A 54,006-nucleotide genomic window follows, 5' to 3' on the forward strand; every position below is an offset into this window, starting at 1 on the left:
CCTTATTTTGCTGATGCATATGGCCACGGCGGTGCCTGTAACGGGCCTAGAACCCGGTCAACACCGCCCTTAGGACTGCCCCCGGGCACCATTTCAAATCATTGAAATAGTTGATTTATTTGGCCTGTTGAGATCGTCAGATTTCACCCGTAAAAGTTACACACAGTTATACACTCCTCTGACGGGCTCGATTTGTCCCAAGATTCCAAAAACCGAATACTCAAGATCAAGCATCTCCGGAAAGGGCTGGCCATCCTGCTGACAGCCCGAAGCCCATATTGGCTTATTCGGTTCAGGGACCCGATTGCAGGGAAACATGTCCACCGGTCGTCCAAGGAGACATCGCGTCTCGAAGCGATTGAAGTGGCCTATGAGTTTGCCGACTCATACCGCAGCAAGGCCAACAGCGACCATGCTCAGAAGAAAGCCACCAGTTTTGAGCACTATGCCAAGAAGCTGATGGCATTCAGAAGGGCAAGTCCAAGTGGTCGGACGGCGACAACAAGCTGCTGAACCGGTCGAAAGACGGGCTGATCTGCTATTTCGGTAAGTATGACGTCACGAAGATCACCACCGGCAAGGTTCGGGACTACCTGATGCACCTGGACGAGAACCGGCCTAAGCGGCTGGCAGAATCGACCAAGGCCAAACACACCATCATCATCCGCAAGGTCCTGACCCTGGCGGTGGAAGACGGCATCCTGAACGTGCTGCCGGTGATGCCGAAGCAGAAGACCGTGGATACGCCCCGCCACACCTTCACGGACGACGAATACAAACGGTTCATGAAACCCTGGGCTTTCTTCGATCTTTGGCGCGTTGAGGACGGTTTGATTGTAGAGCATTGGGACGTTGTTTCGCCCACACCGGCAGAGATGGTACATGGGAACGGAAAGTTCTAAAAACCGGCGAGGATTGGTGGGCCGGGACTGACTGGCTCGCCAATTGGACATTCACTCGGATAGTACAATCGCGTTGCCAGTGCAGTGCTTAGGACTGAGGGTGGACTGGAGGAAATGTCCTGTCGTTCAGCTTGCAGCGTGCAGCATTCCAGAACGCGCAGAACCAACCTATGAGTGGTAGTCGCTCAAATCCTCGGGTGCATGAAGCAATGTCCCCTCGTACTTTGTCAGGTCATCGTTCATCTGAAGCCAGGGCAGTTTGCTCTGATAGTTCACATGAAAGGTCGGTTTGAAATCCTCCGGGTGTTCCAGGGACGCTGCGTATAGGTGCATCCCTCCTGCATAATGATCAGCTTCAAATCCAATCGGTGATCCGCAGTCGTTGCAAAAATGCCTGAACACGCCTTTGGAACTTTCAATGGTCTTCGGCTCGTTTCCGGTCCACTTGAAGTTCTTGACCGGTACGCCAAGCCAGGCGACGACCGGTGCGGCGCAGTTTCTGCGGCAATCGTCGCAATGACAGTAGCAGGCCCAAGTTACCTCGCCTTCAAACTCCCACCGCGTCCCTTTGCACAAGCAATAACCACGAGTTGCCATTTGTCTCTCCAATTATAGTACCAAGCAGCAGATCCATGAGCCCGAAGTATCGGACCCATATCCTCGGGATCAATTGCACGGTCAACTTGGTCCGGGGGGCAAAATTTGGACGGATTCATTTCTGGATGCGACGCGAGCACCGTCAGCCGCGTGCTGCGTCTACTACGGTGCTGCCATGCGCTCGTTCAGCTTTCCTGCGCGATGAAAGCAGCGAAAGAGTCGGCATAGTCCGGATGCCAGCGGCTGAGCGGCGGACGGTTTTCGATAATGTCGCCGACGGCCCATGCGATGCGTTTCTCGTCCAGCGCGCGCGGCACGTCGTTGTCTGGGCACAGGATGTAGAAATCGCCGCGGTTTACGCTTTCCACGAAGAAATCCACCGTTTGCTCCGCTGTCCATGCGGCGGCGGGTTTTTCGGTGGCACCGATCATCGCCGTGTGAACAAAGCCGGGCACCAACAGATGCGCTGAAATCTGGCAGCCTTCGGTGTTTCGCAGTTCGTGCGCCAGTGCCTCGGTAAAGACTTTCAGACTGGCCTTGGACACATTGTAAGCCGGGTTTCCGGGCGGTGTCGTAATCCCCTGTTTGGACCCGGTGTTGATGATTGCGCCGGGACGGCCCCGTTCGATCATGCCTGGCACGAACACTTGTGTGCCGTGGATGGCTCCCCAAAGATTGACACCCAGTATCTTCTCCCAGATGTCAGGTGCGGTCAGACATGACGTCCGGCCGCCGACACCGGCATTGTTCATCAGGATATCCGCGCCTCCGAAACGTCCCGTTACCTCTTTTTCAAGAGCTTCGAGCTGCACACGGTCGGAGACGTCAGTGGAGGCCGTCAGGACGTCTGCCGCACCCGCGACGCGCAGGATCACCTCGGCCTCGGCCAGCTTATCGGTATCGCGGTCGACTGCGACGATTTTCATTCCCATGCCAGCGAACTTGGTCGCGGCGGCAAGGCCAATACCCGACGCGCCACCGGTGATGACCGCAACGGATGAAGATTGAAACGCGGGGTGTGTCATGTTGATCATCCTTTTCAGGAATACAGGGGAAGTAGCGGTGGCTCGGCGGCTGGCCGGAGCACTCCCGGCCAGCCTATTGCTTCAAGCGGCTTTCCTGGCTGCAACGTTCAGTTTCAGCATGTCTGCCATGCCAAAATTTGTGAAGAGCGCTTCGGTGCTGGCTGCCGCGAGATCGTTCATTGGTTTGACAAGATCCCCCATGCCGACAGTGTCCACCTCGGTGCGGAACGGGCGCATGCCAGGAGCTGCGTCAACAACGGAAACGACAGCTTCCGCCACCAACGAAGGATTTTGCTGAGGGTTGGCCGCAAGGAACTCATTCATTTGCTGGCGTGCCGCCACCGGAGCGTCGGCCATTTCGCCATAGCCCTCATTTCGGTCGGTTGAGGACGGCAGGATCAGGTTGCCATGGAACTCCGTCGGGAAACCGCCGGGTTCAACGATTGCAACATCAACACCAAACTGGCTGAGTTCCGCACGATAGTTCTCGCTGACCGCCTCCAACGCCCATTTGGTCGCATTATAGGGGCCATAGAACGGCAGGGTGACACGGCCCAGAACGCTGGTGACGTTCAGGATCAGGCCTTCCCCCCGCTCGCGCATTTGCGGCAGCACGGCGCGCATCATACGCTGCGGGCCGAAGACGTTGATGTCGAAGACACGCTGAAAATCAGCCGCCGAGAAGTTTTCCTGGAGACCGTGAACACCAACGCCCGCATTGTTGATCAGCACCTCAATCCCGCCCAGACGGCTGCTTGCAGCCGTGACACCAGCTTCGACGGACGCATCATCCGTCACATCGATGTCGACAATTTCCGCGCCCAGGTCCCGCAAAAGATCTGCGGCTTCGGCGTTGCGGCCCTGAGGGTCGCGGACTGTGCCAGCGACCTTGTGGCCCGCTTTCAGAAGTTCCGCGACGATCAGTTTGCCAAAGCCGCTGCTGGCGCCGGTGATCAGGATGTTCATGTTTCTATCTCCATGTTCGCCCGCTTCGGGCCTTTGATGAGAAACAGATACGTGTTGCCATAAATTCAGAACAGTGGGATATGATTGAGCCCATGGTTCAGGATATTAGAACGCTTGGGTTGCCAACGCTCATCAGCTTTCACACGGTTGCCAAGGCTGGCGGAATAAGTGCGGCAGCCGGCCAGCTAGGGATTGCCAAGTCCGGCGTCAGCCGGCATGTCGCGCAGCTCGAAGAGCAATTGGGCGTAAAGCTTCTTGAGCGCGGGGCGCGGTCGGTCAAGCTGACTCCAATTGGTGAGCGTCTCGAACACCGGATAGCGTCGGTGTTGGCTGAAATCGATCTGATAGAAGACATCGCTCGCGAAGAAAGCATCGGCATATCGGGACAGGTCAATCTTGCCGCAACGCATGAATTCGGCGGCCTCGTCGCGGCGAAGCTTTTCCCGCTCGCACGCGAGCGCCACCCGGATCTGACCCTGGTGATGCGTCCGGACTACGGCTTTGCGGACATGCAGGATCCCGGCATCGACATCGCGTTCCGGATCGGAACAGTCCATGATGACCGCCTTATCGCGCGTCAGATGGGATCCTTCAGGCGTATTCTTGTCGCCGCGCCTCAGGTGTGTGCGGAGTACAGGCTGACGCATCCGAGAGATCTGGCCAACGCCCCCTGCCTGACCTTCCGCGGAGATCGCCCGGGAGCCGTGTGGGAGTTTGAAACCGCTGCGGAAGAGACGCCGGTTTCTGTTTCCGGCCCTCTGGCGGTGATGAGCTTTCACATTCTGCTGGATCTTGCTCTGGCTGGACTGGGGTTTGCACTAATCCCTGAATTCATGCTCGGCGATCTCGTGACCTCCGGCAGGCTGGTGCGGTGCTTGCCCGGCTTTCGCGTGCGGCCCCATCCGGTATTCCTTACCTACCGGCAGGGCGCACGCCGAGTTGCCCGCATCGATGCGGCGATCAAGCTGTCCGAGGAGGTCATCCCTGGCCTCCTGTCCAGAAAAGACGTCTTGGGGTAGTTCTGCAGATTGGAACGTTTCGTTCCAATTTCGAGGTCTGTTGTCATTTTGGGCACCCTTTATCTTTGGGTCCATGACAACAACGGAGAGCCCAATGCCCCACTTCCTCAAGACTTCCAGCGCCATTGCGCTGACATTTTCGGCTGCAACCGCGGCCTTTGCAGACGCGCCAGTCCTGAAATCCGCAGGCGCGCTCACGTTCAACGACGCCAATACACTTTTTGTCGGTGACGGCCGTGCCGGTGTTGTGCATGCGTTCCAACTCAGCGATGCGCAGATCACCGACCAGAGCTCCTATGAGCTTGGCCGCGCCAAGACCTTTGAAGGCCGCACGATCTTTGAAGACATCAGCGCCGAAATCGGCGCGCTCCTTGGCGTTCCGGCTAACGAGGTCGAAATCAACGACATGGTGGTGCATAAGCCGACCAAACAGATCTTCCTGTCCGTCCACCGGGGTTTGGGCCCGGATGCCGAAGCGCTGATCGTCAAGGTCAACCAGGGCGAAATCGAGCTTGTGGACCTGGCCAAGGCAGAACATTCGGCTCAAAGCATTGGTGCGCTGCCGGAGGGCGAAACCATCGAATTCGGCCGCCAGCTTTATCAGCTCGCGATCACTGACATAGACTATTACAATGGCGAGGTCTTTGTCGCTGGCGTGTCGAACGAAGAGTTCGACTCGACCCTGCGCCGGATCAGCTATCCGTTTGACGGCACAGCCGAAGCCTCCAAGATCGAGATCTGGCATGCGGTTCACGCGCAATGGGAGACCCGGGCGCCCATCATCACCCAGACCATTGTCGAGCTTGAGGGTGAGGCGACCATGATCGCGCTTTATGGCTGCACTCCCGTTGTACGTATCCCGCTGGCCGACCTGGAAGACGGCAAGCAGGTGCGCGGCACGATGATCGCGGAGCTTGGCTACGGCAACTCGCCCATCGACACTATTGCTTACACCAACGCCTGGACCGGCCAGCAGAGTGTTCTGGTGACAAACACCCACCGCAGTGCGGCTTCTTACCCGCTTGATACTCTGGCGACCGCCAAAGCCATGCCGGCTGGCGAAGGTGTTCAGCCTCTCTTTGGCATTGGCGGAGCGGAATACACCCCGGTTCCGATCAGCGGCGTGGTCCATATCGACACCGTTGACGACGCCTGGGCGGTGACCGTGCGTGAAAACCCCGAAAATCCGCGCATCCTCGAAATGCACACGCTGGCGATGCCGATGTTCTTCGAACGCTCGGACCATGTTGTCGAAATGAACTGGGAAGGCGCACCGGATCCGTTTGGCTTCCACGTCGATCCCCCGCTGCAGTACAACTGATGTCTGTGCAGCGCTTCATGGTGCGGCAAGCGATGCTTGCCGCACTGCTCCTCCCGCCCTTCGCAGCGGCGGCAGAGGTTCGTGCGGAATTCGATGCAGCCAGCGGTTCCGTGATTGTATCAGGACTGGATGAGAAGGAACGCCAAGACCTGATAGAGACCCCGTCAGCAGTCCGCCTGCAGCATGCTGCGGCGGATCGCAGCCGAAGCATGGCATTGTCGGTCCGGACAAAGGGCGGGACGCTGGTTATCGACCCGCGTTTCAGTTTGCGGGCGGGGGCCGAATATTTGGTCCGGCTCGGTGATTTTGAAACCAAAATCGCTCTGCCTGGTGGCGAAATCAAAACGCCTGAACTTGTTTGGCATGCGCCGGCCGGAGCCCAGGTGCCCGCCAATACGCTGCGGTTCTATCTGATGTTCTCCGAACCAATGGCCCGCGGGCAGATCCGCGGCAGTATCTGGCTGGAACGTGCTGACGGCAGCCGGGTGGACAGCCCGTTTCTGAATTTGCACGCTGAGCTCTGGGACAGCAGCCAGCGCCGCCTGACACTGCTCTTTGATCCCGGCCGGATCAAACAGGGCGTTGGTCCAAATCAAACGGACGGCGCCCCGCTTAGGGTTGGAGAGAGCTACCGGCTCATCGTGGCAGGCATTATGGTCAGCGCTGAGGGCGCTGCTCTTGGTGACCGTCTGGAGCTGCCCTTTAGGGTTGGTCCCGCAACGAGAACGGCCGTGAGACCAGATGGCTGGCAGATCTCCAGCCCGGAGACCGGCACCGCAACCCCTATTGTCATTACCTTCGACCGGGTCATGGACCGCGGCGCCTCCGCCAGGCTGATAGACGTTCTGGATGATTCAGGAACAGAAATTCCAGGCACGGTCACAACGGACGGCCTGACATGGCGTTTTGTCCCCAAGAGACCCTGGTCAGCTGCAGTACGCCTCCGCATCGATCCGGATCTTGAAGACATTTCCGGCAACTCGTTGCGCGCGCCTTTCGACGCAAAACCCAACACCATCGGGCAGAGGCCGCAGCCATACGAAGCCGTTGTGATTGCGGCGCAAAATTGAGGAGGCAGGACCATGAGGCCGACCTACAGACATGCATTGATCATCGGCGCCGGTCCGGGATTGTCCGCATCTCTTGCACGCCTGTTCCATGCCAATGGGCTTCGTGTGAGCCTGGCAGCACGGAAGCCATCTGATCTTTCCGGATTGGCTGAGGACATTCAGGCAACCGCCTATTCTTGCAATGCAAGCCGACATCAGGAGGTTGTTGAACTCTTTGCGGAGCTGGATAGGGCGCAAGCGCCGGATGTGCTGGTCTACAATCCCTCACGTGCCATCCGAAAGCCCTTTGTCCAGTTGGACGCCGCCCGCGTTGAAAGCGCGATGCAAGTCAACGCCATGGGCGCGTTCTATGCCGCCCAGGAAGCCGCAAAGCGCATGGTCCCCCATAACCACGGTGCAATTCTCTTCACCGGAGCCTCGGCAGGTATGAAGGGCTACCCTCAGTCGGCCACCTTCGCCATGGGCAAATTCGCCCTGCGCGGACTTGCTCAATCGCTGGCACGCGAACTCCATCCCCAAGGTGTCCACATTGGGCACATGGTTGTTGATGGCCGCATCCGCAACGCTGACCGCCCCGGCTATATGGACGAGCCCGGCAACCCGGACTCGCGTTTGTCGCCGGACGCAATTGCTGAGAGCTATTGGCACTTCCTGCAACAGGACCGGTCTGCCTGGTCATGGGAGCTGGAGATGCGGCCGTGGGTGGAAAACTTCTAACCACATTCCGATTCCAGATTCCCTGGCCGCTGCCAGTGACCGAAGCGAAGGATCCACTTCGCCCAAGTTTTATGTGCGGCGAAGGGTGGCTCCTACCGTGTCTCGATATTCTGACCTGAGCGCTGCGAATGTACGGCTTCGGGTTTAGCCAAAGCGACGCCCGTGAAGGACTGGTTCAGTAAAGCCTGCTGCGTTGCCGGATATCAGATGCCGCAACCGCGAACAGTTTCTGCGCGCGCTCGCAGAACGAAGTATTCTGCAGCAGCATGGCGCTGGACACTGCAGCGCGGCTGGTAATCCGGTCGTTAGGACTACCTCGCTAAACTGGCCGGTCCCGTTCCAGTGATCAAAAGGACGTCAGTCGGAAAGGGCCGCTCTCAGGTCTCAGTCCAGCAAGTTTTTGTCGTATGGATAGGTATCAAGCTGTTCGAGGCAATTGGCCGTCACTAGAAACTGATGCTCGATCTTGACGCCGCTGCCGCCTCGATCAGAGCCGACATATCCCTCGACACAGATCATCATATTTTCCTCGATGATCCCGTCATAGCCGATGTCGTCCCAGTCCTGGGGATAGGGCACATAAGGGTATTCATCACACATTCCCACGCCATGCATGATGCAGGGGTAGCGGTGGGTGTGGAATTCTTCGGGGTGGCGGAAGCTCTTGTCCACCAGCTCCTTGAACGACACGCCGGGGCGCACATTGGCCTTATTGTGCTCGATCTCGTCCAGCGCGCGTTTGTAAAGGTCGCGGAATTCGTCGGGCGCCTTGCCTTCACCGCAATACCAGGTGCGGGAGATATCCGACATGTAGCCAAAGGGGCCGACCATATCGGTGTCAAAGCCCAATAGCTCACCATTCTGAATGCGCCTTTCGCTTGCCTCTTGCAGCCAGGGATTTGTCCGCTCTCCCGAGGCCAGCATGCGCGCTTCAGACCACAGGCCACCATGGGCGATGTTGACCTGGCTCAGGATGCTCCATAGCTCGTTTTCAGAGATGCCGGGCTGGAACGCCTCGTGCATCTTTGAGATGCCCAGCTGCGCCACGTCGATGGCGTAGCGGCACAGCACAATCTCTTCCGCTGATTTGATGGAACGGGCCTTTTCCAGAAAGCCCGGCGCGTCGACGACTTCGAACCCGGCCTGCATCAACCCTTGAACGGCAGAGGCGTCCAGACGGTCAAGCGCAACGCGGCAGCGGCCCTTGCCGTCCAGCCGGCCTTTGACGAAATCCACGAACTTGCGCGTATTCTCCACCTGGTCAAACCCCGCAAGGAAGGGCGCAAGACCGAACATCGGGATGTATTCCGTGACGTGGTCCAGATCCTTGATGAAGGCACCGCTGAAGACCACCGGGCCATCGGCAAAGATCATAAGCATCATCAGAGGGATGCGTGCCTGGAACTGCATGTATTCATGGTAGTTCACGGCATAGCGCATGGTCAGCGGGTTTGTGATGACGGCCAGTTCGACATCCTGTTCCGCCATGGCCTCGAGAATGCGGCCCATGCGGTAATCGTTCAGCTTGGTCCAGTCGATCTCGGGTGCCAGCAACGTCGCTTTGGCCAAGCCGGTGGTGATGTTCATGCCTTCAACCTTTCGTTTTTGGGGTCGAGCACCGCATCGGCCAGCACATTGGCCTTGCACATCCGGCCAAATACGATCACGTCCAGCGTTGTACCGGGTTGCGCCGCCTCTGGTTTGACAAAGGCAAAGGCCAGATTGCGGCCAGTCGCCGGGCCGAACCCGCCCGATGAGACGGAACCTACCTTCTCGCCGTCCATATAGACCGCCTCGCCACCCAGCACATCGGTGCCGTCCAGCTCAATATCGAGATACGCAACGACCGAACTGCAACCGGTTTCCGCCAGCTTGCTCAGCGCGTCTTTGCCGACGAACTCCTTGTCGAATTTCACAAATCGCATCTGGCCGGTGTGGACGGGGCTGGCGTCATTGGCCAGTTCATGCCCGCCGCGATAGGCCTTTTCCATGCGCATCATTTCCAGCGCCTTTGATCCAAAGGGGACCAAGCCGTGGTGATGGCCCGCGTCCCAGATCGCATCCCAGAGCGCGCCAAGCTGGTCCATGGGCGCGTGCAGTTCCCACGCCAGTTCACCCGAAAAGGACAGGCGCAGCGCAATCAGTTGAACGCCCGCAATCGTTAACTCGCGCGCATTGAGCCAGCCAAAGCTGTCATTTTCCAGCGATGCCTCGCTGAGCGGGCCCAGCACTTCGCGCGCTTTCGGGCCTGCCACGGTCAGGATGCCCCAGTCATCGGACAGGTTCTTGACCACCACATTCTCGGAACCGCGTTGATGGACTGTGATCCAGTCCCAGACCCGGCGTTCCGAGGGGCCGCCGGTGACGAACCAGAACCGATCCTCGGCCAGTCGTGCAATCGTCGCCTCGCCCTCGATCGTGCCTTGCTCATTCAACAGCAGAGTCAGACAAGTGCCGCCGACTTTCTTTGGCATCCGGTTGGCACAGAGGCGGTTCAGGTAAGCTTCGGCTTCGGGACCGGTGATTTCAAACTTGGAAAAAGCAGAGAAATCGCCGATGCCGACGCCCTCATGCACCGCGCGGGCCTCGGCCAAGGCCGCCTCCCACGACGGGCCGCGCTTCCAGGATTGCGGCTCTTTCCCGCCCCATTCGGGCTTGCCATAAACGCGCGGGCGTTCCCAGCCGCCCGCCTCTTCGAACACCGCATGCAGCGCCTTGGTGCGCTCATGCACGCCGGAGTTTCGAATCTCGCGGCAGGTTTCATATTGCAGCTGCGGAAAGGGCAGCGACAGGCGGGTCATGTAATTTTCGCGGCAGCGCTGATAGGTATAGTCCTCATCCACACGGGAATGGAACCGGCGCGGATCAAAGCCGCGCATTGAGATATTGGCCGTGCCATGCACCATCCATTGCGCCAGCGCCCGGCCCATCCCCGGCCCCCAGGAAATCCCCACGGTCGCGCCACAAGCGAGCCAGTGGTTGCGCAGCCCCGGAGCTGGTCCGACCAGCGGATACCCGTCTGGTGTATAGGTGATGGCCCCGTTGACGATGCGCTTGATCCCTCGCTCCATCAAGCTGGGGTAGCGCTCAAAACATTTCTCCAGCCACGGCGTAATCCGGTCGTAGTCCGGTTCAAACAATTCATTTTCGCTATCCCATGGACAGCCCTCGCGCCATTTGGCCAGCGCGTCATGAGTGTCATATAGCCCGATCAGCGCGCCGCCCTGTTCGCGGCGTAGATAGCCGGTGAAATAGTCGTCACGGGTGACGGGTATTTCGTGACCCATGGCCTCAAACTCGGGCACCGCATCAGTGACAACATAATGGTGCTGCATCGGCACGATGGGCAGATCGAGGCCGGAAAATGCACCAATCTGACGCGCGTGATAGCCGCCCGCGTTGACCACATGTTCGCAGATGACGTCGCCCTGTTCGGTCACCACCTTCCATTCGCCTGAAGGCAGCTGCTGTACATCCGTCACCCGGTTGCGACGCATCACCTTTGCGCCCCGCATCCGCGCGCCCTTGGCCATCGCTTGGCAGGTGCCGGATGGATCAACATGGCCATCATCGGGCGTGTAGATACCGCCGATGATGTGTGAGGTGTCGTAGATCGGGTTCAGCTTGGCAATCTCTTCGGGGCTGACCCAATGACATTCCTGCCCGCGCGCCAGCACTGCATCGCGCGTGTGCATCAACCAGGCGCGGTGGTCCTCGGTCGCAGCCACGCGCAAGGATCCGCAATTGTGCCAGCTGACGCCTTGGTCGGTTTCATCCTCGATGGTTTTGTACAGATCGACCGCATAGTCATGGCAGATGCCAAGGGCATGGCCCACCGTCATCCGGCTGACCAGCCCCGCCGCATGCCAGGTCGCCCCCGAGGTCAGTTCTGCCTTTTCCACCAGAACAACGTCTGTCCATCCTTCCTTTGCCAGATGGTACAGGACACTTGCGCCCATGTTGCCACCGCCAATTACAACAACACGCGCGTGATCACTCATCTGCTATCTTTTCATGGAAACCGGTGTGTTGGCCCAGATGATCTGGGCCTCAACCTTGCCGGGGTTGCGGTACCGGTGGGGGATATCAGCGGAGAAGCTGAAACTGTCGCCGGTTCGCAGGTGAAACACTTGATCGTCTAGGGTGAGTTCGATCTCCCCCTTCAACACCATCCCAGCCTCTTCCCCTTCGTGGGTATAAAGGTCGTCACCGGTGCTGCCGCCAGGTTCATAGGTGGAAATGCCCATTGCCAGCTGCCGGTCCAGGCTGGCGGACAGCAGGTGATCTTCGAACCCCATATAGTCTGTGCCTGACAGCCCGGAATAGGTCAGCTTGCGGCGCCTGTCCGCGCGCACAATGAAAGGGCGCTCTTCGGCGGGGGCAGGACCATCGGTTTCAAAGAACCAGCCGACCGGAACTCCAAGAGCTTCCGCGACCTCTTGCAGGGCCGTGACGGAGGGACGGGCCAGACCGCGTTCGATCTTGGACAGAAATGAGGCGGAACGCCCCGAGGCGTCAGCCAAATCGTTCAGGGTCATATTGTGTGCTTTGCGCAGGGCGCGCAGGTCCTCACCCAGCCGGTGGAGTGAGACATTGGTACCCGATTGATGATTTTTCTTGACGATCATGAAAATTTACAGTGCAAATTTTTCCCAAACTCGCAAGTATTTTCTGAAAGGCGCATCCCGTGGACGGTAACTTTCCAGACACTCCGGTCCTGACAAAGGTCAAGGAACTGCTGGGCGAGGAAGGGTTCGCTCAGACGTTTGCCCCGATTGAGGAGGCGAGCGGTCTGCCGAACGCCGCCTATTGGTCCGACGAGTGGCTGGCCCTGGAGCAGGAGCATTGCTTTCGCCGCTCATGGGTGTTTGCAGGGGCAGCCGCGGAGCTGCCTGAGCGCGGCGACATGAAACCGCTCGAAATCGGCGGGGTGCCTCTGATTATCCTGCGCGACCAGGACGGGGGCATTCGTGCGTTGCACAATGTGTGCCGGCATCGCGGAGCAAAGCTGGTGAGCGAACCGTGCAGGAGATCAACCCTGACCTGCCCGTATCATGCCTGGGTTTATGGCCTGAACGGAAAGTTGCGGGCGCGGCCGCATTTCAACGGACCGGATGTAATGGACCGTTTCGAGGACGGGGGCGGCGAAAAGCTGGATCTGATCGAGGTCCGATGCGAGGTCTGGAACGGCTGCATATTCGTCAATATCTCGGGCGATGCGGATACGTTGGTGGACTGGCTGAAACCGATGCTGGAGCGCACCCCGGGCTATGATTTCTCGGCCATCCGCTGGGCCGGAAAGATTGATTTCGAAGTCGAGGCCAATTGGAAGCTGGTCTACGAGAATTACATGGAAGGATACCATGTCTTCGCCGTCCATCCCAAACTGCTGAAATTCGCACCGATGAACGTGCGGTGGTCGGGAGAATGGGACCGGCATGTCTTCTACAACGACTATATCTTTCCCGAAGTGGGCGAGGGGCGCGGCGATCGTCTGCCGCACTATCCCGGTCTGTCCTCAGAAGATGCCAAACGCGGTCTTTGGTTCCTGTGCTTCCCGCATTTCGCGGCCGAAGTCTTCCCTGACCAATTTACAGTGCTCGTCAGCTATCCGATTGCACCGAACAAAACACGTGAAGAGCTGCATGTTTTTCTGATCGGAGATGCTGCGACTTCAGAGGATCATGCCGAAGCACGGGCCGAGCTGATGCAAATGTGGGATGACCTCAACCGGGAGGATCTTGGCATGCTCGAACTGCTGCAGCAGGGCCGGCTGTCCCCTGCCTATGACGGCGGCCGCCTTAGCCCGCATTGGGAAGGACCGACACATGATTTCGGGCGGCGCGTGGTTGAACGTTTACTGTCTTGAAATTGCGCGCTGTGTTTCGCTGAATTGCCGTGGATCTGGTCGCCAAACCGTTTCGCTCCTGATAATAGCACAGCCGGTGAACGACCCGAGCGGCAACATGCGATGTACTCCAGCGACAAACGAGCAACTGCGATCAAATGCCGTGTCGTCTAACTTGTCGGAGCAAAAACCTGCCAAGTTCCGAGTCTCACTAGGGTCAGGACCCATTGATTTTCACTTGGCAGCGTGATTCACGGTTCGAAAACCGAGCGGTGAACATGTCTGATCTTTTCTGGCTGACAGATGCGCAGATGGCGCGTCTTGCCCCCTTTATCCCGAAATCACACGGCAAACCTCGTGTCGATGATCAGTGTGTACTGAGTGGGATTATCTTCATCAATCGCAATCTCTTGCGCCGCCGTTGACACGTCGCGCAGTCTTGCAGCGGTGCCGTGCTAGCGGCTTTGAACCACGCGGCCAGATCTAGCGGCAATGACATCGGCCGATGAGAGTTCGCGGATGTCCTAAACCCGCGCAAGCTGCCGATCCCGCAGGCGGTACCCATCCGGGGCGACCTGCGCGCGGAATTCCGGGTCGTGACTGACCAGCAGGATCGCCTGATCCAACTCCAGCAGGATCATGGTCAGCCGGGCGTAGTTTTCCGGGTCCAGCGCATTGGTTGGCTCATCAAGGATAAGCACTTCGGGCTCCATCGCCAGCACCGTGGCCAGCGTCACCAGCCGCTTCTCGCCTCCCGACAGCTTGTGAGTGACCCGGTCGCGCAGGTGCATCAGCCCCAGGCGGGACAGCACATTGTCAACGATCGCCAGCACCTCTTGTTTCGACTTGCCCAGGTTCAGCGGGCCAAAAGCTACATCCTCGGCCACAGTCGGACAGAACAGCTGGTCGTCAGCGTCCTGGAACACAAAGCCCACGCGGCGGCGCATATCGTGAAAGTCCGTCTCAGTGCGGCATGGTTTGCCAAAGGCTGAAACGGTGCCGCTGGCAGGTGCAATCAGCCCCATGATGATCTTCAGAAACGTCGATTTGCCGGCGCCATTTGGGCCGACAATCGACAGCCGCTCACCAGCTTTAAGCTGCATCGAGGCGCCTTGCAGCACGGGGTCAAGCCCGGGGTAGGCAAAGTGGATATCGTTCAGTTCAAGAAGCGGCATAGGAGGCCTCGGCCCAGATCAGGGCGGCTAATGCGCAGGATAGCGCCAGGGTAAACAGCAGGTCGGCGCGGCGCAGGCGGAAGTCTTCGAGCAAGATGATGCGGCCGGAAAAGCCCCGGCATTTCATCGCGGCCAGGATACGTTCTGAACGCTCGATGGCGCGCACCAGCATCATCCCCACAAGGTAGCCATAGCTGCGGTAGGTGTGCCAGTTGGTGCCGGGGCGGAAGCCGCGCAGCTTCATCGAGATGCGCAGCCGCTGGTATTCCTCACGCAGCACGTCGATGTAGCGGATGGTGAACATCATCAGATGCACCAGCCGCACAGGGGTCTTCAGGGCAAACAGCGCGTGCCCCATGGTGACTGGCTCCATGGACCCGACCAGTGTCATCACCGCCAGAATGACCGCATTGGCGGTCAGGGCGATTTCGGTTGCGCGGCGCAGGCCTTCCCAGCTCGCCTCAAGCCCCGAGATGGAGAAAATCGGGGTGCCGGGGATGGTGAAGGGCAGCATTACCAGCATGAAGATGATGAAACTGTCCATCATCGCCATCCGCTTCAGCGTCTTCCGCGGCGGCAGGCCGGAGAAGGCCAGCAGCCACAGCGACAGGCCAAGCGCCGCCGCCAGCACCAGCAGATTGCTGAGCGAGACAACCACCACTGCGTAGATGGCAGCCATCACGATGCGCGCCCTAGGGTCAAGCCTTGCGACCTTCGCGCGGAAGCCGCCAAACCCGCTGAGCGGCGCGTCGCTGCCTGTCAGCACATAGGTCATGCGCTGGCGCCGATCTTGCGGCGAGCGGCGATGTAGAACCCCAGGCCGAACAGGCCGAGGATATAGCCGATGCCGCCCAGCACGGACTGGAAGTCCGACTTGTTCTTGAACGCGGTCAGCTCCTGGCGCAGCGGCCGCAACTCGGTGCGCAGCATCCGGGCCAGTTCGGCGCGGGATTGGTCGGACAGGCCGGCAGCCCCAACCGGAGCCGCATCCGGGCTGGCTGCGGTCTCGATCGGGCTTTCGCCCATGATCTGTGCGACGTCTGCAGCTTCCATAATGATCTCTGCCACATGGCCTGCGCCCAGATCACCGCGGAAGACATGCGTGACCGGCGATGCCGGGGTGAACAGGAAGAAACCGTCGGCATCGGTCCTGGTTTCGCCCAGCTTGGCCCCGGCCGCGTCAAAGACTTCGATCAGCAGGTCCGCGGCCATATCGCCGTTGGAAAAGCCCACTTCGCCCTCGATGTCCGAACCGGACGGGAACACCGAGGAAATCACGTTGTGCGCCAAGGCCGGTATCGGCGCCAGCAGCGCCAGGATCAGAACACAGGCGCGGATCATGCCAGGCTTCCTTTCGTGTCGATGAACAGTTCGGGCTTCACCCGGCGGGCCAGGAAGATGGCGGCACCGGACAGCAGCGCTTCGATCACCATCACCGGGATGTGGGAGAAAAACACCAGTTTGGCCGCCAGGATAAACTCGTCGCCGGACAGCATCAGCGACACTGCCACGGCAAGCGTCGTCAGAGCAATCGCCAGCCCGCCGCCGATGCCGCCCCAGACCGCCCCTTGCAGCGGCGAGCCGCGCGCCAGCAGCGGCCGGAAAATCAATCCGACCAGAACCGCTGGCAAGGCAATGTTCACAGCGTTCACGCCCAAGACGGTCAGCCCGCCAAAACCAAAGAACACCGCCTGCAGCAAGAGGCCGACAAATAGGGCCGGGAAGGCGGCCCAGCCCAGCACCAGCCCGGCCAGCCCGTTCAGGATCAGGTGAACCGAACTGGGACCGATCGGGACATGGATCAGCGAGGCCACAAAGAAACTGGCCGAAAGCACCCCCGCCGCCGGAATACGCTCCAGCGGCAGGCTGCGCAGACCCATGGCAATACCGCCGACGGCGGCAACCGCGCCGCCGATCACAACCGGGTTCGACAGTGCGCCGTCTACGATATGCATGGGGTCAGTCTCACTTCAGCTCTTCAGCGTGGATCCACAGCACAGCATCCTGGCTGAGTTCCTTACCCTCATGCTCGGTCGCCGGGCCCGAGCCCAGAGCCGCAAAGCCCCAGTAGCCCGCTTTCGGGATACCGAAGGAGAACACGCCGTTCTGGTCGGCGATGGCAACAATCGCACCACCCGGCATCTCGCCCACGGTCGGGCTGGTGGTGGAGAATTTCTCGAGATCCGGCTCAGCCGCCATGAATTCGATCTCGATCTCGGCACCGGCAACCGGCTTGCCGTCGGCCAGAACCTGACCCGAGAAGGTGGAGCCGACGATGACGTTGTAGGGTTTGTTCAGCGGCAGGATCTCGGTGGCCAGGCCAACCGGCTGGTCCCAGTCGGTGGGCAGGGTGTTGCGGTTCAGCACGACCTTGGCGATCTGCTGGATGTAGATGTCCTCGCTTTCCTCGTAGTAAGGCGCGGGCACGGTCACCACGACATAGTCGCCCGAGCGTTTCACCGGCACCGAGGCCTTATAGGCCGAGGCTTCGTTTTCAACGCCCTTGAAGGTGGCGAGCTCCAGGCGGTCCGTCAGGTCGGTCTTCTCACCCTTGTGGATCATGAAAAACTCTTCCGGCTTGCCCATGTCCATCGCATGGCCGTTCGCCATCGGGTGCCAGAACACCAGGCCCATCGGGACATCGCCGGGCTTCTCGATCAGCGCTTGTTCAGTGTAGTTCAGCTGGAAATGCGCCGATGCGGTAACCGGCAGGGAAACGGCCAGAGCAGCGGCCAGGTAGTTCAGTTTCATTTCGTCCTCATTCGACGACGCAGGCGCACCTGCAATCAGGAATGAACAACGGGGAGTAGCGGCACGGAATTGTCGAAACAACGCCCGGGCCAGACGCGCACCCCGGCGTCCGGTTTGAAAAAGAAGAGAGGGCCTCTGCAAGCAGAGTCCCATTCCTCGCGTCCGGCAGGTCTCCTGACTCGCGGGTCCTGGTTCGGCTGGCCTTCCCGGGACAGTTCCCAGTGGCATGTTCAGCGTCACTCACCGCTCACAGTTGCGGGGGCAGTCACGGATTTGGTCCCTTTTGGGTACGCCGCACCGTGTTCCCTATTTCTTCCGCTGCGCATTGAAACACTCGCGGAACCGGTCACTTTGGCTGAATGGCAAAACGGATTTTCTGAGTCAAGAGAATCGTAACACGTTCACCTGACCGCACCGGCGCTGCAGGCACTGTCTCCTTCTGTAAGTTTGCAGCCGGCAAGCAGACGTGCTTCGTCTTGCCTCATGCCTGCGGCTTGCTTTCAGCAAGGCAAGCGTTCTGCAGGTCTTGGGCGAACAGCTCCACGGCATGTCTCAGCACATGAACACGGCGCGTTGCGAGATAAAAGGTTGAGGTCCATTGCATTTGGCTGTTCCTGATTTCCCGAAACCTGCCGTCTGCAACCCGCCTGCAGGCAAAATGTGTGGGCAGCGGCCCCAGAAAATGACCGGTTTCAATGAGCATCGCCATGGCCTCCATGTTGGCCACAACCGCCGTTGGTTCCGGCGATCCAAGTTTCGGTGAAACCAGCATGTCATAAGAGCGCTGGCACAACGGATACTGCCCGATGGTTTCAAGACTGATTTCACTGTCCGGTACAGCAAACAAAGGATGCTTCTGCGCGCAGTAAAGCTTGTGCTCCTCACAGCACAGTTCTGAATACTCCAGCTCCGGCACCTGGCTGCGAAACGGCGCCACGGCAACATTCAGTTCACCGGTGATCAGCTGCTGGGTCAGGTCGGCAGGGGAGGCAACCACAATTTCAATCCTGACTTCATTCGGACGTGCGAGGAATTGCTGCAGGGCCTCTGCAAATTTCAAACTGGGAAGGCTGTCGATCGAATCCACGGTGCCGATCCGCAGGTCCCCGGCAATGGTATCCCGCAGCTCCAGCAGCTCGGCATCGAAATCGCGCGCGCTGCGCAGAATGTCGCGGGCTTTCTGATAAGCGATCTCACCGCGCTCCGTCAGACGGAAGCCGCCGCGGCCGCGTTCGCAGATCCGGTAGCCCAGCGAGGTTTCAAGGTCGCGAATGCGGATACTGATGGCCGATTGCGTGACACCAAGGGCATATTGCGCATCAGAAAATCCGCCGCAATCAACGACGGTGACAAAAGTTTCCAGCAGCGTGTTGTGCAACAGCTTCATGATATGGCCGTCTGGTTATGGGAGGCATTACATAAAAATCTTTCATGCAAATATAATCAACGTAATATTTTTCAATCCCTAAGCTCGTGCTGAGGTGCCTCCCGACCCCGTTAACCAAGCCAACTGGGAGGAGACCCGCATGGCCTTTACCTTGAAAACCCTGAAAACCACCGCCGCTGCGGCGCTGCTGAGCCTGGCGCCAGCCGCCGTGTTTGCCGAAGACTGGAAATTCGCCATCGAAGAAATTCCGGGCTCGATCATGGACGCCTATGCGCAGGAGTTCAAAAAGCGCATCGAGGCGGCGACCGATGGCGATGTGACCGTGAGCGTCTACCCGATGGGAACCCTGGGCACCCCGACCGAGACCGTTGAGCAGGCGGCGGACGGCATCATCCAGCTGACCAACGTCTCGATCGGCAACCTGGGCACCATCGTGCCGGAAAGCCAGGTGTTCCTGCTGCCCTATCTGCTGCCCTCCGACCCGGCGGCGATCTCGAAGATCCTCAGCAGCTCGGACACTATCTATGGCGATCTGAACGCGGACTTCCAGAAACGCGGCCTGGAAGTGATGACCATGTATTCCGAGGGCCCGCAGGTCTGGACCACCAACCGCGAGATCCGCACTCCGGAGGACTTCGAGAACTTCAAGATGCGGGTGATGGTGTCGCCGATCCTGCTGGAGACCTACAAGAACATGGGTGCAAGCCCCACTCCGCTGCCGTTTGGCGAGGTGTTCGGCGCGCTGCAGCTAGGAGCGGTCGACGGCCAGGTGAACCCGATCCCGACCATCGAAGAAATGAAGTTCTATGAAGTCACCAGCCACCTGATTTGGGCCGGTGAGCAGGAACTGGTGACCACTGTGGTCGCAGGCTCCGACTGGTTTGCCACCCTGACTCCGGACCGTCAGCAGCTGGTGCGCGACACCATGGCGGACATGACCGGCTTCATCGACGGCGTGGTCACCGATTTCAACCAGGCGCGCCTGGACGTGATCAAGGAAGCCAAGCCGGACATCGGCCTGGTGGTTCTGACTGAAGAAGAGCGTGACGTCTTCCGTGCCCGTTCGGGCGACACTGCCGCGGCCTATGTCGAGACCGCAGGCGCCCGCGGTCAGGAGCTGCTGGACGCGCTGCAGGCAGAGCTGGCGGGCAACTGATCCCGCTTTCAGGCCCCGCGCGCATTTGTGCGGGGCCGCACCAAGGGAGGATATCATGCAAGACGGCAAACCCGCTCCCTTCGGCTTTCTGGGAAAGATTGACGGTGCCATCGGGCGTATCGAGGTCTGGATCCTGGGCTGGGGGATCATCCTGATGGCTGGCAACACAATCGCCAATGTCTTTGGCCGCTACGTGTTCAACCAGTCGATCTATTTCTCTGAAGAACTCAATGAGTTCCTGATTGTCATCGTCACTTTCATGGGGCTGGGCTATGCCACTCGCAAGGGCATCCACATCCGCATGTCGGCGATCTATGACGCGCTGCCGGTGAAGATGCGCAAGGGGCTGATGGTGGTGATTGCCGCGACCACGGCGGCGATGATGGCGCTGCTCGCGTGGTACGCGCTGGAATATGTGCAGAAGGTCGCCAGCCGCGGCCGTATCACCCCGGCGCTGCAGGTGCCGCTGTACCTGACTTACGTCTGGGTGGTGATCGGGCTGGCGCTGACCTCGTTCCAGTATCTGCTGACCGCGCTGCGCAATCTGAATTTCGCCGAGGAGGAGATCTATGTCTCTTACCTGGAGGTGGACAGCTACGAAGATCCGGAAACCGCCGCAGCCATTCAGCGCTATGAAGACGCCGGTGAAGAAATGCGGGGCGGGGAGGAAAAGCAATGACCGAACTGATGCTTGCCGTGATGATCCTGTTGTTGCTGGCAGGGTTCCCGATGAAGATGCCGCTGATCTCGGCCGCGGTGCTGGGCTTCCTTGTCTACTTCCCATCCATGAACATGCAGATCCTGATCCAGCAGATGATCGGCGGGGTGAAGCCTGCCGCGCTGATTGCAGTGCCGATGTTCATCCTGGCTGCCGATATCATCACCCGCGGCCATTCCGCCAACCGGCTGATTGACGTGGTGATGAGTTTCATGGGCCATATCAAGGGTGGGCTGGCGATCTCGGTGACCTCGGCTTGCGCGCTGTTCGGTGCAGTCTGCGGCTCGACCCAGGCGACCGTGGTGGCCATCGGCGGCGCAATGCGGCCCAGGATGCTGAAGTCCGGCTACAAGGACAGCTTTGCCATCGGCCTGATCGTCAATGCGGCTGACCTGGCCTATCTGATTCCGCCCTCTATCGGCATGATCATCTATGGCGTGGTCTCCGGCACCTCGATCTCGCAGCTGTTCATCGCGGGCATCGTGCCGGGGCTGCTGATCGTGGTGCTGTTCTCGGCCTATTGCATGGTCTACGCCTACCGCCACGACATACCCGTGCTGCCGCGCGAGGGCTGGGGCCAGCGGTTCACCGCCATGCGGCGGGCGTTGTGGCCGATGGGTTTCCCCGCGATCATCGTTGGCGGCATCTACGGCGGAGTGTTCTCACCTACCGAGGCTGCAGCGATCTGCGTGCTTTACGCCGCAGTGCTGGAGGTGCTGATCTTCCGCTCGGTCAAACTGCGCGACCTTTGGGACATTGCGCTGTCGACCGGTGCCATCACCTCGGTTGTGTTCATCCTAATCGCGGCGGGTGCGGCTTTCAGCTGGACGCTGAGCTTTGCCCAGGTGCCGCAGCAAATCATCGCCTCGCTCGGTCTGGATGAGGCCGGGCCGCTGATGGTGCTCTTGGCCGTCAACATCGCCTTCTTCGTGGGCTGCATGTTCGTGGACTCGATTGTGGTGATCCTGATCCTGGTGCCGATCTTTGCACCGATGATCAAGGCGGCGGGCCTCGACCCGGTGCTGGTCGGTGTGCTGATCACCCTGCAGGTGGCCATTGGCGCCGCAACCCCGCCATTCGGTTGCAACCTGTTCACCGCCATCGCAGTCTTCCGCAGACCGTTTGTCGAAGTGGTGCGCGGTGTGCCACCCTTCCTCATCATCCTTCTGATCGTGACCGGGCTGCTGGTCATCTTCCCGCAAATCGCCCTGTTCCTGCCGGAACTGGCTTACCGCTAAAACAAGAAACTGGAGAGAAACATGTCTGGACACGGTTACGAATCCGGCCGCCTGAACCTGCCCTTTGTCGGCATCGCCACCTTCGGCAAGAAACCCTATATCGAGGATTGGGACAACATCAATGCCGACGTGGCGATCTTGGGCGCGCCGTTTGATTTCGGCTGCCAGTTCCGCTCCGGCGCGCGGTTCGGCCCGCGGGCGGTGCGCGAGGCCTCGACGCTGTTCAGCTTCGGCCATGCCGGAGCCTATGATCACGAGGACGACGCCACCTATCTGGGCGCGGACGTCCGGATTGTTGACCTCGGCGACGCCGACATCATCCACACCAAGACTGAGGAAAGCCACGCCAATATCGAATATGGCGTCAAGAAGATCCTGGATGCAGGCGCCATTCCGGTGACCATCGGCGGCGACCATTCGGTCAATATCCCCTGCATCAATGCCTACAAGGAAGACTGCGCTAAGAACGGCCCGATCCATGTGATCCAGATCGACGCGCATCTGGACTTTGTCGATGAGCGCAAGGGCGTCACCGACGGCCACGGCAACCCGATGCGCCGCGCGATTGAAAAGGATTACGTCACCGGCATGACCCAGCTGGGTATCCGCAACGTGTCGTCGACCGCCAAGGAAGGCTACATCGACGCCCGCGAGCGCGGCTCCGACATCCTGTCGGTGCGCCAGGTGCGCAAGCTCGGCACGGAGGCGGTGCTGGACCGCATCCCCGAAGGCGCACGTTACTATGTGACCATCGACATCGATGCCTTCTGCCCCTCGATCGCGCCCGGCACCGGCACCCCCAGCCATGGCGGCTTCCAGTATTACGACGTGCTGGAAATCCTGCAGGGTCTCAGCAAACGCGGTGATGTGGTTGGCATCGATCTGGTGGAAGTGGCCCCGGCCTATGATCCGACTGAAAGCACTCAGATCCTGGCGGCGCAGCTTTTGCTGAACTTCATCGGCTTCATCTTCCACAACAAGAACATCTTCCACAACAAGAAATAGGCCTCCTCCCGCTGCACCTGCAACCACCGGTGCAGTGTTTACCTGGCGCGCCTGCGGAAAAATGGTGCGCCAGGTGCATTTGTGCCGTCGCAAATGGCGCCTTCAATGGCTCGTTCTTCCCGGCCTTGCGATTGATACCTGTGTGTTGATCGATGCTGCCCCAGCAAACGGCAGATCCGGTGTTCCGACACTTTCATCTCGCTGCGTATCATCTCGCTGCAAGCCCGGCGGCGGGCAGGGCTCAGAAGCTTCCCTTTTCAGCTTCCGTCAGGATGAGCTTGTCCAGGGTCAGATCCGAGACGGCTTTCCGCAGCCGTTCGTTCTCCTTCTGAAGCCGTTTGAGTTCCTTCAGTTGGCCGGTTCCCATCCCGCCAAACTGCTTGCGCCAGCGGTAGTAAGTCTGCTCAGTGATGCGCACTTCGCGGCTCGCATCCACGCGCTGCCCCCCCCTGGTTGAAGAGCACATCAACCTGCCGCAGCTTCTGAACTATTTCCTCAGGCTTGTTCACCATTCTCAGTCCTCCGTTTCCTAAACATAACGGTGGGCCAATTCAGATGAGACACTCAACCTTCACGGGCGAGATAGGCTGCGGAGATGCTGGCCATCGAGCCCCAGCCGGAACCGCTCCTGACCATGGTCGGCGCGTCGATGCAACGATCATCTGGCTGCGCGGCTCGTTGTGTTCCGCGATCCCCAGCGCCCCGCGGGTGCGGGCGGCGTCCAGGCCCAGGACGCCAGTGCCACCCAGGCGCCCGAGGTGTGGTAGTCGCATGCGCTGCGATGCAAAGCGATGCCGGCGCGGGTGCCGGTATTATGACCGATGGTGACGAGGGTCAGAAATTCCTTTGGATCGTTCAGGCCTTCGGCCTGTGCCAGCGCAACGGTGGCGGGGATAACGCCGCAGCCGGCATGGTCTTTGGTCTGCTTGCGCCCGTCATGAGCATTCAGCGAGTCGATGGTGGTGGCATTGGCCAGCGCCGCACCGGCGGCGCTGGAGGTTTTTCCTTCCGGCCAGATTTGCGCGGCCTAGCCGCCAAACATGGTTTACGCATGAGTGCCGATGATCCGGGACATATCCGTCTGCACAGCGCTTATGGCGACGCCAAGGGTGTCTGCAAGAGCACGCACCGCGTCCTGCACGGCTGCCTGCGGCAAGTCCTCGCCGCGGGTGTTGAGGATGAAGCTGGTTGCGTCGGTCATGCGGATATCCTTGGGCGCAGGCGGGGCCGGGTTAGCAAGGGGTGAAAGTACGGAAGGCGGCGATGGCGGCATCCAGGGCGCTGTCGTCCACATCCCGGTGCAACACCATCCGGATCGCAGGGGACTGGCCGCCGATCTTGATGCCAGCCTCAGCCATATGGCTGATCAAGCGGGCGTGGTCCTCTGCCTCGGGTGTCAGGAAAACCATGTTGGTCTGGGACGAGACCTCGCCAATGCCGGTTTCGCGCAGCGCTTTGGCCAGGCGGGATGCCCGGGTGTGATCATTGGCCAGCTCAGTTACGTGGTGGTCCAGCGCATAGAGACCGGCGGCGGCCAGCACGCCGGATTGGCGCATCGCGCCACCAAGGATTTTGCGGTTGCGCCGGATCTGGCCCATCAGGGCATCGGGGCCAACCAGAACCGAGCCCGCAGGAGTGCCCAGCCCCTTAGAGAGGCAGACGGAGATGGTGTCGAACGGTGCGGCAAAGGCGGCGGCGCCGCATCCCAGGGCGGTGATCGCGTTGAACAGGCGGGCACCGTCCAGATGCACGGCCAGCCCAGCTTCACGCGCGACCTTGACGCCTGCCTCGATCCGCTCCAGCGGCACGACCCGGCCGCCGACGCTGTTTTCCAGGCTCAACAGACGGCTGCGGGCGTAATGCGGATCGTCCACCTTGATCGCGGCGGCGATGCGGCCGGGATCCAGCCCGCCGTCATCAGAGGTGGCAACCGGCACCATCGAGACACCGGCCAGAACCGACACGCCTGCGGCCTCATCGCAGTAAAGGTGGTAGCGGTCGCCGCTGATCATCTCGTCGCCGCGGCCGCAATGGGCCATGACGGCGGCCAGGTTGCTTTGGGTGCCGGTTGGGAAGAACACCGCGGCGTCCTTGCCCAGGCGTGCGGCAAGCTCCTGTTCCAGGCGGGTGACCGTCGGGTCCTCGCCATAGACGTCATCACCCAGCGGCGCGGCCATCATTGCTTCGCGCATTCCGGCGCTGGGTTTGGTCAGAGTGTCGCTGCGCAGATCGCAGATGCAGTTTGTGGCTGCATCTGCGGCGGCATAACCATAAGCGCTCATTCTGTGACCTGATCGTATGCCAGCGCCGCAACGATGTGCACGCGCTGCTTCTCGCCGCCGTTCAGGGCGGTGTGGTAGGCGCGGGTGTCGGTGAAATAGACCGAACCGTCGGCGGGCAGGTGGGTCACGTGGTGGTTCACGATGAACAGCGAACCGGGGTTCGAGATCAGCGGGATGTGCAGGCGCGGTTCCGGGTCGCGGTGCCAGGAGTTGCAGTTGTACAGCCCCTTGGACAGGATCCGGGTGCGGCCGATCGGGAAGCGCTTGGTCAGTTCCTCGTGCACATGTTCGAAATAGGTTCCTTTGAATTTCGGATTGAACTCGGAGAAGTCGATTTCCGGCACCAGCTCCTCGCGCGGCTCTTCGACGTAACGCTCATCGGCGCGCAGCCAGTAGCGGCCGGACAGGTCGTTGGGGGTCCATTCGGTCTGGCCCGGGCGCTGGGTCAGCGGCAGCGCGGCAAAGCCCTGATCCTGCATCCCGCCCATGAAGGCTTCGCGCTTCAGGCATTCTTCCAGCGCTTCCTGCAGTTTCCCGATGTCGAATTTCAGCTCCAACCGGGCGATGCCGGGGCCGGGCACAAATTCCGCAACCGATTTGTAGTCGGGCATTTCAGACATGGCATTCTGGATCAGTTCGACGTCACGGTCCTGGATCTGTGGCATGAAGGTCATTGCGGCATCTCCCAAAATGGCGCGGTGTTTCCTTAAGCCATATTCAGATTTTGCGGTTTGGAAAGCTGGATTTTTTCATCAGGTGATTACCAAAACGCATCAAGTTGCGGCAAGATCCGGTATCCGGTCCGGTTTGGCTGGGGGCAGGTGGTGTGCGTCCGCTTGAGGCGGGTAGCCTCTAATTTATGAAATTGATGAACCTTTTTCAAATGCCACCACGGTCCAGTTCCGGCAAGCGCAGCGCAGCTGCGCCGGTGAGTAATTTTCATTGCCTAGGAATTTTCCTGGGCCACTGGTGGGGCTTCGGGCGCGGTTTTTTAGCGGGTTCCTGGGCTGCTCAGCCCGGCTGGCCGGAGGTCTGCATCTGTTCCAGGAACCAGCTCCGCATGCGTTCCACCCGGACTACCCCGACCTTAGCTTCGGGTGTCAGCAGGTAATAGGCGCTGTCGGAGGCCTTGAACGGGTGCACCTGCACCAGGCTGCCGTTCTCCAGTTCCTTGCGGATCAGGATTTCCGGAATGATGGCAATGCCGTGGCCGTTTCTGGTTGCGTCGATCAGCATTTCGAACTGGTTGAACATCGGGCCGATGATCCTGCGCGGCAGCTTCTTGCCCTGCAGCTTGAACCAGATCTGCCAGGACAGCGGCCGGGTGGAGTGCTGCAGGATCCGGTGGCCGAGCAGGTCTTCCGGATCCTCTAGCGGCTCGGGGAATTGGTCTGGTGCTCCGGCGGCGACCAGGACGTCGCTCATCAGACGGTCGGCACGGTAGCCGGGCCAGGAGGCGTCGCCCTGGGCAAAGGCGAGGTCGACCAGGCTAGGGTCGATCTCTGTGTTTTTCAGGTAGGTGATGAGGTTGAGGGTATGGCGGATCTTTTCCGCCTTTGGCCCCATGATGAGCGGCATCAGCCAGCGGCTGCCCAAGGTGGGATAGACGCCGATGTTCAGGCTGCCTTCGGCGCTGTCATGCGATTTGGTTTTCAGGATGGTCAGCTCCAGCTCCTCCAGGAGCGGCGACAGTTCGGCCAGCAGGTTGCGGCCCGCTGCGGTCAGCTTGACCCGTTGCTTGGAACGGGTGAAAAGCGACTGGCCGACAAAGGCCTCCAGGATCTGGATCTGACGGCTGACCGCGCTTTGGGTCACGTTCATCTCTTCTGCGGCACGGGCGAACCCTTCGGTTTTGGCTGCCGCTTCAAAGCAAAGCATAGAAGTGATTGAGGGGATGCGTCGTCGCATGGGCGTGCCTTTCAGCCAGTGCTTCTGCCTCATTATTGCTGAAATCTCATCAAGTCATTCCCCTATTCAGATATTATTCCAGATTTCTCGGGTGTAGTGCTTCGAAAAACTGAGGCTGGGAGAATCCCTCGGGGTTTTCTGCTTCAGTTTGTGGTGCTGGAACCGGTGCAATCGGCAAGAGGGGATCCGCTCATGCAAATGACACGAAAAGAACAGAGCGGCGGCATTGGCAACCGGCCCGTTTCCTGCAGAGATTCAACATGGGAGTTTCACATGGCTTGCACGAGACGCGCATTGACCCTGGCCGCAGCTCTGACGGCCGCCGCCTTTACCGCGGGTGCCAGCCCGGCCGACGAGGCGCTGGATTGGATCACGCCGGAAAACACGCTGAAAGTAGCGGCAGATGCTAACTGGGCGCCGCAAAGCTTTCTGAACGGCAACAACGAAATGGACGGCTTCAACGTCGATGCGGCCCGCGAGCTGGCCTAGCACCTGGGCGTTAAGGTCGAGCTTGTGACCCCGGCCTGCGATATCATCACCGCAGGCAACTGGAACGGCTGCTGGGGTGTGTCCGCGGGCTCGATGACCCCGGCGAAGGCGGGCATCGAAGTCTTGGATTTTCTGACTGTCTACTACTACACCCCGGCCGCCGAATCGGTGCACAAGGACAGCCCTGCCGCCAATCTGGGGGACTTGAGCGGCAAGAAAATGGCCGCGACCGCCGCCAGTGTTTTCGAGCTGCACCTGCAACACGATCTGACTATCGACGCGGCGTGTGTGCCATCATTCGAAGACCAGATCGAACTGGGCAAGCTGCGTTCCCACAAGGATTCGACCGCAGTGATGGACGGCCTGCGCCTGGACGACGGCATCCGTCTGGACGGCATGGTTGGCTCGCTGCCTGCGATTCTGAACGGCATCGAAAACAACTTTCCGATTAAGAGCGTGAGCGACCCGGTGTTCTATGAGCCGTTGGCGATTGCAATCGACAAGGGCGATGCCGAGCCGAACTCCAAGCTGACCGGCATCGTTGAGGACATGCGCGCCGACGGCACGCTGAGCGGCCTCAGCGAAAAATGGTACGGCGTCGACTACACCAACACGAAGTAAGGGAAATTCCGGCTGGCCCGCTGGTCCGCAATCCCAAAGTGATTGCCGTGATGCTCGCCGCCGCGGCTGTTTTCACCGTGCTGAACCTGAATGGCACTGTGTTTGGCGAGCAGAGGCGCCTGGTCATCGGCGCGCCGGCTGAGGCCGGGTACTACGGCTAATTCGCCATCGGCGTAGTGTTGGCGCTGCGTTTCACCCTGTGCGTGGTGGTGGTCGGCTTTCTGCAGTTCCGCCTTCAGGCCGTCATTGTCTGGTTGCAGCTTCTTTGCCTGTTCCTTGTTTTCTTTTACCGCGTCAACCTGGACTTCGAGTTTATCCGTAAGGAGGCCTGGTGCATGGTCAGCCAAGGCGTGTTCACCACGCTTTATGTCTCCGCCATTTCGATTGCGCTGGTCTCGGTTCTGGCTATCATCGGCGCGGTGGCCAAGCTGTCCTCCATTGGATTTGCCTATGCGATCGCCAGCTTCTGCGCCTCCTTTTTCCGCGGCTTATCGAACCTGATGCAGGTATTTCTGGTTTACCTGGACTTGCCCAGCTGGGCTATGTGTTTGATAGCGTGCCTGCCGGTATCCTGGCGCTGACCCTGTGCTATGGCGCCTATATGACCGAGATTTTCCGTGCGGGCATTCAGTCGATCCCGAAAGGCCAGTGGGAATCCCAATGTGATGCTGTTCGACGAGCCCGCCTCGGCGCAAGATCCGGAGATAGTTTCCGAGGTGCTGAATACTATGGTCGAACTGGCCCAGGATGGGATGACGATGGTTTGCGTGACCCATGAGATGGGTTTTACCAAGGCGGTGGCGGACCGGGTGATCTTTATGGATGCGGGCGAGATCATCGAAGAGAATGACCCTGTGCAGTTCTTCGAAAACCCGCAAAGCGAGCGGACCCGGACCTTCTTAAGCTAGATCCTGCAGCATTGACGCACGGCTCTGGATAGGGCTGAACTTGCCGCAGCCATGCGCAGCAGGTTCAGCGGTTGCTGCCCGCGTGGCCTTGGACCCAGCAAACGCGCGGAGGAGGTGCAGAGCAGATGGCCTTGAAATTCGACCAGTTTGCAGCACAGCTGTCTTTTGACGGCTTGCCGGATCAGGTGCTGTGGACGCTGCGGCGGTCCTTTCTGGACACTATGGGCGTGGCAGCCGCCGGTGCGGCGACCGACCTCTCGGGCATCGCCCGCCGGGTTGCGCCGATGCTCTTCGGCGCAGGTGGCGCTGGGACGTCGCGGATGCTGATGGACGGGCGCGCGGTCAGCCCGGCGGGCGCAGCGATGGCGGGGGCCTTTACCATCGATTCGATTGATGCTCATGACGGGACCACGCCCTGCAAGGGCCATGCCGGTTCGGCCATCTTTCCGGCGATGATGGCTATGGTACAGGCTTCAGGCCGGGGAGTAGATGGCAAGCGCTTTGCAGAAATTTTGGCCACGGCCTATGAAATCTCCTACCGGGCCGGGCTGGTGCAGCATGCGACCTGCGCCGACTACCACACCTCCGGCGCCTGGACGGCGGTCGGGGTTGCCGCCGCGGGCGCCAAGCTTCTGGGTGGCACTGCGGAACAGATCCGCCAGGCCGCAGGTATTGGTGAATACCACGGTCCGCGCAGCCAGATGATGCGCTGCATCGACCACCCGTCGATGGTGCGCGATGGGGTCGGCTGGGGCGCGCCCTCTGGTGTCACCGCGGCCTATCTGGCGATGGAGGGCTTTACGGGGGCGCCCGCGCTGACTTGCGAGGGTGAAGAGGGTAAGGAATTCTGGGCGGATCTTGGCTTGGGCTGGCGGCTGGCAGAGCACACGCACTACAAGGCCTACCCCTGCTGCCGCTGGGCGCATCCCTCGCTGGATGCGGTGCAGGAGATGATGCGGGCTCACGCCCTCAGCCATGAGCAGGTGGAAAGCGTGGAAATCCGCACCTTTCATTATGCCACGCGGCTGGCCGGGCATGAGCCGCGGAACCAGGATGAGTTCGCCTATGCTATCGCCTTCCCGGTGGCGGCGATGATCGTGCGCGGCCAGGTGGGGGCAGAGGAGTTGAGCGACGCGGCGCTGCGCGATCCGGACATTCTGCGGGTCAGCCGCGCAGTTACCTTGATTGACGATGCAGAGATGACCCGGATAAGCACGGACAAGCGTTGGGCGCAGGTCACACTGGTGCTGAAGGACGGCCGCCGGATCGAAGACGCCCCGCGTACTCCGCGCGGAGATGCGGATCTGCCGCTTAGCGATGCGGAGATCTTGCAGAAATACCATTTGCTGGCCGCTCCGGTGCTGGGTCAGGCCCGGGCTGAGGCGATTACGGAGCTGGCCTTGCGGTTCGATAGCCTGGACGGTCCCCGGTTCCGGCAGCTGCTGGATCTGTGCTGTCAGCCGGTCTAAATTGGCTCCTGTGCCAACCTACCCGTTCACGGACCTCGTGACATGCCACGCAAGATCCCGCCTTTTACCACCATCCGGGCCTTTGAGGCTGTCGCCAGGCTGGGCCGCAATGTGGATGCGGCGCAGGAACTGAATATCACCGCTTTGGCAATCAGCCATCAGGTGCGGGCTTTGGAGCCATTCGGTGGCGCTCCGCTGCTCCAGCGCGGCAGCGGCCAGCAAGCAGAGCTGACGGAGGAGCGCCGGGCGCTGCTGGCGCCGGTGGGCCAGGCGCTGGATGCCATGAATTCGGCCTTTGCCCTTTATACCGGAAACACACTGGAGCAGATGATTTAGGTGCATATGTTCCAGTCGCTGGCCAACATGCGGCTGATCCCCAAGTTGCGCGAAGCTTTGCCTGGGGTGGCCATCCGGATCGTCACCGTCCCTGAAGAGATTAATCTGAGCGGCAGTGACGTGGTCCACACCATTGTCTTCTCTGACAAGTCGCCGCAGGCGATACGCTGTGTCAAATTGTTTGATGAGGTGATCCAGCCGGTGAGCTCGCCGGGCTATCTGAAATCCCGCACTGCGCCTTTGCGGCCCGAGGACATGGTGACCGAACCGTTGATCCGCAGTCAGCATTATGCAAACGAATGGTCGCGCTGGTTTAATGCTGCGGGCCTGGGCGATCAGTCCTGGAAACCGGTTGCGGAAATGGATAACGCGTTCCAACGCGCCGCAGGCCGTGGCAAGCGGTCTTGGCTGGGCAATGGACTGGTGGCCGTTCGGCGAGGAGCTAAGGCACAGCGGACAGCTGGTGGCGCCGGTCAATATGGCGGGGTAACTGGCTATGCCTATTATATACTCACGTCTTATCGTGCAGAAGGTTCACCGGCAGCAACCCGGTTCCGCAACTGGCTGATACGGACTTGTGCACAAAATTTGCGATTTGAATGCTCGGTTTGAATACGCCCGCTGCCAGGAATTGGAGGCCGCAGAGTTTGGCATGGCATTCTGCGTGCTTAGTCGTGTTTGAAATGCGCGAAGCGTATCACTCGGAAATTACAACCTCTTTTCCCGAAAAGGGATTCAGAAAAAACGCTTTAAGAGGAAAGGTGGTAGCGGAGGAGGGACTTGAACCCCCGACACGCGGATTATGATTCCGCTGCTCTAACCAACTGAGCTACTCCGCCGCTCGCTGTGTGGAGGCGATTTACGGAATGGCGCGGGCTGGGTCAAGCGGAAAAACTGCGGAAATGCGGATTCTTCGGTTTTTTTTCCGCCGCTGCAAGTTATCTGTTTTAAAACATGAGGTTGCGTAGGGTGTGGTGCGTTGGCGCGTGAGTGGCGGCCTTGGGATTCAGCAGCCTGTTTGACTGGAGCCTAGTCCGGCAGTTCATCCAGAGCGGAAGGAGCTGGCAGCGGCAGCTGGTCCAGAAGTTGAAACACTAGGGTGCGGCAAGTTTCCCCGTTCCAGTCCTCTGGGTGAAATCCGGCGGGCAGATCCGGATGACGCAGCACCACACGGCGCCAACGGTGCACGATCAGCGTACGCAGGGTGCCAGACTGCGCAGGTGTCAGGCCGGAAGGCGGCGGGGTGATCCGGCTCAAATCCCGCTGCAGTGCAGCGCAGGCATCGCGCAAGGGCTCAGGAAACAGCCGGGTTTTGAGCCAGCCTGGGACGGCAATGTGGCTGACCTCGGCGGCCATTAAGTCGTGCAGACTGCGCGGGACCGGGCCGTGGCCCAAGGCGGTAGTGCGGTTCACTGCGACGTAATTGGGCAGCAGCAGCACGTCATCTAATGTGGCCTGGCCGGTGCCATCCTCGGCGATCAGCAGATGCCAGTCGCCGGGCGCGGCGGCGCGGCGTTCATAAATCCGCGGGGTGACGGCTGCGGATTGGTTGCGGCCGTATTCCGTCAGGTAATGCACCGAGGCGCGGCCTGCGCGCTCGCTTTCGATCCAGCCGTCTTTGCGCAGCCGGTGCAGCGCCACCCGGATTGCCTCGGGCTTGATCCCCATCGGGGTGATGATGCGGGTGAGCGCCCCACCGCTGATCTGGGCGCCCTTGTCCTGGGCCAGATCGCCGAACAGCGACACGATGACCGACCAGACCCGCTGGTTCTGCGGGTCGTTCAGCTGCTGGACGGTGGCGTCAAACCAGGGGTTATGCTGTTCGTTCATAGGGATAAACATAGTTCGCCCGGACTGGTTAGACCAGTCCGGGCGTGCGGCAGCGTTACCGCTGCCTACCACTTTTGCACAAGCTCAGAAGGCGTTCATGGTCAGCAGTTCATACTCTGCCGCGATCTCGCCGTCCTGGTTGGTGAGGGTGACGTGCCAGCGCACCTCGCCGTATTCCTCGTTGCGGGGGGTCTTCTTCTTGACCGTGAGGCGGACCTTGATGCTTTCGCCTGCTGAAATCGGTTTCATGAAGCGCAGGTTGTCGAGGCCGGTGTTGGCCAGAACCGGGCCCTCATCCGGCTGCACAAACATGCCCGCGGCAAAGGACAGGAGCAGGTAGCCATGCGCCACGCGGCCCGGGAAGAACGGGTTCCGCTTGGCGGCTTCGTCGTCCATGTGGGCATAGAAGGTGTCGCCGGTGAAATGGGCGAAGGTTTCGATATCCTCCAGCGTGACGGTGCGCGGGGCGGTGTGCAGGGTCTCGCCGATGGAAAGCTCGCCGAACTTGCGGGTGAAAGGGTGGGCGGGGCCTTTGACCTCAGTGCCGCCGGGAACCCATTTCTCGCCAATCGCGGACAGGATGTCGGGCGAGCCCTGGATGGCGGTGCGCTGCATGTAGTGTTTGACGCCGCGCACGCCGCCCATCTCCTCGCCGCCGCCGGCCCGGCCCGGGCCGCCGTGCACCATGTGGGGCAGGGGGGAGCCATGGCCGGTCGATTCCTTCATCGAGTCGCGGTTGTTGAAGTAGAGGCGGCCGTGGTAGGCGCCGGCGCCGATGGCGACCTCGCGGGCGACGGCGGGGTCATGGGTGATGACCGAGGCCACCAGCGAGCCCTGGCCGCGGTTGGCCAGATCAATGGCGTGGTCCAGATCGCGGTAACCCATGATGGTGGAGACGGGGCCGAAGGCCTCTGTGTCGTGCACGCGGCTAGCGTTGTCCGGGTCGGCGCAGTGGAACAGCATCGGCGGGACGAAGGCGCCTTTTTCGGCGTCGGCGCCATCGACGGAGAAGCTGTCCGGGTCGCCAAAGACGCGCTCCGCCTCCTGACCGATGATCGCGGCCTTCTCCAGCACGTCGCGTTTCTGATTGCCCGAGACCAGCGCGCCCATGCGGGTGGTTTCCAGGCGCGGGTCGCCGATTTGGATTTTTGCCAGGCGGGCTGACAGTGCCTCGATCACCGCGTCCACCTGTGCCTGCGGCGCAATGATGCGGCGGATGGCGGTGCATTTCTGGCCCGCCTTGGTGGTCATCTCGCGGCTGACTTCTTTGATGAAGAGATCAAACTCCGGTGTGCCGGGCTGTGCGTCGGGACCGAGGATCGAGGCGTTGAGGCTGTCCTGTTCGGCGACGAAACGGACCGAGTTCTCCAGGATTACCGGGTTGGCGCGCAGTTTTAGCGCGGTATTTGCGGACCCGGTGAAGCTGACCACATCCTGCATGGTCAGATGGTCGAGCATGTCGCCGAGGCCGCCGGAGACCAGCTGCAGCGCGCCTTCGGGCAGGATGCCGCTGTCGAGCATCAGTTTCACCGCCAGCTCGGTCACGTAGCAGCTGTTAGTGGCCGGTTTCACAATGGCGGGAACGCCCGCCAGCAGGGTGGGGGCCAGTTTTTCCAGCATGCCCCAAACCGGGAAGTTGAAGGCGTTGATGTGCACTGCGACCCCGCGCAGCGGGGTGCAGATGTGCTGGCCCAAGAAAGTGCCGTTACGGGAGAGCTGCTCCACATCGCCATCCAGGTAGACATGCCCGTCCGGCATTTCGCGGCGGCCTTTGGAGGCGAAGACAAACATGGTGCCGATGCCGCCATCGATGTCGATCATGTGGTCGGACTGGGTGGCGCCGGTGTTGAACGACAGATCATAAAGCGCCTGCTTGTGCTGATTCAGGTGGCCCGCCAGCGCCTTGAGCATCCGGGCGCGGTCGTGGAAGGTCAGCTTGCGCAGGTTGGCGCCGCCCACAGTGCGAGCGTAATCAAGCATCGCCTGCACGTCGAGCGCGTCGTTGCCCGCTGACGCAATCACCTCGCCGGTGATGGCGCTGGCGATGTTGCGGGCGCCTGCGCCCGGTGCGACCCATTGACCCGCTGCAAAGCTGGAAATCTCTAGAAGGCTCATGATGCTGTCCTTTTCGTCAGGCCGGCGCGGGGCCGGCTGGCTGGAATCCGATGCTGAGATATATTGACCGTCCGGTCGGTTTATGCAAGAAGTTTGTCAAATGCGCCGCTGACAGGGTGAGGGAGCGATGAGCGATACGATTCTGGTTGAGGACCACGGCACCTGGGTGGAGATCACCCTGAACCGCCCGGACCGGCTGAACAGTTTCAACGAGGAAATGCACAACGCCTTGCGCGCCGCGCTGGAGGCCGCGCGTGACGGCGGGGCCCGCGCGGTGCTGCTGACCGGCGCCGGGCGCGGTTTCTGCGCCGGGCAGGACCTGGGCGACCGTGATCCGCGCAAGATGGACGGGCCGCCGGACCTGAGCCAGACGGTACGCAAGTTCTATGCGCCGCTGGTGCGGCTGATCCGTGAATTGAACTTCCCGGTGATCTGCGCCGTCAATGGCGTGGCCGCCGGGGCGGGCGCCAACCTGGCGCTGGCCTGCGACATGGTGCTGGCCGCAGAGAGCGCCAAGTTCATCCAGTCGTTCTCCAAGGTTGGCCTGATTCCTGATACCGGCGGCAGCTGGCATTTGCCGCGGCTGCTGGGTGAAGCGCGCGCCAAGGGGTTGGCGCTGACCGCTGAGCCGCTGCCGGCGAAGAAGGCCGAGGACTGGGGCCTGATCTGGAAGGCGCTGCCGGATGACGCGCTGATGGCAGAGGCCCGCGCCATGGCCGAGAAATTCGCCAACGGCCCGACGCTGGGCCTGGGCCTGACCAAGCAATGCATCCAGGCGGCAGCGGTCAACACGCTGCCGGATCAGCTGGAGATCGAGGCGGACGCGATGAAGACCTGCGGCGAAAGCGCGGATTACGCTGAGGGCGTGGCCAGCTTCCTTGAGAAACGCGCACCCGCGTTCAAAGGCAAGTAACTATGACCCCGAAAAAACGCGCTGAAAAATCCGCCGCCGCCATGTGGGCCGAAGATCATGCGTCCAAATGGGCGGGGATGGAGATCACCCATGTGGCTGAGGGGGAGGCCACGCTGGAGCTGACCATTGCCCAGCACCATTGCAACGGACACGGTATTTGCCACGGCGGTGTGACCTTCATGCTGGCTGACAGCGCCTTTGCCTTTGCCTGCAACAGCCGCAACCAGTCGACGGTGGCGCAGCACAACGTGATCAGCTTCACCGCGCCGGGACGGCTGGGCGACAAGCTGATTGCCACGGCCCGCGAGATTTCCCTGACCGGGCGCAGCGGCATTTATGACGTGACAGTGACCAATCAGGACGGCCAGCAGATCGCCGAGTTCCGGGGTTTTTCCCGAGCGGTCAAAGGCCAGTTGTTTGACGAATAAGGTGTGGAGGACGCCATGGAAGACCTGAGCCCCAAGACGGGTGAACTGGACCCGATCGAGATCGCCTCGATCGACGAAATCCGCGCACTTCAGCTAGAGCGGCTGAAGTGGTCGCTGCGCCACGCCTATGACAACGTGCCGATGTACAAGCAGCGGTTCGACGAGGCGGGGGTGCATCCGGACCACCTGCAGGAGCTGAAGGACCTGGCAAAGTTCCCCTTCACTTACAAGAACGACCTGCGGGACAATTACCCCTTCGGCCTGTTTGCGGTGCCGCGCAGTGAAATCATCCGCCTGCACGCGTCCTCCGGCACCACCGGCAAGCCGACGGTGGTGGGCTACACTGCCAATGACATCAGCAACTGGGCGGATCTGGTGGCACGCAGTTTGCGTGCCTCGGGCCTGCGCAAGGGCGACATGGTGCACAACGCCTATGGCTATGGTCTGTTCACCGGCGGCCTGGGTGCGCACTACGGGATTGAGCGCCTGGGCGCGACCGTGGTGCCGATGTCGGGCGGCCAGACCGAAAAGCAGGTTGGCCTGATCACCGACTTCAAACCTGACGGCATCATGGTGACGCCGTCCTACATGCTCAACATCCTGGAGCAATACCATAAGGTCGGTATGGACCCTCGGGATTGCTCGCTGAAGGTCGGCGTGTTCGGTGCCGAACCCTGGACCGACGCGATGCGCAAGGAGGTCGAAGAAGCCTTTGACATGCATGCGGTTGATATCTACGGCCTGTCTGAGATCATGGGGCCGGGTGTTGCCAATGAATGCGTCGAGACCAAGGACGGCCCGGTGATCTGGGAGGACCACTTCCTGCCGGAAATCATTGACCCGCAGACCGGCGAGGTGCTGCCGGATGGCGAGCTGGGCGAGCTGGTGTTCACCACGCTGACCAAGGAAGGCCTGCCGATGGTCCGCTACCGCACCCGCGATCTGACGCGCCTGCTGCCGGGCACCGCACGCTCGATGCGGCGGATGGAGAAGATCACCGGGCGCAGCGACGACATGATCATCCTGCGCGGCGTCAACGTCTTTCCCAGCCAGGTAGAGGAACAGTTGCTGGCGACCGGCGGCCTTGCGCCCTACTATCAGATCGAGCTCTACAAATCCGGCCGCATGGACGCGATGCGGGTGTTTGTTGAGGCGAATCCGGATGCCACCGATGAGCTCAGCAAGACCGCGGCAGCGCGGATGCTGACCAAGCGGATCAAGGATATGGTTGGCGTTTCGACCGAGATCATTGTAGGCGACCCGGGGTCCGTCGAGCGCAGCCAGGGCAAGGCCAAGCGCGTCGTCGACAACCGCAGCCAGTCCTGACCCGGGAGAGTAAGCCTTGGCCCGCACGATCGCAAAAGACCACGATGAGAAACGCGCGCAGATCCTGAAGTCGGCAGCCAAGGTGTTTGCCGAGTCCGGCTACGACCGTGCGTCGATGACCCAGCTGGCGCGCGAATGCGGGATCTCCAAGGCGAACATCTACCACTATTACGACAGCAAGGATGCCGTGCTCTACGGCCTCCTTGATACTTACCTTTGCGAGCTGCGCGACCGGGTCTGCGGGGTGGACCTGGAAGGTCTTAGCGCTGAGGACCGGCTGCGCCGCATCGTGTCGGAGATCATGCTAGCCTACCAGGGTGCGGATCATGAGCACCAAGTGCAGCTGGGCGCTATGGGGGCGCTGCCCGAGGCGCAGCAGAGGCATCTGCGCGGTTACCAGCGCGAGATGGTGCAGTTCATGAGTGATGCGCTGGCGGCGGTTGCGCCGGAGGTGTTTGAAGGCGATTCTGCTAAGTTGCGCGGTGTCACAATGTCTGTTTTCGGCATGCTGAACTGGTACTACATGTGGAACTCCGGCGCCGGATCACAGGCACGGGAAGACTATGCGCGGCTCGCCGCCGAGCTGATTTTGAAAGGTGCCAAAGGGCTTTAACGGCTTTCGACGCCTTGCACGAAAACTTGAAGCGAATACGCAGCACAGTTTGTTTTGCGTTTGCGGCGGTGCACGCTAGCCTGCTTTCCCCATAGGAGGGTGAGATGGCAAAACCTGAAAGTTTCTCAAAGTTCTACTTCAATAAGGTTGGCCTGGGCGAGGCCTGCGGTTGCGCCGAGCGGGCAATCGACATGTATGAATTCGACCGGCAGGCCGGAAAGCCTAGCGTGGCATCAGGCAAGCGCCGGTTTTCCTGGAAGGGATTTGCGCTGAAATACGGGCTGGTGTCGCGCTACAAGTTTTCGTCTGACGTCAGTTGAGCCGGAGCTGGTAAAGCCCATTTGCGCCAGCGGGTTCGAGGTGGGCCGCTGGCGCCTGTCTTCTTGCCTTACAGTGCGGCCGGCGGCACCATACCGACGATGTCATAGGTCTTGCGCAAGATCGGCGCGGTAATTTCGCGCGCGCGCTGCGACCCGCGGGCCAGGATGCGGTCGATTTCATCCTGGTTGTTCATCAGGCGGGCCATCTCGGTGGAAATCGGCGCTAGTTTCGAGACAGCCAGATCGGCCAGCATCGGCTTGAACTCCGAGAACTGCTTACCACCCACATCCGCCAACACCTGATCAACAGTCTGTTCGTTCAGGGCGGCGTAGATGTTCACCAGGTTACGCGCCTCGGGGCGCTCTTCCAGGCCTTTCACTTCCGAGGGCAGCGCCTCCGGGTCGGTCTTGGCCTTGCGGATCTTCTTGGCGATGGCGTCGGCGTCGTCGGTCAGGTTGATGCGGGAGGCGTCGGAAACGTCCGATTTCGACATTTTCTTAGACCCGTCGCGCAGACTCATCACCCGGGTGGCGGCGCCTTCGATGACCGGCTCGGTTTCCGGGAAGAAGTTGACGCCATAGTCGTGGTTGAACTTGATAGCGATGTCGCGGGTCAGTTCCAGGTGCTGTTTCTGGTCCTCGCCGACCGGCACATGGGTGGCGTGGTAGACCAGAATGTCCGCGGCCATCAGCGCCGGATAGGCAAACAGGCCCAGCGAGGCATTCTGCTGGTTCTTGCCTGCCTTGTCCTTCCACTGGGTCATCCGCTGCATCCAGCCCATGCGGGCGACGCAGTTGAAGATCCAGGCCAGCTGCGCGTGCTCGGGGACTTGCGACTGGTTGATCAGGATTGACTGTTCCGGGTCGATGCCGGCGGCGATGAAGCCCGCGCACAGCTCGCGGGTCGATTTCATCAGGTCCTTGGGGTCCTGCCAGACGGTGACGGCGTGCAGGTCGACCATGCAGTAGATGGTCTCGAAATCCTGGCCCTGCATATCGACAAAGCGCTTCATCGCGCCGAGGTAATTGCCGAGGTGCAGGTTGCCCGTGGGCTGGATGCCCGAGAACACACGCGGGGTGAAGGCGGATTCGCTCATTTGGGCGGAACTCCCGTCTGGAAATAGCAACCCCGGTGGCTTACCCATGGGGCCAGGATAGGTCAACAGGCGCGGGGGATTCCGTGCCGCAAGGAGTCCGAATGAGCAGTGAGCCCCATAGCGCCCCAGTGAACCAGGCCCCAGTGAACCCGCTGCCCGCCGCCGTGGTGGCGCTGGTTCTGATCATCATGGGGGTAGAGGCGGTGTTATCGCTTGGCGCGCGCGGTATTGTTGGCGGGCCGGAGGCGATCGGCTGGCGGCTGGAGGCGATCCAGTCCTACGCCTTTTCCAGCGAGATTTTCTGGTGGATGCAGGAAAGCGGCCGCTGGCTGCCGGAGCATCTTAAGCGCTTTGTCTCTTACGTCTTCGTGCATGGCGCCTTTACCCATGCGCTGTTTGTTTGTGTGTTTGTGCTGGCGATGGGAAAGATGGTGGGCGAGGTGATGGGTGACCTGGCGATGGTCATTATCTTCCTGCTGTCGGGCGCCGGCGGCGCGCTGGGCTATGCTCTTCTGATCAGTGGTGGCCAGCCTTTGATCGGCGGCTTCCCAGCGGTCTATGGGCTGATCGGTGCCTTCACCTTTTTGTTGTGGCGCTCATTGGCCTCGGTCGGCGCACAGCAGAGCCGAGCGTTTTCACTGATTGCTTTCCTGATGGGGGCACAACTGCTTTTCGGGTTGCTGTTTGGCGGCCAAAAGGACTGGGTGGCGGACCTGTCAGGATTTGCCACCGGCTTTGGCCTGTCGTTTTTCCTGGCGCCGGGCGGCTGGGCCAGCATCCGCAACCGTATCCGCCACGATTGAAACCGGGATGCTCCCGCCCGCTGGTGAAGCCCCTTGCGGGGGCATCGCCATCCGTTGGGCCGGGCCGGCTGACGCGCGGCAGCTTTGCCACCCTCGCCGTGCAATTTGATAGCAGGATCAACCCTGTTTCTTCAAAGGGCAGGTGCTGAAACCGACGATCTGATAGAGCGGGCAGTAGCCCATCAGGCCGGTCAGCAGCGGCACCAGGCCAATGAGGCCCCATGGGGTCTGCGGGCCAATGAAGACCAGCGACAGCAGGACAAGGCCGAAAATGATGCGCAGGGCGCGGTCGAGGGTGCCTTCGTTGCGGGGCATGGATCTGTCCTTTCGAACTTACTTGCGAAATTGCGAGTCCGTTTTAGGCAGCCGTTTCCGCAAAGTCGGTGACAGTGTCACCAAAGCTCAAGCTTCATCCTGCGCGATATTGTCTAGCCCGTCACGGTCAAGGATGCGAAGGTGCCCGCGCTGTGTTTCCACCAGGCCAAGGCGGGAGAACTCCCGCAGGCGGCGGGTCACAAACGCGCGGCCTGAGGCGGTTTCGGCGGCAAGGGCGTCGTGGGTCGTGCGGATGGGGTTGCCGGATTGCCCCAGCCGCAGCAGCACGCGGGCAAGGCGTGCGTCAAAGCCGGTAAGGGCAATATCTTCCACCAGCTGCTCATAATCGGCAAAGCGGCGGGCGACGGCGGCCATGACGTCTGCCCGGAACGCTTCATTCTCTGACATCGCTTTCTGGAAGTCCGCGTGCGGGAGGAACTCGCCTTCAAGGGCGGTTTCGGCGGTGCCTTCGGCGGAATAGCTGCGGTCCTCCGTCAGGCAGGCAAAGGTCTGCAGGCAAATATCGCCTGGGCCGACACGGTAGAGCACAACCTCGCGGCCGTTCGCCGCCGTTAGCGTGACCTTGATGGTGCCCGAGAAGAGCCGGACAAAGCCGGGGCATTCCTGTCCGGGCCGGAACAGCACGGTGCCTGCGGGGCAGGACAGGCGGCTCATGCCTGCTTCCGGCGGCTGAGGGCGCTGCGGAACTCCGACAGGCGGAAAGCCCCAAAAACCTGCCCTGAGACGAAGTAGACCACGCCGCCCAAAACCACTAGGCCCAGCAGCGACAGATAGCGCCAGTAGTCCAGCGTAAACAACCACCCTGCAGATGCGGCCACGGAATAGAGCACTGCGCCCATGACCGCCGAAGCCGCGAGGATGCGCCAGGCGCGGCGGCGGAAGCGGTCGTCGAACCGCGCCTCCTCGCCCATGCTGCGGGCGCCGAGGGCCAGCAGAGCCACCATCGCCCAGCCAGCGGCAGAGGCGGCGATGGCGGGTGCAATCCAGCCCAGCACGGGTTTCAAACCAAAGGCCAGGCCTGCGTTCACCACCATGGCGACCAGCGCGTAGCGGAACGGCGTCTTGGTGTCTTCGCGCGCGAAATAAAGCGGCTGCAGCACTTTTTGCAGCATGAAGGCCGGCAGGCCCGCGCCATAGATGGCGACGGCAACGGCGATGGCGGCGACGTCTTCCTGGCCGGTGGCGCCGCGTTCGTAAAGGACCGAGACCAGCGGCCCCGGCACGGTCAAGAAGGCCACGGCGGATGGGACCGCCAGAAGCAGCGAAAACTCACCAGCACGCGACAAGGCATCCTGGGACCCTTCCTGGTCGCCAGCCCGCAAGCGGCGCGAAAGGGCTGGCAGGAGAACGATACCTACAGCGATGCCCACAACACCCAACGGCAGCTGGTACAGCCGGTCCGCGATGAACAGCCAGCTGGCGGCCTTTTCGATGTCCGAAGCCACATATTGGCCCACCACCAGGTTGATCTGGGTGACCCCCATGGCCAGTGCGGCTGGAATCGCAACCCGCATCAGGTCACGCATCTCAGGGTTCCAGCGCGGCAGGCCAGGGCGCAATGAAATACCTGCTCTTTCGGCTGCCGCCCAGACCAGCGACAGCTGGGCCACACCGGCAACCGGAATGGTCCAGACCAGCCAGACGACAATATCACCGCCCAGGACAGCCCCTGCTGTCATCGCCGCGCAGGCAAAAATGTTGAGCAAGACCGGCGCGGCGGCGGCGGCTGCAAACCGACCGGTAGCATTCAGCACGCCGGAAAACAGCGCCGCCAGCGACATGAACAGGATGTAAGGAAAGACGATGTAGCCATATCCCACTGCCAGGTCGAAACGCGCGTCGCCAACGAAGCCGCCAGCAGTCAGCCAGACAAGTCCCGGCATGAACACCATTCCCAGGCCAACCAGTGCCAGCACCGCGGCTGCCAGCAGGTTGAAGGCTTGCTGGGCATAGGTCCGGGCATCCTCGCCCGCTTCATAGCGTTTGGCAAAAGCCGGCACAAAGGCCGCGTTAAAGGCGCCTTCAGCAAAGAAGCGGCGGAACAAATTGGGCAGGCGGAAGGCCACGATAAAGGCATCCAGCACCGGCCCCGGGCCGATGAAGGCTGCAATCAGGATCTCGCGGGCGAACCCCAGAACGCGGCTTGCCAGCGTCCAGAAGCCGACGGTCAGGAAGCCCGACAGCAATTTGATCGGTTTCATGTATCCGCCCGTTTTGCACCTTCGGAGATCGCCTCGCGCAGCTTCTTCTCCAGCGTCCGCTGCTTGGACTCCGCGTAGTATTTCAAGCCGAACATGTCCTTAACATAAAAGGCATCGACCACCTGTTCGCCGTAGGTCGCGATCACGGCATTGGCAATATAGACATTTGCCGCAGCCAGGGTGCGTGCCAGATCATAAAGCAGTCCAGGGCGGTCGCGGGTGTCGACTTCAATAATAGTGTAGATCTCCGAGCCCTCGTTATCAAAAGTGATATGGGTCGGCACCTTGAACGCCTTCTCGCGCTTCTTGATCTTGTCGCGGGATTTCAGCGCGTCGCGGGTGATAACCTCGCCCTTCAGGGTCTTTTCGATCATTTGCTTCAGCCGGTGCAGGCGGATCGGGTCGAAAGGATGCCCCTCACTGTCCTGAATCCAGAAGGCATCGGTCACATAGCCGTCCTTGGTGGTGTAAGAACGCGCATCCACCACATTGGCGCCGACCAGCGCCAGTGCGCCCACGATGCGGGCAAATATCCCGGGGTGATCTTCCATCACGAAACAGGCGCGGGTCGCATCCCGGTCCACATCCGGATAGAGGCGGATCATCACTTCACCAGGGTCGCCCTTGGCGGTGAAGTCGCGCAGCATCTCGGCAAAATCCACATGCGCGGTCACATGCAGCCCATGCCAGTAGGGCGGGTAGTGGCGGGCCGTTTCGGTCTTGAGCGCTGCCTTGGTCCAGTCCGGCAGTGCTTCGCGCAGGGCTTTCTTGGCAGAGGCACCGCGGTGTTCACGGTTTAGCGCTTCCATGCCGCCTTCCAGCGCGGCGCGGGTCTGGCCGTAAAGCGCCCGCAACAGAGCCGCCTTCCAGTTGTTCCAGGTGTTCGGGCCAACACCGCGGATGTCGCAGACGGTCAGCAAAAGAAGCAGGTCGAGCCGTTTCACGGTCTGCACGGCCTTGGCAAAATCGCGCACCGTGCGCGGGTCGGCAATATCGCGTTTCTGCGCCATGTCGGACATCAAAAGATGATAGCGGACCAGCCATTCCACGGTTTCGCATTCCGAAGGTTTCAGCCCTAGCCGCGGCGCCACCTTGCGGGCGATCTGGGCACCCAGGATCGAATGGTCCTGCTCGCGGCCCTTGCCGATGTCATGCAACAGCATCGCCACCATCAGAACTTTGCGGTTCAGCCCCTTGCGCAGGATTTCGGAGGAGAGCGGCAGTTCATCCTCCAGCTCGCCGCGTTCAATGGCGGCAAAATTGGAGATCACCTGAATGGTATGCTCGTCCACCGTGTAGGAGTGGTACATGTTGAACTGCATCATCGCCACGATGGGCTCGAACTCCGGCAGGAAAGCGGAAAGCACCCCCAATTCGTTCATCCGGCGCAAGGCGCGTTCAGAGTTGCCATGCTTCAGCAGCAGGTCCAGAAAGAGCTTCCGCGCTTCCTTGTCGTTGCGCATCTCCTCGTCGATAAGATGCAGGTTGGCTGTTACCAGCCGCATTGCGTCCGGATGGATCAGCATGCCGGTGCGCAGCGCTTCCTCGAACAGCCGCAGCAGGTTAAGCTTGTCCTGTAAAAATGCTTTGGGATCGACCACATCCAGCCGGTTATGCACCACCCGGTAGCCGGGTTTGATCCGCGGGCCGCGGCGGAAGATCCGCTGCAGCAGCGGTGCCCCTTTCTGCTGGCTTGCCTCCAGCTTGGTCAAAAAGATCCGGGTCAGGTCACCGACACGCGTGGCATGGCGGAAATAGTCCTGCATAAAGACTTCCACCCCGCGCCGCCCGGCCTTGTCCTCATAGCCCATGCGGCTGGCCACTTCGACCTGCAGGTCGAATGTCAGCTGTTCAGTGGCGCGTCCGGTGGCCAGATGCAAATGAGAGCGCACCGCCCACAGGAAATTGGCCGCATTGGTGAACCGTTCCATTTCCTCGGGCCGGAATAGGCCCAGCGGCACCAGTTCGCCGGCGTCTTTTACCTGGTAGAGGTATTTGGCGATCCAGAACAGCGACTGCAGGTCGCGCAGGCCTCCCTTGCCCTCTTTGACGTTTGGCTCAACCATGTAGCGCTGGCCCTGCTTTTCGTGGCGCGCATCCCGCTCTGCCAGCTTGGCCTCGACGAACACTTCGGCGTCTTTGCTGAATAACTCCGCCTTCAGCCGTTTGTCCAGTTCCTCCGCCAGCGGCCCATGCCCTGCCAGAACCCGGTGCTCTAGCATCGCGGTGCGGATGGTGAAATCCTCGCTGCCCAGCCTGATGCAATCCTTGATCGTCCGGCTGGCGTGGCCGACTTTCAGGCGCAAGTCCCACAGAATGTAGAGCATGGATTCAATCACGCTCTCCGCCCAGGCGGTGATTTTGTAGGGGGTTAGAAACAGCAGATCGACATCCGAAGCCGGCGCCATTTCCCCGCGGCCATAACCGCCGACGGCAATCACTGCGATCCGCTCGCCCCGGGTGGGGGTTGCCAGCGGGTGCAGCAGGCTGCCCGCTACATAGAGCGCAGTCGTGACCAGCCCGTCGGTTAAAAAAGTATAGGACCGGGTCAGGTCCCGCGCTGCAAAAGGCTTGTCCTTGAAGGCCTGAGCAATTGCCGCCCGCCCTGCCTTGTTCGCAGCCTTTAGAATCCTGACCGCCTCCCCGCGCAGGGCGCCAGGGGCAGCGTCCAGCGACAATGCTGTGATCTGGTCGCGGACTGCAGCGGCATCAAAGATGTCCGCAGGGGCGCAGATCAGCGGCCCCAGCGGTGCGGGAAAGCCATTTGCCGCAGGCTGCTGCCCGGCGGCAGGTTCAGAAGCCGGCGCCGGAGAAGCTGCTTGGGGCTGGGTCAATGATCACGACTTTCTGTTCCTGGATGGTGGCAACCGCCAGCCCGCGTTCGTTGGTGCCGTCGGGCAGCAGGCGGAAAATGCCGCCAGCGCCCTGGAAACCGGCACCCTGGGTCAGGGCGCCCGCAGTCAGCGCATCGGATTTCCCGGCTGCAACAAGGGCGCCGATCGCGGCAATCCCGTCATAGGCCAGACTGCCGATCGTGTGCGGTGACGCGCCATAGCTGGCCTGGTAGCGGGCGCTGAACTGCTGAACCTTGCCTTGGTCAGGCATCGCAAACCAGCCGCCTTGCACCCCGGGCAGGGCCAGAGTCTGCGCCGGAATATCCCAGCGGGTCAGACCGATGTACTGCTTCTCTGCCGGGTCCACGCCTGCTTCGGGCAAAAGCTGCGCCAGCAGCGGCAGCGCGCCTGCAGTGGTGGAGGTCAGAAAGACCGCATCGGCCTTACGGGATTCGTTGCGGATGGTCGGAATGGCATTGATCACGCCCTGCTGCGACAGCTCATACCCGACGCTGCCTGCGATATTGGCACCGGACTGGCCCGCTGCGCGCTGGATGGCGGAGCGCCCGGCGACCCCGGCGGCATCATTGCCGCTGACAACCAGGATGTTGCTCTTGCCGTTGCGCGCGGCAAAGCGCGACAGCCGGCGTGCGGTGTTGTCAAAGGTCGGTCCCAGAATGAAGACGTTGCCGCCGGCAATCGCCGGGTTGTTCGAAAACGCCAGAACGTTCACGCCGCGCTGGCGGGCTGCGATGCCAGCCGCATTGGCGGCTTCGGCATAGACCGGGCCCAAAATGACACGCGCGCCATCCTTGAGCGCCTGCTGGGCCGCACCAGAGGCGATTTCGGGGCTGCCTGCTGTGTCATAGACCCTGAGGTCGATCTGCACCCCCTCCAGATCGGCAATCGCCATCCGCGCTGCATTTTCCAGGCTTTGCGCCAGCACGCTGTCGCCCTGCTGGGCAGAGCCACGCGGCACCAGCAGCGCCACCGGTACCGGCTTCGAAGTGTTGATCGTCGGGCCGGTGCCGATGGCCACCGGGTCACAGGCAGTCAAAGCAATTGCGGAAACTGCCGCGGCGGCTGCCAATGCCGCCTTGCGGGCGCGTTTGAAAACAGCAAACATAATGGACTTGAAACTCCGTTCTCCCGGCGCCGCTGCGCCGCGTGGGTTTAAGGGCGGATCATAGACGACCAAAAAGGCGGGTCCAGCGTTGAATCACCAGAATGTCATATTGTCCCCCGGGCTTTACTTTGTTGCCACGCCGATCGGCACCGCCCGCGACATTACCCTGCGTGCGCTGGACGTGCTGGCCTCGGCCGATGTGCTTGCGGCCGAGGATACACGCTCGCTGCGCAAGCTGATGGAGATTCACGGGGTGCCGCTTGGCGGGCGGCGGATCATCGCTTACCATGATCACAGCGGCGCCGGCGCGCGCGCCAAACTGCTGGAGGCGATCGCCGAGGGGAAATCCGTCGCCTATGCCTCAGAGGCGGGCATGCCGCTGATTGCCGATCCCGGCTATGACCTCAGCCGCGCTGCTGCGGAAGCGGGCCACAAGGTCACCTGCGCGCCCGGAGCCTCGGCTGCAGCGACGGCACTGACCCTGGCGGGGCTGCCGTCTGATGCGTTCTTCTTTGCGGGCTTCCTGCCCAATGCTTCCGGAGCCCGGCGCAAGCGGTTGGAGGAGCTGCGGGAAATTCCCGGAACGCTGATATTCTACGAATCGCCCAAGCGGGTCGCCGCGTCGGTTGCGGATATGGCAGCGGTGCTGGGCAACCGGCCTGCGGCAATGGCACGTGAGCTCACCAAGAAATTCGAAGAAGTGCGCCGCGTGCCGCTGGCGGACCTGGCGGCGGGGCTGGAAGAGACCCCGGTAAAGGGTGAGATTGTTGTGCTGGTCGACCGTGCGCAGGAAACGGAAGTAAGCGAGGGCGACCTGGAAAGCGACCTGCAAGCGGCTTTGCAGGGGAACTCGGTCAAGGACGCGGCCGGCATCGTCGCCGAGATGCACGGACTGCCGCGGCGCAAGGTCTACCAGCTGGCGCTGCAGCTGGCCAAAGGCAGCTGAGTCGTGGCAGGCCCCCGCCAGCACCGCAGTGCCCGTGCACATCTGGCGGGTGAGGCAGCGGAAGAGATTGTCGCCCGCCACTATGAAAACCGCGGCTATACCGTGGCCGAGCGCCGCTGGCGGGGCCCGGGCGGTGAAATCGACCTGATCCTGCGCGGGCCGGAAGAACTGGTGTTCGTTGAGGTCAAGCACAGCACCACCAGCAGCGCTGCCGCCTTGCGGATCACACCGCGGCAGGTGGAGCGCATCTATGCCAGCGCCGGGCAATATCTGGAAAACGAGCCGCAGGGCCAACTGACGCCGGTGCGCTTTGATGCGGCCCTGGTGGACGGCACTGGCGCGGTAGAGATCATCGAAAACGCCTTTGGCATGAACTGATCTGCGCCTGACCCATTGAACCCGGGGCGGCGCTGGGCCATGTATTCGGGCAGTTTACAAGGGATACTGCCATGAAAATCGCCTTTCAGATGGACCCTATCATGGGCGTGGACATCAATGCGGACAGCAGCTTCCGGCTGGCCGAGGAAGCCCAGGCGCGAGGGCATGAGCTGTTCTTCTACACCCCCGACCATCTGGCCTATCAGGAAGGCCGCATCACCGCCCGCGGCCAGGATATGACCGTGCAGCGGGTCGCTGGCACCCCTGCGTTTCTGGGTGAGGAACGAGAGGTGGATCTGGCGGATTTCGACGTGGTCTGGCTGCGCCAGGACCCGCCGTTCGACATGCACTATATCACCTCGACCCATCTTCTGGACATGCTGAAGGGCCAGGCGCTGGTCGTGAACGATCCGTTCTGGGTGCGCAACTATCCGGAAAAACTGTTGGTTCTGAACTTCCCGGAGCTGACCCCGCCGACCACCATCGCGCGCGACCTGGCAACCATCAAGGCGTTTAAGGAAAAGCATGGCGATGTGATCCTCAAGCCGCTTTACGGCAACGGCGGCGCCGGTGTGTTCCGTCTGGATGCCAACGACCGCAACCTCACTTCGCTGCACGAGCTGTTCACCGGTTTCAGCCGCGAGCCGCTGATCGTGCAGAAATTCCTGCCCGACGTCAGCAACGGCGACAAGCGGGTGATCCTGGTCGACGGCGAACCGGTTGGCGCGATCAACCGGGTGCCCGCGGCAGGCGAGACCCGCTCAAACATGCATGTGGGCGGACGGCCCGAAAAGATCGGCCTAAGCGACCGCGACTTGGAGATTTGTGCCGCCATCGGGCCGCTGTTGCGCGAAAAGGGCCAGATCTTTGTCGGAATTGACGTGATCGGCGACTACCTGACCGAGATCAACGTGACCTCGCCCACCGGCATTCAGGAGCTGGAGCGCTTTGACGGCGTCAATATCGCCGAAAAGGTCTGGCAGGCGATCGAAGCCAAGATCAGCTGATGAGCTGGCAGCGCCGGGCCATGAACGCGTGGATGCGCTATGGCATGAAGCCGGTGCTGCAGCACACCAGCAGCCCGGATTTGGCGCGGCGGGTGTTCGAGCTGATGGCGCCGCGGCTCTACCCGGCGCTGCCCTTCACCCGGCTGTTGCCGCGGCCTGCGCCGGTGCCGCTGACGCTGATTTCCGCAGGCAGGCCGCGCAAAAGGCAGATCACCCTGTTCCTGCATGGCGGCGCTTACCTGGCCGGCAGCGCCCGGGCTTACCAGGGGATGCTGTCGCGCCTGTCACTGGCGGCAGGGCTGGAGATCGCGGTTCCCGATTACCGGCTGATGCAGGACGCGCCGTTTCCGGCCCCCTATGAGGACGCCATGGCTGCCTGGCATTATCTTCGCGGGACCGGCTACCGCGCGCAGGATATCCTGCTGGCCGGCGACAGTGCCGGCGGCGGCCTGGCGCTGGCCTTGCTGGCAGGCCTTTTGGCGGAACAGGAACGTCCTGCGGGCCTTGTGGCCTTTTCTCCCTGGTGCGATCTGACTTTGAGCGGGACCAGTATCCTATCAAACCGCAACCGCGATGTGATTATTCCGGCCGGCCGGATGCAGGAGGCTGTTGAGCAGTATCTGGCAGGCGCCGATCCGGCGGACGGGCGAGCCTCGCCGCTGTTTGCGGCCTTCCCTGACCCACCGCCGGTGCTGATCCAGGCAGGCAGTTCCGAGGTGCTGCTGTCAGACTCGCAGCGTATGTCAGAGCGCTTGCAGGATGCGGGCGGCACAGTTGCTTTGAAGATCTGGCGCAATGTACCGCATGTCTGGCAGTTCATGGCCGGGCACCTGCCGGAGGGGCAGGCGGCACTAGAAGAAGCTGCAGCATTTGCGCGGACGGTATTCACCCCCAGCTCAGTGGGTTGAGGGTAGCCTGAAGCTCAGCGCTTCGGCAAAATGCGGGCGCTTTACCTTCTCCTCACAGGCCAGATCCGCAATGGTACGCGCCACCCGCAGCACCCGGTGATAGCCGCGCGCGCTGAGGCCGAAGCGCTCGGCAGCGCGTACCAGCAGGTCGCGGCTTTCAGTGTCCGGGGCGGCGATCTCTTCCAGTAAAGCGCCCTCAGCATCAGCATTCTGGCGCAGGCCGGAGTGGCAATGGAACCGGGCGGTCTGCATTTCACGCGCAAACGATACCCGCTGCGCGACCTCGGCAGAACCTTCGGCGCTCGGCGGCAGCTCCAGGTCGGCCACATCGACCGGCGGGACATCCAGATGCAAATCGAACCGGTCCAACAATGGGCCGGAGATCCGTCCCAGATAGTTCGCGCCGCAAATAGGCGCCTGAGAACAGGCGCGGTTGGCATCCGCCAGATAACCGCATTTGCAGGGGTTGGCGGCAGCCACCAGCATGAAGCGGCTGGGGTATTTCACATGGGCATTGGCACGCGCCACCATCACCTCGCCGGTTTCCAGCGGCTGGCGCAGGGTTTCCAGCACCGGGCGGCCGAACTCCGGCAGTTCATCCAGAAACAGCACGCCATTATGTGCCAGGCTGATTTCTCCGGGTTGTGCCCGCCGCCCGCCGCCGGCGATTGCCGCCATGGATGCAGTGTGGTGCGGCTCACGAAACGGCCGCGCACGGCTGATGCCGCCGGCGTCGATCAGCCCGCATAACGAATGGATCATTGAGGTCTCCAGTGCCTCCGCTGCTGACAGGGACGGCAGGATCGAGGGCAGCCGCGCCGCCAGCATTGATTTGCCCGACCCCGGCGGGCCGACCATCAGCATGTGGTGGCGGCCTGCGGCCGCAATCTCCAGCGCCCGTTTGGCGGTCTCCTGCCCCTTCACATCACGCAAATCCCTGCCGCCAAGGCCTGTGACGGCCTCGCCCGGCGCTGAAGGTTCGATGCGGCGCTGACCGGTGTAATGCTGCACCACTTCGATCAACGTGGCCGCGCCGATAACCTGGGCGGCGTCGACCCAGGCAGCTTCCGGGCCGGAGGGCTTTGGGCAGAGCAGCATCCGCTCCTCTTCTGCCGCAGTCACCGCCGCGGGCAGGGCACCGGCCACCGGCATCAGCTGGCCGTCCAGGGACAACTCTCCCAAAGCAATGGTTTCTTCGGCCTTCTCCGCCGGGACGATGCCGATGGCCGCCAGCAGCGCCAGCGCAATCGGCAGGTCGAAATGGCTGCCTTCCTTGGGAAGGTCCGCGGGCGACAGGTTCACGGTGATCCGGCGCGAAGGCAGGGCGATGGACATCGCGGCAAAGGCCGCCCGCACGCGCTCGCGTGCCTCCTGTACCGCCTTGTCCGGCAGGCCGACGACGGAAAAGGCGGGCAGGCCGGGGGCGACGGCGCATTGCACCTCGACCAGGCGGGCCTCGACCCCTTGAAAGGCAACTGTGTAAGAGCGTGCGGTCATTTCTCCCAGCCTCCTGCGGTTCAGGGAGAAATGCTTGGTAATCGTGGTTTCCGAGTCGTTAACGCGGGCGGCGGCCAGCCGCGAATTCACGCAGATTTCGCGCTGGCCGTTGGATCAGCCCAATGACCATGGGCGCCGCGGCAGGTCCAGCGCGTAAGGTTCCGGGTCATAGCCGACCTCATGTGCCTGCTCCTGCCAGCGCAGCACCGCCGGGTCAGACAGCAGCAGCTTGCAAAATGCCTGGGTCTCCTGGGACACCGGCAGGCCGTATCCCATGATCCGGGCCGCAACGGGCGTGTAGAACACATCTGCCAGCGAGTAGGCTCCGAAAAGATAACCGCTGCTGCAGCCGGAAACCTTGCGGGCATGGGTAAACAGCGCCTCGATCCGGTCTAGGTCGGCCCTTACACCGCGTGAGACCTCGAACCCTTCGTACATATGCGCCAGCTGCATCGGGCATTCGCCGCGCAAGGCAGAGAAGCCGCCGACCATTTCCGCCGCCAGCCAGCGCGCCGTTGCGCGCTGGACCGGGTCCGCCGGCCAAAGCCCGGCATCGGGATGCCGTTCGGCCAGCGTCTCGGCAATGGCGAGGCTTTCACCGATCACCGTGCCCTCGGGCGTGCGCAGCGCAGGCACCAGACGCGCCGGAGCCAGATGCGCCATGTCCGCCGCCATGGTTCCGGAATACAGCCCCACCATATGAACACTATGGGGCAGAGAGAATTTTTCGAGCATGAGCCAGCCGCGCAATGACCAGCTGGAAAACATGCGGTCACCAATATAGATTTCGTATGCCATGGCCAGAGGCTAGCGCGGGTCCAGATATTTCAAAATGGAATGTTTGTGATGGCACACGTCACGGTAGGTGATTGATCTGTCTGGACTGCCAGCCATCCGGCCCAAGGGAGACTTCGCTGACCGACAGGTTGTCGATCCGATGCGCAAAAGCCTCCTCCGCCGTCAGCATTTCCGCCCGCTGGATCTGGGTCAGGATCTGGCCGAAGTGGCCGACCACGATCAGGTCGCGGCCCCGGTGCGTGCCGATCAGCGCGTCAACAGCCCGGTTCACACGGTTGCAGACCTGGTTCCAGCTTTCGCCGCCTGGAGGGGTGACGTCGCCCGGTGTTTCCCAATAGGCGCGGATGCGCTCCGGGTCTTCTGCGTCGACCTCAGCCCAGGTCCGCAACTCCCAGGTGCCAAAGTGGATTTCGCGCAACGCCTGCAGATGCGGCAAGCGCTGCCGCCGCCCCTGAATCGCATCGGCGGTTTCCACTGCGCGCAGCAAATCAGAGGACACGACCAGTGCATCTTCCGGCAGGTACCCGGCCAGACGCTGCAGAGCGGCTGTGTCGGACAGGTCAGCCGGCAAATCCGACCAGCCCACCATGGACTTGGCGTGCGTAGGGCCGTGGCGCACCAGGAACAGCCGGGTGATCATAGCTGGCCCTTCAAGACAAGCGGCAGCCCGGCCGTGACCTGAGCCACTGTGTTGGCCCGTGCCGCCAATGCGATATTGAGCCGCCCCTGCGCCTCGCGGAAACGGCGGGCCAGCTTGTTTTCGGGCACGATGCCCAGCCCGGTTTCATTGGAAACGATCACCAGATCCGCCTCGCAGGCGTCGATTGCGCTCAGCAGCTGGTCCTGTGCAGCCTGCAGATCATGCCCCGCCAGCAGATGATTGGTCAGCCACATCGTGGCGCAGTCCATCAGGCAGATCTGACCAGCCACCAGCGGCCCGAGAATCTTTGTTGCTGTTTCCGGCTCCTCAAAAGTGCGCCAGCCGTCCCCTCTTTGTTTCAAATGCTTGGACACTTTTTCGCGCATTTCACTGTCGAAAATTTGCGCAGTTGCCCAGTAAATCTTATCTTTTCCAGTGTTTATGCAGATCTGTTCGGCAAAGGCCGACTTTCCCGAGGCTGCTCCCCCCAGAATAAAAGTTACATTTGCAGGCATTTTTTGCTAACCTGTAAGAACGAAGCCGTTCCTGTGGGTAAACGCAGGGCCCGGTGAAGACAAGTGACCGCAGGATCCCGGGGTTCCGCTTATTAAGGCCGGGAAAGTCTGCGCAGGGGCCAAAATACAATTTCGCTTTTCCATTTTTGGCCCGTGGATGTGCCAAGAGTCGTATCCAGTGCGCTGTTTCTGCGATCCATAGAAGACCCGGGCTCACCCTTGTTCCATGCGCCTTCCCCAGGCGGCAGTTTGTTAATTAGTTTCCGGGGGGAAATCACAATGGCACTTGATCAAACACTCGAAAACCCATTGCCGAAACAGGCAATGCGGGCAGAACTGCTTGACGCTGAAACAGAGTTGCGCCTGGCCTATGCTTGGCGGGATGAGCGGGATGTAAAATCGCTGCATCGCCTCATCAACGCGTATATGCGCCTGGCTATTTCCATGGCCGCCAAGTTCAAACGGTA

57 protein-coding genes, 1 tRNA gene, 3 pseudogenes and 1 riboswitch (1 of these 62 only partly in view) are annotated in these 54,006 nt (G+C 61.3%); of the genes and pseudogenes, 29 read left to right on the top strand and 32 right to left on the bottom strand.

The genetic code is table 11. From position 1 onward, the window contains the following. Window positions 1–596 precede the first annotated feature (596 nt). A complete protein-coding gene (locus ACXAHG_RS09990; protein WP_475039642.1) occupies window positions 597–902 on the top strand; it encodes a nuclear transport factor 2 family protein in 306 nt (101 codons plus the stop codon). Between the two features lie 168 nt (window positions 903–1,070). Here ACXAHG_RS09990 and ACXAHG_RS09995 read toward each other — a convergent pair whose 3' ends face one another. The 3 genes from ACXAHG_RS09995 to ACXAHG_RS10005 all read right to left on the bottom strand — a co-directional run bounded on the left by ACXAHG_RS09995 (window position 1,071) and on the right by ACXAHG_RS10005 (window position 3,490). Continuing rightward, window positions 1,071–1,499, bottom strand: coding sequence for a GFA family protein (locus ACXAHG_RS09995; RefSeq protein WP_475039640.1), 429 nt, complete (start codon window positions 1,497–1,499; stop codon window positions 1,071–1,073). Window positions 1,500–1,684: 185 nt separating this feature from the next. Continuing rightward, window positions 1,685–2,533: an SDR family NAD(P)-dependent oxidoreductase gene (locus ACXAHG_RS10000; protein WP_475057065.1), complete on the bottom strand. Its 849-nt coding sequence runs from the start codon at window positions 2,531–2,533 to the stop codon at window positions 1,685–1,687. 72 nt (window positions 2,534–2,605) lie between these two features. Beyond that, window positions 2,606–3,490, bottom strand: a complete 885-nt coding sequence (locus ACXAHG_RS10005; protein ID WP_475039636.1) for an SDR family oxidoreductase — start codon at window positions 3,488–3,490, stop codon at window positions 2,606–2,608. A gap of 80 nt (window positions 3,491–3,570) precedes the next feature. On the opposite strand from ACXAHG_RS10005, the gene ACXAHG_RS10010 reads away from it, so the two are divergent. The 4 genes from ACXAHG_RS10010 to ACXAHG_RS10025 all read left to right on the top strand — a co-directional run bounded on the left by ACXAHG_RS10010 (window position 3,571) and on the right by ACXAHG_RS10025 (window position 7,617). Further along, the gene (locus ACXAHG_RS10010; protein ID WP_475039635.1) at window positions 3,571–4,509 is read left to right on the top strand and encodes a LysR family transcriptional regulator; all 939 of its coding nucleotides are present in this window, start codon (window positions 3,571–3,573) and stop codon (window positions 4,507–4,509) included. A 94-nt stretch (window positions 4,510–4,603) separates the two neighbouring features. Continuing rightward, window positions 4,604–5,830 carry a hypothetical protein gene (locus ACXAHG_RS10015; protein ID WP_475039633.1) on the top strand — a complete coding sequence of 409 codons (1,227 nt, stop codon included), beginning with the start codon at window positions 4,604–4,606 and terminating at the stop codon, window positions 5,828–5,830. Further along, window positions 5,830–6,900, top strand: coding sequence for an Ig-like domain-containing domain (locus ACXAHG_RS10020; protein WP_475057067.1), 1,071 nt, complete (start codon window positions 5,830–5,832; stop codon window positions 6,898–6,900). Before ACXAHG_RS10015 ends, ACXAHG_RS10020 begins: the two co-directional genes overlap by 1 nt. Window positions 6,901–6,912: 12 nt before the next feature. Beyond that, window positions 6,913–7,617, top strand: coding sequence for an SDR family NAD(P)-dependent oxidoreductase (locus tag ACXAHG_RS10025; protein ID WP_475039629.1), 705 nt, complete (start codon window positions 6,913–6,915; stop codon window positions 7,615–7,617). Between the two features lie 384 nt (window positions 7,618–8,001). On the opposite strand, the gene ACXAHG_RS10030 is transcribed toward ACXAHG_RS10025, so the two are convergent. The 3 genes from ACXAHG_RS10030 to ACXAHG_RS10040 are packed head-to-tail and all read right to left on the bottom strand — an operon-like array spanning window position 8,002 to window position 12,245. After that, window positions 8,002–9,204, bottom strand: a complete 1,203-nt coding sequence (locus ACXAHG_RS10030) for a M24 family metallopeptidase (protein ID WP_475039627.1) — start codon at window positions 9,202–9,204, stop codon at window positions 8,002–8,004. Continuing rightward, on the bottom strand, window positions 9,201–11,618 hold the full coding sequence (locus ACXAHG_RS10035) for an FAD-dependent oxidoreductase (protein ID WP_475039625.1): 2,418 nt from the start codon (window positions 11,616–11,618) through the stop codon (window positions 9,201–9,203). The genes ACXAHG_RS10030 and ACXAHG_RS10035 overlap by 4 nt, the downstream gene beginning before the upstream one ends. Before the next feature lie 3 nt (window positions 11,619–11,621). Further along, on the bottom strand, window positions 11,622–12,245 hold the full coding sequence (locus ACXAHG_RS10040; RefSeq protein ID WP_475039623.1) for a cupin domain-containing protein: 624 nt from the start codon (window positions 12,243–12,245) through the stop codon (window positions 11,622–11,624). Between the two features lie 59 nt (window positions 12,246–12,304). Between ACXAHG_RS10040 and ACXAHG_RS10045 the strand changes: the two genes are divergently transcribed. Both ACXAHG_RS10045 and ACXAHG_RS10050 read left to right on the top strand, forming a co-directional pair. Continuing rightward, window positions 12,305–13,486 (top strand): aromatic ring-hydroxylating oxygenase subunit alpha, encoded by a 1,182-nt coding sequence (locus ACXAHG_RS10045; protein ID WP_475039621.1) that lies wholly within the window; start codon window positions 12,305–12,307, stop codon window positions 13,484–13,486. 257 nt (window positions 13,487–13,743) lie between these two features. Beyond that, window positions 13,744–13,881, top strand: a pseudogene (locus tag ACXAHG_RS10050) (IS5/IS1182 family transposase); the annotation flags it as partial. Window positions 13,882–13,989: 108 nt separating this feature from the next. Here ACXAHG_RS10050 and ACXAHG_RS10055 read toward each other — a convergent pair. From ACXAHG_RS10055 to ACXAHG_RS10080, 6 genes are all read right to left on the bottom strand, one after another. Then, on the bottom strand, window positions 13,990–14,640 hold the full coding sequence (locus tag ACXAHG_RS10055) for an energy-coupling factor ABC transporter ATP-binding protein (RefSeq protein WP_475057068.1): 651 nt from the start codon (window positions 14,638–14,640) through the stop codon (window positions 13,990–13,992). Continuing rightward, window positions 14,627–15,415: a cobalt ECF transporter T component CbiQ gene (gene cbiQ / locus ACXAHG_RS10060; protein WP_475057070.1), complete on the bottom strand. Its 789-nt coding sequence runs from the start codon at window positions 15,413–15,415 to the stop codon at window positions 14,627–14,629. Before cbiQ ends, ACXAHG_RS10055 begins: the two co-directional genes overlap by 14 nt. Then, entirely contained in the window at window positions 15,412–15,981 is a 570-nt protein-coding gene (locus tag ACXAHG_RS10065) for a cobalt ABC transporter permease (RefSeq protein WP_475057071.1), read from the bottom strand. Before ACXAHG_RS10065 ends, cbiQ begins: the two co-directional genes overlap by 4 nt. Continuing rightward, window positions 15,978–16,595, bottom strand: coding sequence for a cobalt transporter CbiM (gene cbiM, locus ACXAHG_RS10070; RefSeq protein ID WP_475039614.1), 618 nt, complete (start codon window positions 16,593–16,595; stop codon window positions 15,978–15,980). Before cbiM ends, ACXAHG_RS10065 begins: the two co-directional genes overlap by 4 nt. A 10-nt stretch (window positions 16,596–16,605) precedes the next feature. Further along, window positions 16,606–17,391 (bottom strand): DUF4198 domain-containing protein, encoded by a 786-nt coding sequence (locus ACXAHG_RS10075; protein WP_475057073.1) that lies wholly within the window; start codon window positions 17,389–17,391, stop codon window positions 16,606–16,608. 147 nt (window positions 17,392–17,538) lie between these two features. Beyond that, window positions 17,539–17,753, bottom strand: a riboswitch (cobalamin riboswitch). Window positions 17,754–17,872: 119 nt separating this feature from the next. After that, the gene (locus ACXAHG_RS10080; RefSeq protein ID WP_475039610.1) at window positions 17,873–18,778 is read right to left on the bottom strand and encodes a LysR family transcriptional regulator; all 906 of its coding nucleotides are present in this window, start codon (window positions 18,776–18,778) and stop codon (window positions 17,873–17,875) included. A gap of 139 nt (window positions 18,779–18,917) precedes the next feature. On the opposite strand from ACXAHG_RS10080, the gene ACXAHG_RS10085 reads away from it, so the two are divergent. Genes ACXAHG_RS10085 through speB form a run of 4 tightly spaced genes read left to right on the top strand, consistent with a single transcriptional unit; the run spans window position 18,918 to window position 22,895 of the window. Next, the gene (locus tag ACXAHG_RS10085) at window positions 18,918–19,934 is read left to right on the top strand and encodes a TRAP transporter substrate-binding protein (protein ID WP_475057074.1); all 1,017 of its coding nucleotides are present in this window, start codon (window positions 18,918–18,920) and stop codon (window positions 19,932–19,934) included. 55 nt (window positions 19,935–19,989) lie between these two features. Continuing rightward, window positions 19,990–20,613, top strand: a complete 624-nt coding sequence (locus ACXAHG_RS10090; RefSeq protein WP_475039606.1) for a TRAP transporter small permease — start codon at window positions 19,990–19,992, stop codon at window positions 20,611–20,613. After that, the gene (locus tag ACXAHG_RS10095; RefSeq protein ID WP_475039604.1) at window positions 20,610–21,890 is read left to right on the top strand and encodes a TRAP transporter large permease; all 1,281 of its coding nucleotides are present in this window, start codon (window positions 20,610–20,612) and stop codon (window positions 21,888–21,890) included. The genes ACXAHG_RS10090 and ACXAHG_RS10095 overlap by 4 nt, the downstream gene beginning before the upstream one ends. 21 nt (window positions 21,891–21,911) lie before the next feature. Then, complete coding sequence (speB, locus tag ACXAHG_RS10100; RefSeq protein WP_475039602.1) at window positions 21,912–22,895, top strand: agmatinase; 984 nt, start codon at window positions 21,912–21,914, stop codon at window positions 22,893–22,895. Window positions 22,896–22,987: 92 nt separating this feature from the next. Here the strand turns inward: speB and ACXAHG_RS10105 are convergent. From ACXAHG_RS10105 to ACXAHG_RS10130, 6 genes and pseudogenes are all read right to left on the bottom strand, one after another. Beyond that, window positions 22,988–23,407: pseudogene (locus ACXAHG_RS10105) on the bottom strand (transposase); the annotation flags it as partial. A gap of 146 nt (window positions 23,408–23,553) precedes the next feature. Then, on the bottom strand, window positions 23,554–23,913 hold the full coding sequence (locus tag ACXAHG_RS10110; protein WP_475057173.1) for an MmgE/PrpD family protein: 360 nt from the start codon (window positions 23,911–23,913) through the stop codon (window positions 23,554–23,556). A 27-nt stretch (window positions 23,914–23,940) separates the two neighbouring features. Further along, window positions 23,941–24,096, bottom strand: coding sequence for a hypothetical protein (locus ACXAHG_RS10115; RefSeq protein ID WP_475039601.1), 156 nt, complete (start codon window positions 24,094–24,096; stop codon window positions 23,941–23,943). A gap of 31 nt (window positions 24,097–24,127) precedes the next feature. Further along, complete coding sequence (gene ltaE / locus ACXAHG_RS10120; protein WP_475039600.1) at window positions 24,128–25,177, bottom strand: low-specificity L-threonine aldolase; 1,050 nt, start codon at window positions 25,175–25,177, stop codon at window positions 24,128–24,130. After that, window positions 25,174–25,851, bottom strand: a complete 678-nt coding sequence (locus ACXAHG_RS10125; RefSeq protein WP_475039599.1) for a hypothetical protein — start codon at window positions 25,849–25,851, stop codon at window positions 25,174–25,176. The genes ltaE and ACXAHG_RS10125 overlap by 4 nt, the downstream gene beginning before the upstream one ends. A 337-nt stretch (window positions 25,852–26,188) precedes the next feature. Beyond that, a complete protein-coding gene (locus tag ACXAHG_RS10130) occupies window positions 26,189–27,085 on the bottom strand; it encodes a LysR substrate-binding domain-containing protein (protein ID WP_475039597.1) in 897 nt (298 codons plus the stop codon). A 273-nt stretch (window positions 27,086–27,358) separates the two neighbouring features. Between ACXAHG_RS10130 and ACXAHG_RS10135 the strand changes: the two genes are divergently transcribed. Together ACXAHG_RS10135 and ACXAHG_RS10140 are read left to right on the top strand one after the other, a co-directional pair. Then, on the top strand, window positions 27,359–27,574 hold the full coding sequence (locus ACXAHG_RS10135) for a hypothetical protein (RefSeq protein ID WP_475057075.1): 216 nt from the start codon (window positions 27,359–27,361) through the stop codon (window positions 27,572–27,574). Between the two features lie 3 nt (window positions 27,575–27,577). After that, complete coding sequence (locus ACXAHG_RS10140; RefSeq protein WP_475057174.1) at window positions 27,578–28,195, top strand: transporter substrate-binding domain-containing protein; 618 nt, start codon at window positions 27,578–27,580, stop codon at window positions 28,193–28,195. On the opposite strand, the gene ACXAHG_RS10145 is transcribed toward ACXAHG_RS10140, so the two are convergent. Next, window positions 28,177–28,542: a hypothetical protein gene (locus ACXAHG_RS10145; RefSeq protein WP_475057076.1), complete on the bottom strand. Its 366-nt coding sequence runs from the start codon at window positions 28,540–28,542 to the stop codon at window positions 28,177–28,179. The genes ACXAHG_RS10140 and ACXAHG_RS10145 overlap by 19 nt on opposite strands. Between ACXAHG_RS10145 and ACXAHG_RS10150 the strand changes: the two genes are divergently transcribed. From ACXAHG_RS10150 to ACXAHG_RS10170, 5 genes and pseudogenes are all read left to right on the top strand, one after another. Continuing rightward, a complete protein-coding gene (locus ACXAHG_RS10150) occupies window positions 28,531–28,776 on the top strand; it encodes a hypothetical protein (protein WP_475057078.1) in 246 nt (81 codons plus the stop codon). The genes ACXAHG_RS10145 and ACXAHG_RS10150 overlap by 12 nt on opposite strands. Before the next feature lie 75 nt (window positions 28,777–28,851). After that, window positions 28,852–29,103 (top strand): annotated as a pseudogene (locus tag ACXAHG_RS10155) (amino acid ABC transporter ATP-binding protein); the annotation flags it as partial. 125 nt (window positions 29,104–29,228) lie between these two features. After that, window positions 29,229–30,572, top strand: a complete 1,344-nt coding sequence (locus ACXAHG_RS10160) for an MmgE/PrpD family protein (RefSeq protein ID WP_475057079.1) — start codon at window positions 29,229–29,231, stop codon at window positions 30,570–30,572. A 42-nt stretch (window positions 30,573–30,614) separates the two neighbouring features. Further along, complete coding sequence (locus ACXAHG_RS10165) at window positions 30,615–30,908, top strand: LysR family transcriptional regulator (RefSeq protein ID WP_475039588.1); 294 nt, start codon at window positions 30,615–30,617, stop codon at window positions 30,906–30,908. A gap of 6 nt (window positions 30,909–30,914) precedes the next feature. Next, window positions 30,915–31,520 (top strand): LysR substrate-binding domain-containing protein, encoded by a 606-nt coding sequence (locus ACXAHG_RS10170; RefSeq protein WP_475057080.1) that lies wholly within the window; start codon window positions 30,915–30,917, stop codon window positions 31,518–31,520. Between the two features lie 150 nt (window positions 31,521–31,670). On the opposite strand, the gene ACXAHG_RS10175 is transcribed toward ACXAHG_RS10170, so the two are convergent. From ACXAHG_RS10175 to paaZ, 3 genes are all read right to left on the bottom strand, one after another. After that, window positions 31,671–31,747 (bottom strand) — tRNA-Met (locus ACXAHG_RS10175). A 190-nt stretch (window positions 31,748–31,937) separates the two neighbouring features. After that, entirely contained in the window at window positions 31,938–32,738 is an 801-nt protein-coding gene (locus ACXAHG_RS10180) for a PaaX family transcriptional regulator C-terminal domain-containing protein (protein WP_475039585.1), read from the bottom strand. Window positions 32,739–32,822: 84 nt separating this feature from the next. Next, window positions 32,823–34,853 (bottom strand): phenylacetic acid degradation bifunctional protein PaaZ, encoded by a 2,031-nt coding sequence (gene paaZ, locus ACXAHG_RS10185; RefSeq protein ID WP_475057081.1) that lies wholly within the window; start codon window positions 34,851–34,853, stop codon window positions 32,823–32,825. A 127-nt stretch (window positions 34,854–34,980) separates the two neighbouring features. On the opposite strand from paaZ, the gene paaG reads away from it, so the two are divergent. The 5 genes from paaG to ACXAHG_RS10210 all read left to right on the top strand — a co-directional run bounded on the left by paaG (window position 34,981) and on the right by ACXAHG_RS10210 (window position 38,453). Then, on the top strand, window positions 34,981–35,766 hold the full coding sequence (gene paaG, locus ACXAHG_RS10190) for a 2-(1,2-epoxy-1,2-dihydrophenyl)acetyl-CoA isomerase PaaG (protein ID WP_475039581.1): 786 nt from the start codon (window positions 34,981–34,983) through the stop codon (window positions 35,764–35,766). 2 nt (window positions 35,767–35,768) lie between these two features. Beyond that, entirely contained in the window at window positions 35,769–36,194 is a 426-nt protein-coding gene (paaI, locus tag ACXAHG_RS10195; protein WP_475039580.1) for a hydroxyphenylacetyl-CoA thioesterase PaaI, read from the top strand. A gap of 15 nt (window positions 36,195–36,209) precedes the next feature. Beyond that, complete coding sequence (gene paaK / locus ACXAHG_RS10200) at window positions 36,210–37,520, top strand: phenylacetate--CoA ligase PaaK (RefSeq protein ID WP_475039579.1); 1,311 nt, start codon at window positions 36,210–36,212, stop codon at window positions 37,518–37,520. Window positions 37,521–37,536: 16 nt separating this feature from the next. Next, window positions 37,537–38,133 carry a TetR/AcrR family transcriptional regulator gene (locus tag ACXAHG_RS10205; protein ID WP_475039578.1) on the top strand — a complete coding sequence of 199 codons (597 nt, stop codon included), beginning with the start codon at window positions 37,537–37,539 and terminating at the stop codon, window positions 38,131–38,133. 104 nt (window positions 38,134–38,237) lie between these two features. Then, window positions 38,238–38,453, top strand: coding sequence for a hypothetical protein (locus ACXAHG_RS10210; RefSeq protein ID WP_475039576.1), 216 nt, complete (start codon window positions 38,238–38,240; stop codon window positions 38,451–38,453). 68 nt (window positions 38,454–38,521) lie between these two features. On the opposite strand, the gene trpS is transcribed toward ACXAHG_RS10210, so the two are convergent. Then, window positions 38,522–39,550 (bottom strand): tryptophan--tRNA ligase, encoded by a 1,029-nt coding sequence (trpS, locus tag ACXAHG_RS10215; RefSeq protein WP_475039575.1) that lies wholly within the window; start codon window positions 39,548–39,550, stop codon window positions 38,522–38,524. A gap of 101 nt (window positions 39,551–39,651) precedes the next feature. Here trpS and ACXAHG_RS10220 point away from each other — a divergent pair, with 101 nt between their 5' ends. Continuing rightward, window positions 39,652–40,353, top strand: coding sequence for a rhomboid family intramembrane serine protease (locus tag ACXAHG_RS10220; protein ID WP_475039573.1), 702 nt, complete (start codon window positions 39,652–39,654; stop codon window positions 40,351–40,353). 117 nt (window positions 40,354–40,470) lie between these two features. On the opposite strand, the gene ACXAHG_RS10225 is transcribed toward ACXAHG_RS10220, so the two are convergent. The 5 genes from ACXAHG_RS10225 to ACXAHG_RS10245 all read right to left on the bottom strand — a co-directional run bounded on the left by ACXAHG_RS10225 (window position 40,471) and on the right by ACXAHG_RS10245 (window position 46,850). Next, entirely contained in the window at window positions 40,471–40,668 is a 198-nt protein-coding gene (locus tag ACXAHG_RS10225; protein ID WP_475039572.1) for a YgaP family membrane protein, read from the bottom strand. Between the two features lie 87 nt (window positions 40,669–40,755). Next, window positions 40,756–41,343 carry a Crp/Fnr family transcriptional regulator gene (locus ACXAHG_RS10230; RefSeq protein WP_475039570.1) on the bottom strand — a complete coding sequence of 196 codons (588 nt, stop codon included), beginning with the start codon at window positions 41,341–41,343 and terminating at the stop codon, window positions 40,756–40,758. Continuing rightward, window positions 41,340–42,890 (bottom strand): murein biosynthesis integral membrane protein MurJ, encoded by a 1,551-nt coding sequence (gene murJ / locus ACXAHG_RS10235; RefSeq protein WP_475039569.1) that lies wholly within the window; start codon window positions 42,888–42,890, stop codon window positions 41,340–41,342. The genes ACXAHG_RS10230 and murJ overlap by 4 nt, the downstream gene beginning before the upstream one ends. After that, a complete protein-coding gene (locus tag ACXAHG_RS10240; RefSeq protein WP_475039568.1) occupies window positions 42,887–45,724 on the bottom strand; it encodes a [protein-PII] uridylyltransferase in 2,838 nt (945 codons plus the stop codon). The genes murJ and ACXAHG_RS10240 overlap by 4 nt, the downstream gene beginning before the upstream one ends. Then, the gene (locus ACXAHG_RS10245; RefSeq protein ID WP_475039567.1) at window positions 45,684–46,850 is read right to left on the bottom strand and encodes a penicillin-binding protein activator; all 1,167 of its coding nucleotides are present in this window, start codon (window positions 46,848–46,850) and stop codon (window positions 45,684–45,686) included. Before ACXAHG_RS10245 ends, ACXAHG_RS10240 begins: the two co-directional genes overlap by 41 nt. Before the next feature lie 88 nt (window positions 46,851–46,938). Here ACXAHG_RS10245 and rsmI point away from each other — a divergent pair, with 88 nt between their 5' ends. From rsmI to ACXAHG_RS10265, 4 genes are all read left to right on the top strand, one after another. Next, a complete protein-coding gene (rsmI, locus tag ACXAHG_RS10250; RefSeq protein ID WP_475039565.1) occupies window positions 46,939–47,796 on the top strand; it encodes a 16S rRNA (cytidine(1402)-2'-O)-methyltransferase in 858 nt (285 codons plus the stop codon). 3 nt (window positions 47,797–47,799) lie between these two features. Next, window positions 47,800–48,174 carry a YraN family protein gene (locus ACXAHG_RS10255; RefSeq protein WP_475039564.1) on the top strand — a complete coding sequence of 125 codons (375 nt, stop codon included), beginning with the start codon at window positions 47,800–47,802 and terminating at the stop codon, window positions 48,172–48,174. Between the two features lie 71 nt (window positions 48,175–48,245). Then, window positions 48,246–49,181 carry a glutathione synthase gene (gene gshB / locus ACXAHG_RS10260; RefSeq protein WP_475039563.1) on the top strand — a complete coding sequence of 312 codons (936 nt, stop codon included), beginning with the start codon at window positions 48,246–48,248 and terminating at the stop codon, window positions 49,179–49,181. Then, on the top strand, window positions 49,181–50,089 hold the full coding sequence (locus tag ACXAHG_RS10265) for an alpha/beta hydrolase fold domain-containing protein (RefSeq protein ID WP_475057083.1): 909 nt from the start codon (window positions 49,181–49,183) through the stop codon (window positions 50,087–50,089). The genes gshB and ACXAHG_RS10265 overlap by 1 nt, the downstream gene beginning before the upstream one ends. Here ACXAHG_RS10265 and ACXAHG_RS10270 read toward each other — a convergent pair. From ACXAHG_RS10270 to cobU, 4 genes are all read right to left on the bottom strand, one after another. Further along, window positions 50,078–51,586 carry a YifB family Mg chelatase-like AAA ATPase gene (locus tag ACXAHG_RS10270; protein ID WP_475039560.1) on the bottom strand — a complete coding sequence of 503 codons (1,509 nt, stop codon included), beginning with the start codon at window positions 51,584–51,586 and terminating at the stop codon, window positions 50,078–50,080. The two genes, ACXAHG_RS10265 and ACXAHG_RS10270, sit on opposite strands and share 12 nt — an antisense overlap. A gap of 114 nt (window positions 51,587–51,700) precedes the next feature. Beyond that, window positions 51,701–52,384, bottom strand: a complete 684-nt coding sequence (locus ACXAHG_RS10275; protein ID WP_475039559.1) for a glutathione S-transferase — start codon at window positions 52,382–52,384, stop codon at window positions 51,701–51,703. A 58-nt stretch (window positions 52,385–52,442) separates the two neighbouring features. Continuing rightward, the gene (locus tag ACXAHG_RS10280; RefSeq protein ID WP_475039557.1) at window positions 52,443–53,024 is read right to left on the bottom strand and encodes a histidine phosphatase family protein; all 582 of its coding nucleotides are present in this window, start codon (window positions 53,022–53,024) and stop codon (window positions 52,443–52,445) included. Continuing rightward, window positions 53,021–53,539 (bottom strand): bifunctional adenosylcobinamide kinase/adenosylcobinamide-phosphate guanylyltransferase, encoded by a 519-nt coding sequence (gene cobU / locus ACXAHG_RS10285; protein WP_475039556.1) that lies wholly within the window; start codon window positions 53,537–53,539, stop codon window positions 53,021–53,023. The genes ACXAHG_RS10280 and cobU overlap by 4 nt, the downstream gene beginning before the upstream one ends. A 279-nt stretch (window positions 53,540–53,818) precedes the next feature. On the opposite strand from cobU, the gene ACXAHG_RS10290 reads away from it, so the two are divergent. Continuing rightward, window positions 53,819–54,006: the 5' portion of an RNA polymerase factor sigma-32 gene (locus ACXAHG_RS10290; protein WP_475039555.1), read on the top strand. It continues 691 nt past the right edge of the window; the window shows 188 of its 879 coding nt (coding positions 1–188); it begins with the start codon at window positions 53,819–53,821; its stop codon lies off the right edge, out of view.

The organism is Leisingera sp. ABD4_442, assembly GCF_056160905.1.

Bases quoted from the DNA above. Each gene is read 5' to 3' on its own strand.
- ACXAHG_RS09990 (WP_475039642.1), top strand. From the start codon at position 597: ATGCACCTGGACGAGAACCGGCCTAAGCGGCTGGCAGAATCGACCAAG.
- ACXAHG_RS09995 (WP_475039640.1), bottom strand. From the start codon at position 1,499: ATGGCAACTCGTGGTTATTGCTTGTGCAAAGGGACGCGGTGGGAGTTT.
- ACXAHG_RS10000 (WP_475057065.1), bottom strand. From the start codon at position 2,533: ATGATCAACATGACACACCCCGCGTTTCAATCTTCATCCGTTGCGGTC.
- ACXAHG_RS10005 (WP_475039636.1), bottom strand. From the start codon at position 3,490: ATGAACATCCTGATCACCGGCGCCAGCAGCGGCTTTGGCAAACTGATC.
- ACXAHG_RS10010 (WP_475039635.1), top strand. From the start codon at position 3,571: ATGATTGAGCCCATGGTTCAGGATATTAGAACGCTTGGGTTGCCAACG.
- ACXAHG_RS10015 (WP_475039633.1), top strand. From the start codon at position 4,604: ATGCCCCACTTCCTCAAGACTTCCAGCGCCATTGCGCTGACATTTTCG.
- ACXAHG_RS10020 (WP_475057067.1), top strand. From the start codon at position 5,830: ATGTCTGTGCAGCGCTTCATGGTGCGGCAAGCGATGCTTGCCGCACTG.
- ACXAHG_RS10025 (WP_475039629.1), top strand. From the start codon at position 6,913: ATGAGGCCGACCTACAGACATGCATTGATCATCGGCGCCGGTCCGGGA.
- ACXAHG_RS10030 (WP_475039627.1), bottom strand. From the start codon at position 9,204: ATGAACATCACCACCGGCTTGGCCAAAGCGACGTTGCTGGCACCCGAG.
- ACXAHG_RS10035 (WP_475039625.1), bottom strand. From the start codon at position 11,618: ATGAGTGATCACGCGCGTGTTGTTGTAATTGGCGGTGGCAACATGGGC.
- ACXAHG_RS10040 (WP_475039623.1), bottom strand. From the start codon at position 12,245: ATGATCGTCAAGAAAAATCATCAATCGGGTACCAATGTCTCACTCCAC.
- ACXAHG_RS10055 (WP_475057068.1), bottom strand. From the start codon at position 14,640: ATGCCGCTTCTTGAACTGAACGATATCCACTTTGCCTACCCCGGGCTT.
- cbiQ (WP_475057070.1), bottom strand. From the start codon at position 15,415: ATGACCTATGTGCTGACAGGCAGCGACGCGCCGCTCAGCGGGTTTGGC.
- ACXAHG_RS10065 (WP_475057071.1), bottom strand. From the start codon at position 15,981: ATGATCCGCGCCTGTGTTCTGATCCTGGCGCTGCTGGCGCCGATACCG.
- cbiM (WP_475039614.1), bottom strand. From the start codon at position 16,595: ATGCATATCGTAGACGGCGCACTGTCGAACCCGGTTGTGATCGGCGGC.
- ACXAHG_RS10075 (WP_475057073.1), bottom strand. From the start codon at position 17,391: ATGAAACTGAACTACCTGGCCGCTGCTCTGGCCGTTTCCCTGCCGGTT.
- ACXAHG_RS10080 (WP_475039610.1), bottom strand. From the start codon at position 18,778: ATGAAGCTGTTGCACAACACGCTGCTGGAAACTTTTGTCACCGTCGTT.
- ACXAHG_RS10085 (WP_475057074.1), top strand. From the start codon at position 18,918: ATGGCCTTTACCTTGAAAACCCTGAAAACCACCGCCGCTGCGGCGCTG.
- ACXAHG_RS10090 (WP_475039606.1), top strand. From the start codon at position 19,990: ATGCAAGACGGCAAACCCGCTCCCTTCGGCTTTCTGGGAAAGATTGAC.
- ACXAHG_RS10095 (WP_475039604.1), top strand. From the start codon at position 20,610: ATGACCGAACTGATGCTTGCCGTGATGATCCTGTTGTTGCTGGCAGGG.
- speB (WP_475039602.1), top strand. From the start codon at position 21,912: ATGTCTGGACACGGTTACGAATCCGGCCGCCTGAACCTGCCCTTTGTC.
- ACXAHG_RS10115 (WP_475039601.1), bottom strand. From the start codon at position 24,096: ATGACCGACGCAACCAGCTTCATCCTCAACACCCGCGGCGAGGACTTG.
- ltaE (WP_475039600.1), bottom strand. From the start codon at position 25,177: ATGAGCGCTTATGGTTATGCCGCCGCAGATGCAGCCACAAACTGCATC.
- ACXAHG_RS10125 (WP_475039599.1), bottom strand. From the start codon at position 25,851: ATGACCTTCATGCCACAGATCCAGGACCGTGACGTCGAACTGATCCAG.
- ACXAHG_RS10130 (WP_475039597.1), bottom strand. From the start codon at position 27,085: ATGCGACGACGCATCCCCTCAATCACTTCTATGCTTTGCTTTGAAGCG.
- ACXAHG_RS10135 (WP_475057075.1), top strand. From the start codon at position 27,359: ATGGCTTGCACGAGACGCGCATTGACCCTGGCCGCAGCTCTGACGGCC.
- ACXAHG_RS10150 (WP_475057078.1), top strand. From the start codon at position 28,531: ATGGTCAGCCAAGGCGTGTTCACCACGCTTTATGTCTCCGCCATTTCG.
- ACXAHG_RS10160 (WP_475057079.1), top strand. From the start codon at position 29,229: ATGGCCTTGAAATTCGACCAGTTTGCAGCACAGCTGTCTTTTGACGGC.
- ACXAHG_RS10165 (WP_475039588.1), top strand. From the start codon at position 30,615: ATGCCACGCAAGATCCCGCCTTTTACCACCATCCGGGCCTTTGAGGCT.
- ACXAHG_RS10170 (WP_475057080.1), top strand. From the start codon at position 30,915: ATGTTCCAGTCGCTGGCCAACATGCGGCTGATCCCCAAGTTGCGCGAA.
- ACXAHG_RS10180 (WP_475039585.1), bottom strand. From the start codon at position 32,738: ATGAACGAACAGCATAACCCCTGGTTTGACGCCACCGTCCAGCAGCTG.
- paaZ (WP_475057081.1), bottom strand. From the start codon at position 34,853: ATGAGCCTTCTAGAGATTTCCAGCTTTGCAGCGGGTCAATGGGTCGCA.
- paaG (WP_475039581.1), top strand. From the start codon at position 34,981: ATGAGCGATACGATTCTGGTTGAGGACCACGGCACCTGGGTGGAGATC.
- paaI (WP_475039580.1), top strand. From the start codon at position 35,769: ATGACCCCGAAAAAACGCGCTGAAAAATCCGCCGCCGCCATGTGGGCC.
- paaK (WP_475039579.1), top strand. From the start codon at position 36,210: ATGGAAGACCTGAGCCCCAAGACGGGTGAACTGGACCCGATCGAGATC.
- ACXAHG_RS10210 (WP_475039576.1), top strand. From the start codon at position 38,238: ATGGCAAAACCTGAAAGTTTCTCAAAGTTCTACTTCAATAAGGTTGGC.
- trpS (WP_475039575.1), bottom strand. From the start codon at position 39,550: ATGAGCGAATCCGCCTTCACCCCGCGTGTGTTCTCGGGCATCCAGCCC.
- ACXAHG_RS10220 (WP_475039573.1), top strand. From the start codon at position 39,652: ATGAGCAGTGAGCCCCATAGCGCCCCAGTGAACCAGGCCCCAGTGAAC.
- ACXAHG_RS10225 (WP_475039572.1), bottom strand. From the start codon at position 40,668: ATGCCCCGCAACGAAGGCACCCTCGACCGCGCCCTGCGCATCATTTTC.
- ACXAHG_RS10230 (WP_475039570.1), bottom strand. From the start codon at position 41,343: ATGAGCCGCCTGTCCTGCCCCGCAGGCACCGTGCTGTTCCGGCCCGGA.
- murJ (WP_475039569.1), bottom strand. From the start codon at position 42,890: ATGAAACCGATCAAATTGCTGTCGGGCTTCCTGACCGTCGGCTTCTGG.
- ACXAHG_RS10245 (WP_475039567.1), bottom strand. From the start codon at position 46,850: ATGTTTGCTGTTTTCAAACGCGCCCGCAAGGCGGCATTGGCAGCCGCC.
- gshB (WP_475039563.1), top strand. From the start codon at position 48,246: ATGAAAATCGCCTTTCAGATGGACCCTATCATGGGCGTGGACATCAAT.
- ACXAHG_RS10265 (WP_475057083.1), top strand. From the start codon at position 49,181: ATGAGCTGGCAGCGCCGGGCCATGAACGCGTGGATGCGCTATGGCATG.
- ACXAHG_RS10270 (WP_475039560.1), bottom strand. From the start codon at position 51,586: ATGACCGCACGCTCTTACACAGTTGCCTTTCAAGGGGTCGAGGCCCGC.
- ACXAHG_RS10275 (WP_475039559.1), bottom strand. From the start codon at position 52,384: ATGGCATACGAAATCTATATTGGTGACCGCATGTTTTCCAGCTGGTCA.
- ACXAHG_RS10280 (WP_475039557.1), bottom strand. From the start codon at position 53,024: ATGATCACCCGGCTGTTCCTGGTGCGCCACGGCCCTACGCACGCCAAG.
- cobU (WP_475039556.1), bottom strand. From the start codon at position 53,539: ATGCCTGCAAATGTAACTTTTATTCTGGGGGGAGCAGCCTCGGGAAAG.